Here is a 54,428-nt window from a genome sequence, read left to right on the forward strand (position 1 = left end):
GGAGGCTTGGTTAAAATAGCCGGAACTCGAATCCTTTTCATAAGAGAACTTATTGCCTGTATATTCAGTTTCCCCAATGATTTTGGACACATCCATTAAATTGTTCTTGTATGCCAATTTCAAAAGCAAGTCATAGGTCAGATCAAAACCGCGAACCGCATAACGGTCCGGCGCATCGCCGAAGCGCTTATTATAAGCCTCTACAAATGCGCTATTCGCTACTTCACGATAAACCGATGGATAAGTAAAATTTAGGTTTGATAAGTGGGTACTTGATATGATGTCATTATCGAATGCCTTGTTCTTATTGGTGGTGAACATACGAACTTTCACCTTTTCCTTACTCACCTCTGGATTTAACAATGTGGCCTCAAATGAATTTAATATGGAAACCACACTTGCAATCAACTTGAAATTATCAGTCTCGACAAAAACCCAATTTTCTACTTCCTCGGACATCATCGAAGCTAATTTGTCCCTGTTGATGCCAATATTCTTTTTCTCCTCTTTAACCTCCAAAATTTTGGCGCCGGGAAATCTTTTCTGGATCATGGCTTTGGCCAATTGACTCTTTTCATCGGCAATGACGATAATATTCTCATTCGTCAATTTATCCTCGACATACGCTAATATTTTGTCGCGCAATACACTGTCCGAGGTATACGAAAAGAACACATTACCCAGACTCAAATCACTTTCGGCAGGTATAGGGGCTATGACAGGTACTTTGTTCTGGGCAGCCCTTACCGCAACCTCCTTTAAAGAAGCAAGGTCCAATGGCCCAATGATTGCACTGGCATCAGCTAAATTATCCTTTGATAGAATTTCCTTTGTTTTGGAAAGGTCCAATTGGTTGTCATACGTTTCTACATCAACCGAAATACCAAGTTTGGCGACCGAATCAATAGCCATCAAAGCCCCAGAATAAAGTCCTAAACTATATTTCAGGCTATTTCTATTCTCAATGATTTCCCGTACCTCTTCCTTGTTCTTTAGGTTTAAACGATCAAGACGGAAAGGCAACATGAATACCAATTTTGGGCGATTCATTGGATTGATACTATCCAAAAGGTCGATTTTGTCTAAAACCAAGGAATTCCGTACTTCAAAATCACCCGCTTGGTCCTTAGGCAATTTCAACACCATTCCCGCTTTTAACCCATCCTTTAAATCAGGATTCAATTTCAAAAGCTCTATATAGGTAATACCCAATTTCCGGGTCAATGAAAATTCGGTTTGCTTCGGCTTAACCTCATAAAAAATAAAATTATCCGTATTGACTTCCCCTGGATCTGACTTTTGCTCAGGAATTCGAATAACCATTCCCTCTTTTAACCCACCGCGTTCCGCTATCTCTGGATTCAACCGAACAATTTCATCCGATTTCACATTGAACTGTTTCTCCAAACGGTAAAAATTCATTTTCGGGGGTACCGTATAGGAAAGGTACAATTGGGTCTCTTGCCCCTTGATGGTACTTCCCAAAAGTTTGGGCATTTTAAGCTCCTGCCCTTCAGATAAATGATCGGTCATCTTCGATAGTCCAGGGTTCAATACCAACAGACTATCGATGGTAATACCATATTTATGGGCTATACTCCAACGGGTTTCCTTTGGTGCTACGGTATACACTTCATAATCATCCTCATTGATTGCATTATCCTCCGGCTTTACCCTCCTGTATTTGGGGATTTTTATTTTCATTCCCTTTTTAAGTTGGGAAGAGTATAATTCAGAATTGTATCTTTTTATATCATCTTCGGTAATATGATACCGTTGCGATATACCGTATAACGTTTCCCGCTTTCTAACCTTATGGGTCGTAAAACCAATAGGTTCTGCTTGTACCGGTTCTTCCTTTTTGAATAGGCTTACCGATTCTTTTTCACCGGTCGCAATAGCATCCTGGGCAGCCTTGGCCCCTACGGGAATCACCAAAATGGTATTCGGTTTTATAGTCCCACCCTGTTGGATTTCCTTATTGTAGGATAAAATAGTGGACGGGGCAACCTTATACTGTTTGGAGATACTTTCCAATGTCTCCCCCTTTTTTACCGCATGGGTAGTGAACTTTTGGGCCATTGCATTGCTACCTATAAAAATAAAGAGAAGCAATACAATACTGTTCTTGAAAAATTGACTCATAACTATTCCCATTCTATAGTAGCGGGCGGTTTAGAACTAATATCATAAACCACTCTATTTACACCCGGTACTTTATTAATTATTTCATTAGATGTTTTCTGTAAAAACTCGTAAGGCAAATCTACCCAATCGGCAGTCATACCATCGGTACTTTCAACAGCACGCAAAGCTACACATTTTTCATAGGTTCTTTCATCCCCCATTACCCCTACACTATTTACGGGTAAAAGCATGGCTCCGGCCTGCCAAACCTTATCATAAAGTCCCCATTCCCTTAATCCATCGATAAAAATCGCATCAACTTCTTGTAAAATGGCGACTTTTTCACGGGTAATATCCCCTAATATACGAATGGCCAAACCAGGACCAGGAAACGGGTGACGGCCCAATCGATCACCGGAGATCTTCATACTCGCCCCCACTCTTCGAACTTCATCCTTAAATAACATTTTTAAGGGCTCAACAACTTTCAATTTCATAAAATCGGGTAATCCCCCAACATTATGGTGACTCTTTATCGTTGCCGAAGGCCCCCCTGTCACCGATACGGATTCAATCACATCAGGATATATTGTGCCTTGTGCCAACCACTTTGCATCTTTGACCAAATGGGCTTCATCATCAAAAACATCGATAAAAACCTTACCTATGATCTTCCGTTTTCCCTCGGGGTCACTTTCCCCTGCCAATGCATCCAAAAAGCGTGCCGAAGCATCAACACCCTTTACATTAAGCCCCATATCCTCGTACTGATCAAGAACCTCTTGGAATTCATTTTTACGCAACAAACCATTGTTCACGAAAATACAATGCAGGTTTTTCCCAATGGCCTTATGCAACAACACGGCAGCCACGGTTGAATCCACTCCCCCCGATAATCCTAGGATCACTTTGTCAGTACCCACTTTCTCCCTCAATTGTGAAACGGTTGTTTCAACGAAAGCATCCGGGGTCCAAGTCTGCTCCAAGCCGGCAATATGCACGAGAAAGTTTTGCAATATTATCTTCCCTTGGCTTGTGTGATATACTTCTGGATGGAATTGGATTGCATATGTATCCTCTCCGTCTATTCTATATGCTGCATTTTTAACATCCGCGGTATTGGCCAACACTACGGCATTCTCCGGCAAATCCTGAATAGTATCACTATGGCTCATCCAAACCTGGGAACCGCCAATGATACCATAAAAGAAAGGTTCATCGCTTTTAATATTTGTCAAACGGGCACGACCATACTCCCTTGTATTGGAAGGTTCTACCTTACCCCCGTTGAAATGGGCCAAATATTGGGCTCCATAACAAACCCCAAGCAACGGTATCTTTCCTTTGATCTTTGAGAGATCGGGATGCGGAGCATCCTCGGAACGCACAGAAAAGGGCGAACCTGAAAGAATTACGGCCTTATAGGAAGACATATCCTCAGGCACTTTATTGTATGGTTTTATTTCACAGAAAATATTCAGTTCCCTAACCCTTCTAGCGATGAGTTGCGTATACTGGGAACCAAAATCGAGTATTAGGACGTTATTTTGCATGGGCAAAAATAGTAAAATGCAAATTTTGTGAAAGGGTCTTAACAGGATATTTATGCAAGAATTACAAAACTTATAAACAGATACCGCTAATTAGTCCCCTTAATAAGCCCTCTTTATCGTCTTCAGCACGAAAAAGCAACAACAATCCATTCAGAAGGTCCATGGAAAACGTATGGTTTTTAATGATTAACCCAAAGGGATTCTAAGCAAAATTCCTTATATTTATAGTACATATGAGCCCTTTGGCAATACGGCCTTACATGAGTATAATGGTTTTGAATTGATGCTGCTGAACACCTCAAAAGGCCTTTAAGGTGAACCTGCTATGCAAAAACGAGGATAAACTAAATATAAATGTAAAACCAAATAGTATGCAGACAGAAGCCGTATATTCAAGCGACCTTACCTTTAATTTGGAAATCTGGAAAAGGGAATTGAAGTTCCATTTGTCCGAATTGGATATGTTTCAAAAAAAATTGGAGGAAATTGCCGGTAGGGAAGACCATGGACAGTCCTCATTAGATTTGGAGAACTTTCAGAATAGAATCTTGATCGAACGTGATGCCATCGGCAAGCTCTTACACCGTTGTCGTGCCAAATTGGGCAATCTACATAGCGCCGATCATTACAAAAATATTGACGGACAGGTGCAATACGAAAAACGTCCGTTATATGATGACCTAAAGCATTACATCAAATTACATTATGATTTTAAGGAAGATATCATGGAATTCTTTCTGAAGTGGTTGTAATATTGAGTTCCACTGCAACCATCGCTATAAAAATAAAAAAGCCTCAACCCTACATCGAGGCTTTCCAAATCAAAAAACCAACTTAGCACATGAACGAATTGATTATTTAACTAAATTTTCCAATTCATAGCAATTTATTTATATAACAACCTACTTCACAAATACCCTACCCTTTTAAATAAAAAATCTTCCTTACCTAAAAAGAACAGGGACAACAAACGCGTATAAAAGGCAATATAAAACCCAAGTATTCTATTTTAATTGGCGAATTTACAGGGTCTTTTTTTATCTTTATGATTGTAAGCACAATCCCATGGAGAGCAGTTTTGACGAAATAAAATCGGAATTAAAAAATGGTGCCAAGGAAAGGAAACATCCTTTCCATTATTTCACCATTGCCACCTTGGGCGTAGACAAGTTCGCCCGCTTAAGGTTGGTGGCCCTTAGAAATGTTTCCAACGATCTGAAATTGACCTTTTTCACGGATAAACGCTCCAAAAAGGTATTACACATCAAAGAAAATCCGAGGGTCAGTCTATTATTCTATCATCCCCAGAAACTCCTTCAATTGCGTATAGAAGCCATGGCCAGTATTAATTCGGATCAATTCCAAATTCGAGAAACCTGGGAAACCATAGGCAGCGAAGCCCGTAAAGACTATATCACCACCGAAGCGCCAGGGACTACGATTAGCCACCCTAGCTCTTTGGAATATTTGAAGGAAGGTGATTATTTTTCCATTGTGGATATTGAACCTTTTCGGATAGAATGCCTTAAACTCAATACTAAGGGGCACACAAAAATCAAGTTTTCCAAAAGTGACCAAGGTTGGTATAACGAATATCTCGTACCCTAGGGTATTTTTCACTCCATGGATTGCAAAATGGCAACGATATCCTCGATGCTCGTATCCGGGTTGATAAAGCAAAACCGAGCTACGGTTTCAGGCACACCTTTGGTCGTCCATTTTGTAGGGGTCACCAAGGCAAAACCATCCTCATGATTCTTGTACGTCCATTTTCTATAATCATCGGGTGACCACCCTTTTCGTCTAAAAAGTACACAGGACAGACTAGGTTCACGGACCAGTTCCAAATCATTATGATCTTCGATGAGTTCACCGGCCAAGTTTGCCAGTTTTATCCCCTCTTCTACAGCCCATTTGTATTTATCAGTGCCATGCATGGCCAAGGAAAACCATAAAGGCAATCCCCGCACCCTTCGAGTCAATTGAATCTGATAATCGGCCGGGTTGAAGCCTCGGGCACCTTCATCCTTGAAAATCTCCAAATAAGAACCTTCTTGGGCATGTGCCTCTTTGGCCAATTCTGGATTTTTATAAATGACCGCACCGCAATCATATGGCGAAAAGAGCCATTTATGGGGGTCAATGGTTATACTATCCGCTTTTTCGATACCACGGAACAAATGACTTACAGAATCGACCACCAAAGCTCCCCCGCCATAGGCGGCATCTACATGAAACCAAAGGTTTTCCTGGGAACACACCTGGGCAACACCCTCCAAATCATCGATAATACCTGCATTCGTAGTCCCACCGGTCGCCACTACGGCAAACAGTCGTTTACGTTGACCCGCATCCAATCCAGCGATTTTCTCCTTCAACATATCCGCAGTCATAAAATCCTCGGTCTCTACCAAAAGCACATCGGCATCAATAACTTTGGCCATGGCCTTTATTGATGAGTGGGCCCCTTCCGAGGTAATTACCAAGGCTTTTCTATTACGGTTATCAGGGTTTTTACGCCAATTCTCCCTTGCCGTTACCATGGCCGATAGATTGGCCGCCGTTCCCCCACTGGTAAAGACCCCGAAAGCCCCTTTTGGCAATCCCGTAAGGGACACCAACCATTTCATAGCTTCGTTCTCACAAAAAATACCCCCAGCGCCTTCCATCCAATAGGCCCCATGGATACTCGAAGCCGAGGTCACCAAATCGAACATGATCGCCGCCCTTGTGGGAGCCGCCGGAACAAAGGCCAAATGTCTGGGGTGATCGATAGGCACGGTCGCCTTGACCAATACATCCCTAAATAGACTAAAGGCATATTCACCCCCGATACCCTTGGGTGTTATGGTCTCACCAACCAATTCACGAAGCTCTTCCTCTTTTTTGGGCTTGCCTAATTCGGGTGTGGTTTTTGTAATTCGATTAATGGCGTATTTCATGACATCCAATGTCATTTCAACCACTTCAATATCAATGTTATGCATTAAGTACGATTTTAAATCTATTTTATTGAACGAGAATCCTTATCCCCTTCAAACGTTACTATAAATATGGTATTCCGTTCTTTTCCAAAATCAGGAATACTATCCAGCACTCTTTTGTATTTTAACAATCCCCTTTCCAAAACGACCTCAACACCATCAAAATTCACCATTTTTGATTTGGGCAAGGAAAAATCATCCTTGGCGAATACTTCCCTTTTGGGGTCGAGCAATCTTATATTGCCTGCGTAGGTAACATCCGGGAGCATCCACTTCTTCTCCCCATAATCTTTCTGCAACACATCGTATAAAGGTTCAAAACCAAAATGCACCGAAGACCGAATACCCAATACCTTTTCCGCTGGAGTCCGCAGTACTTGCAAACCGACGACGGTAAGAAAAATGACAAATCCGTAAGTTGACCATTTTCTGACTGAGTTGAACCCAAGAGAACGAACAAGCAACACCATAAATGGCAACACTAATGGCAATAACCAACGCTCCTCTATTTTTTGAACGTCCATAACAACAAAAAACAGCATCAACACCGTGATCTGGGTCATGGCTAGTTTTGCAAACCAATCAAGTTTCAGCCTTTCGAATCGGACTTTCCTTAGGACGTACGCCAATGTGACCACCACTACCAAAGGAGCGATCATTCCAATCAAATTCAAAAGTAAGGAAAACAACGGACCTATAACGAATATGCCATTTTCAGATTGATTTTCTGTTTTCAGACGGATACTTTCACGAAGCTCCGTTAGAAACCCTTCAGGACCAAAAAGCCAATACCCATGGGGAAAAAACAATACGGCTGCCACCAACAAGGTCACAACCATCTTCTTATTGAAAATAATCCGTCGTATGGAGGCATCAAAAAACAATGTTAAGCCCAAAGCGGCCAAAAAGAACACATAATTATATTTGGACATGGCACCAATGCCCACGACAAGACCAAAGAGCACATAATTCCCCCATGTTTTTTGATAGATCAATCGTTGTACAATTAAATAGGAAGCGATTATAGCCGCACATAGCAATGAAGTATGGGATAATCTTCGAAATGTAAAATCGATGAAAACAGGAACCAAGACCAACCCCATTATGGCCAATTCCGCCTTTTTCCCATCCTTGATCATTTTACGTGCAAATTGCCACAACAAGAATAATATACATGCAAAAATGAGCCCCCGAAACATGGAAAATGAAACCTTCTGACTACCAAACACCTGGTTTACCCCATATTGCAACCAAGTATAAAGCGGCGGTTGATCGTCATAGCCCCAACGTAACCATTGTGAATAATAGGCCTGTTCCGCATCTTCCAGTTCCAACGCAGCCTTAAAAAAGGTAATACCTGTTATCGCAAAAAAGGAAAGTAAGGAAAGAAGGTTGATCCTATGTAATGAAATCTTCCCCAACACCATATCTAATCAGCGGTTCGTATGGTAAACTCGAGTTTTAAGGGGTCCAATGTTTCGAACAGCATGGGTATCAACACTTCCCCATATTCAAGATACAATTCTGAGAAATTGAGATTTCTTTCCTGTAGCGATTGTCCCGGGAACAGTTCGTTCTGTATTTGGGTCATCCGTTCAACATGGTCTTTCAATTTACGCTTTTGGGCTTTAAGCAAACGGGCCTCCAAGGCATCCAATCCCTTTAATTGCTTTACTTCCTGGGCCTTAACCGCTCCCAAGAAAGAAGCATCGGTCTGGGAGGCAATATCATATAGGGCCTTGAATTGTTCTTTCAATAACTTCCTCTGAGGGGAAAAATCAATATTGATATTTGAGATTTCCCTGATTTTCTTATTGATGAGTTGGTTTCGTCTTAAAAAGAGATCTTTCACGGACAGATTCATATTATCCAATTTCCGTTGTTGTTTCCCCGTTAGGACAAGTGCTGAATTCCTTGGCAATAGAATGGGGAAAGTAATCCCCACAGCCTCAAAATTGGCTTTCAATTCGAGCCAATAGGCCAGTTCGCCCCCACCTCCGATATAGCACAGATTGGGAAGAATGATCTCTTGATATAACGGTCGGGCGATCACATTGGGTGAAAATCGTTCAGGATGGGTATTGAGTTCTTCCAATAATGCTTCCTTGCTAAACCGGATATCGGTATTATTCACTTGAAATCCATCCTTTGCCTCAACAATACGTTCCCGAATCGCATCCTTTATATAAAAATAATTGATTTCCCTGGGATTGACCTGAATATTATAAGAATCGGTAAGCTGTCTTAATTGGGAAATGGTATCGGTAACCTTGTCAAACGAAACCCTATCGAATATATCCTTTTTGGCATAGGGAACCAATAATTTTTTCAAGCTTTTATCATCCCCATCGACAATTACAAGTCCGTATGACCCAAAAAGCCCATTGGCGAGATACCGGGTTGCCGCTGCCAAGGTAGCATGTTCCAGATACGCCTTTTTAAAAAGATCTTTTAAGGCATCCGCATTTACGCCTCCCCCCAATTCATTGGCAAAGGTTTCGTACATCCCTTCCAAACCGTCTGTATTGAGTCGGCCTACCGCTCCGGAAGCATCCCTGTTCCACTGTATTTTTTTATTCTTGAAATTAAAGTAATTGATTTCCTCAAAATCATGGTCCTCGGTAGCCATCCAATAAATCGGCACAAAATTAAACCTAGGATATTTCTTCTTTAAGGCTTTGGTCAGATTAATGGTCGATATTATCTTATATAGGAAATAGAGGGGGCCCGTAAATAAATTCAATTGATGGCCTGTAACAATGGTATACGTTATGGGTTCCTTGAGTTGTATTAAATTATCCTTGGTTTCCCTGGAAATAGCAACCCCCTTATATTGTTCTTGGAGGGCATCAAAAAGTATCGCCCGATTATCCTCCGGGTAATTGGCCAACTTTTCTTCAAGTTGCCCTTTGAAATTTTCGATATTCGGATATCGATTATAGAAAGACCTCAGGTCTTCCTTATCATCAATATAATCGCATATTAAATCTGAAAAATATCCGGTATCCTTAAAGGGTAAACAGTCAATATCCATATAAACATCAAAAATTGGGGTAAAGATAAAACACTTGGATTTTCTTGTTCCTAAAAATACGTTAATTACCGCAACCCTTAATCTATAAAAGCGGGTCGATTACAGAAAGTTAACGCTATCTATTGTTTTAATTGTTAAATTGAACCATCGCAAACCCAAATCCAAATATGAGGCAACTTTCACTTCTTCTCTTAATTATCTTTACCTGCAGCCTATCGGCCCAGCATTTAAAATCACCTTCCGAATTTTTGGGATATGAACTAGGTACGCAATTTACCAGGCACCATGAGGTTGTCGATTATTATCAATATCTGGCAGATAATGCCCCAGACCGTGTACAACTGCTGGAATATGGCAAAACCAATGAGCGAAGACCGTTGCTTTTGGCCATTGTTACTTCAGTAGAAAACATGGATAATCTGGAAAATATTCGTGAAGTGCATTTAAAAAGCACCACGGGCGAAGGCACTACTATTGACAAGGCCATTGTTTGGTTGAGTTATAATGTCCATGGCAATGAAAGTGCAAGTACTGAAGCTTCGATGCAAACCATCTTTGAATTATTAACCCATAAAAGTGCCTATTTAGAGCATACCGTTGTACTTATAGACCCTTGTATCAATCCTGATGGACGTGATCGTTATGTAAACTGGTACAACCAATATAAGAACACCCCTAACAACATAGACCCCAATAGTAAGGAACATCATGAGGGCTGGTGGAATGGACGAAGCAACCACTATATGTTCGATTTAAATAGGGATTGGGCCTGGCTTACCCAGATTGAAAGTCAAAATCGATTAAAGGTCTACAACAAATGGCTGCCCCATGTTCATGTTGATTTTCACGAACAGGGAATAAATAGTCCCTATTATTTTGCCCCAGCCGCAGAACCTTACCACGAAGTCATCACTCCGTTTCAAAAGGAATTCCAGACCACGATCGGAAAAAACCATGCCAAGTATTTTGATGCCAATGGCTGGTTTTATTTTACAAAGGAAGTGTTTGATTTGCTTTACCCCAGCTACGGGGACACCTACCCTATGTACAATGGCGGCATTGGCATGACCTATGAACAAGGAGGAAGCGGTAGGGCCGGTTTAGGTATCATAACCCAGATCGGGGATACGCTTACTTTGAAGGACAGGGTCGCCCACCATATAACCACAGGTTTATCCACAGTGGAAGTTGCCGGTAAAAACGCCAAAAAATTGAATGAGGAATTCAAAAAGTTCTATACCTACAAGGATTACACCTACAAAAGTTATGTATTGAACGGAAATGCCGATAACATTGAAGCGCTGACAGAACTATTGGATAAGCACGAAATTGAATATGGGCAAGGCAAGGCGGCGACCCTAAAAGGCTTTAGGTATGGAACCGGAAAAACGGGTAGCATGAAAATAGACCACAATAGTTTGGTTATTTCCACTGACCAGCCGAAAAGCACCTTGGTAAAGGTACTCCTTGAGCCGACTACAAAACTAAGTGATTCGGTCACCTATGATATCACGGCTTGGTCCCTGCCATATGCCTACGGACTAAAGGCATTGGCTTCCCAAAGTTTAGTCCCCAAAGCCCCTTACACAAGAAAAAAGATACCCAAGCAAACCTTGGACAAAAAGGCCTATGCCTACCTAACGGAGTGGCATAGTTTTAAAGATGCCCGGTTCTTGGCTGAATTATTGGAAAACAAGATAAAGGTCCGACATTCCTATAAACCCTTTTCCCTGGAAGGAAAGTCATATGACAGAGGGAGTTTGATCATTGCCAAGGGGGACAATAAAAACCATCCTTTGTTTTTGGAGTCATTGGGTAAAATCGCCGATAAACACAAAATATCATTGACCGCAGTATCCACCGGTTTTGTGGAATCTGGCAAAGATTTTGGATCGCATTACGTTCAAATGACGAAAAAACCAAAAATCGCAATACTCTCAGGGAAACCCACCTCAACCCTTCAGTTTGGTGAGATCTGGCACTATTTTGAACAGCAACTCCACTATCCGATTACCGTTATTGATTCGGATTATTTGGGTCGCGTTGACCTACCCGAATACGATATTCTTATACTGCCCAATGGCCGTGGGTATAAAAATTACCTGGACGAGTACAAAATGGCCGACATAGAAAATTGGATATCCAACGGTGGTAAACTGATTGCCATGGGAGGGGCAATAAAAGGGCTCCTTGGGGAAAATGGTTTTAACATCAAAGCCAAGGAAATCCCACAGGACTCATCCATAAACCTGCAGGTCTTTGACGAAACCGAACGGGAATCCATCAAAAAAAATATAACCGGGGCCATCTTCAAAACAAAGGTTGACAACACCCATCCTTTGGCCTTTGGGTATACCGACACCTACTTCACCTTAAAAAACGGGTCAGACGCCTATGCCTACTTAACAAACGGTTCGGTGGTCTATCTTGAAGAAAATAAAAATACGCCCGTTGCAGGTTTTGCAGGAAGCCTAGCACAACAAAAAATAGCAAACACCTTGGTGTTCGGCGTTGAACCCCATGGATCTGGACAGGTTATTTATATGGTAGACAACCCGTTGTTCAGAGGATTTTGGGAAAACGGAAAGCTCTTTTTCGCAAACGCCCTTTTTATGGTCGACTGAATCAATTGACAAAAACCGAAATGAGATAAATAACGCAAATTGCCGAAACGCCGAGAACCAATGTACCCAAGGTCAAGGTTTTATTCCCTTGTTTCACATCCATGCCTGTCAATTGGGTAAATACCCAAAAGAAACTATCATTGGCATGTGAAACTACTAAAGAACCTGCCCCTATGGCCAAAACGGTCATTGTGGTCATCATGGTACTATCCAAGCCCAAAGCAGGCATTATCGGAGCTATGATCGATGCTGTTGTTATCAACGCCACCGTTGAGGAGCCTTGGGTGGTCTTTAAGCAAGCAGCCAATAAGAAAGGTAAAAACAGCCCGATACTCAAATCGGAGAAATTCTCGGTTATCAATTCGGCAATACCCGAGCTTTGCAACATTTTACCAAAAACACCCCCTGCTCCCGTTATCAATATTATTGGGGCCGCGGACTTCAAAGCCTCTCCAAACCATCCTGTCGCCGAGTAGACCCTCTCATCGAGTTTCTTTGGCAGCATCAAGGAAAGTGCCACCCCCAACAACAAAGCGATAACAGGGGTGCCTAAAAAGGATATGGGCGGATACAGGACGTTGGACGTCAAATGGGCATCAGGATAATCGAAAACCGATTTTAAAACGATTAAAAATATAGGAACCAGGATTGACAACAATGAAATCCACAGTTTGGGTCGGTATCCTTTTTCCTTGACATTTTCCAAAAAAATAGGAATCTTCGTTTTGGAGGCTATCTTGGTCGCAAAAAAATAACTCGGCACCAAGGCAATTGAACTGACGATGATACCCCATAGGATAACATTGCCCAAATCGGCCTTTAATATTCCAGCAGCTGCAATAGGTCCGGGAGTCGGCGGCACCATTACATGGGTAGCAAAAAGACCCAAACCCAGAGCAACGGATGTACCTGCATATGATTTTTTAGCTCTTTGGGATAGGGCTTTGTTCAATGAATTCATCATAATAAAGGCACTATCCGCAAAAACGGGAATCGACATTAAATACCCGGTAAGCAACATCGCCAAATGAATGGATTTCTCGCCAATGACATGGATCATTTTCTCTGCAATCACCATTGCACCACCGGATTTTTCCAATACCGTTCCTATGACAACCCCGAAAAATATAATGAGTCCAATTTTACCCATTAGTCCCCCAAAACCTTCATTGATGGCATTCAAAATGTCGGGGACCCCCATTCCTGTGATGAATCCATAACCAATAGCTGCAATAAACAGCACAAAAAAGGGATGGATTTTCCAGCGTACAATTCCCAAAACAATGAACGCCAAAGAAAGGATCAAAGCGAAAACATACAACATACTACGGTTGGGTGTTGATTATTAGCCCCTAAAATAAGGATTAAATCACGCACACCCTAAGCCGTTGATAATTTAAAAGTAAAGGAAGATAAACTTATTTTTGGGCCCCTACCAACTCTTCAGGTTCCCCGTAAAGGTCAAAATCGGCAGCATCGGTAATTTTTATCAATGCAAATTCCCCCTGCTTCAAATAGAATTTAGCGGCATCAATCAGCACCTCATTATCCACATCCGGCGAATCGAACTCGGTTCTACCCACAAAATAATTACCCTCTTTACGATCGATGATACATCGAAACGTTTTTCCTATTTTCCCCTGATTCAACTCCCAAGAGATTTGGGATTGGATTTCCATGATTTCATTGGCTCGTTCCTGCTTTACCTCTTCAGGAACATCATCAACTAAATTATAGGCATGGGTATTTTCCTCATGGCTATAGGTAAAACAACCCAAACGTTCAAAACGCATTGCTGTGACCCACGATTTCAATGTTTGGAAATCTTCCTCAGTTTCTCCAGGATAGCCTACGATCAAGGTTGTTCTAATCGCCATATTTGGGACATACTTCCTGAAATCCGCTATAAGTTTTGTGGTTTTCTTTTGGGTCGTACCACGTCGCATACTTTTTAAAAGTCGATCGGAAATATGCTGTAAGGGTATATCCAAATAATTGCAAATCTTAGGCTCGTTGTTCATGACATCCAACACATCCATCGGAAAACCAGTTGGAAAAGCATAATGCAGACGAATCCATTCAATACCCTCCACTTTTACCAATTCTTGCAGTAGCTCTGCCAGATTTCGTTTTTTATAGAGGTCCAACCCATAATAGGTAAGGTCCTGGGCAATCAATATCAATTCCTTCACCCCTTTGGCCGCCAATTTTTGGGATTCGGTAACCAATGCTTCAATAGGCGTACTCTTGTGCTTTCCACGCATTAAAGGAATGGCACAAAAGGAACAAGGTCTATCGCACCCTTCGGCAATTTTCAAATACGCATAATTCTTTGGGGTGGTGGTCATTCTTTCCCCTATCAATTCATGCTTATAATCCGCCTCTAAGGCCTTTAACAGACTAGGCAACTCACTAGTTCCGAAATAGGCATCCACATCAGGGATTTCCTTTTGAAGGTCGGGCTTATAGCGCTCACTCAAACAACCGGTTACAAATACCTTATCAACCTCACCCGCCTCTTTCTTTTCAACATATTCCAAAATGGTATTTACACTTTCCTCCTTGGCATTGTCAATAAATCCACAGGTATTGATGACCACGATATTCCCCTCTTCCTCATGAACCACATCCTTATCGTTGGCCCGTAATTGTCCCATGAGTACTTCTGAATCGTAGACATTCTTAGAGCAACCTAAGGTTACTACGTTGATTTTGTTTTTCTTAAGTGATTTTGTTCGCATAACTTTCTAATGGGGTGCAAAAGTACAACTTGACATAGGAACTATTGTGATTAAACACGAATTCTTAACTTTTTTCGTTAAACCTTATATCCATTTAATTATCAAAACAAAAATTGGACGTAACATGAAACCCTTAGTATTCACATTTCTTTCCTTCTTTTTTCTCCTTGTTATTGGTTGCAGCAGCGATTCGGACAATGATGTGAATGAACCCCCCGCACCCACTGGAATGTATTTTCCATCCTTACAGGGCGACGTTTGGGAAACGGTGACTACAGCCCAATTAAATTGGAAAACCGAAAATGAACAGGATTTGACCAATTACCTCGAAGCAACCAACACCAAAGGTTTTATCATTCTTAAAAACGGAAGGATTGTTATGGAAAAATACTTCAATGGCCATAACCAAGATACGGAATGGACCTGGTATTCAGTAGCTAAAAGCCTGACAGCAACCTTTGTGGGTATCGCGCAAGATGAGGGACTATTGGATATCAACAACAAAACGTCGGATTATCTAGGTGAGGACTGGAGCAAATTAAGTATTGAAAAACAGGAATTGATAACTGTGAGGCATCACTTAACCATGACAACAGGACTCATTCCGCATTTAGGCGATTATGTACCATGGGTTTGTAATTTGCCAATCTGTCTTGATTATACTGCTGATGCCGGCACTAGCTGGGCGTACCACCAAGGGGCTTTTATGCTGCTACAGGACATGATTACAGAAAGCACTGGTGTTACATTCCAAGAATATTGCAAGACCAGGGTTACGGATAAAATTGGAATGGAAGGCCAATGGACAAGTAATTTAGGACTGAATATCTACAATAGTAATACGCGAAGTATGGCCAGATTTGGACTTTTAATGCTGAATGAGGGCATTTGGGACGGCACCACTATTGTCAGTAAATCCTATTTTGATGAGATGACCAACACCTCACAGGACATTAATAAATCTTACGGTTATCTATGGTGGTTAAATGGCAAGGAATCTTATGTCGGCACCACCTCCACGACCGTCAACTCAGGCCCTTTGGTCCCTAACGCCCCAGATGATATGTTTGCCGCCCTAGGTGCCAATGACCAGAAAATTTATGTTGTTCCCAGTAAAGATTTAGTAATCGTTCGTTGTGGGGATAGTGCCGGGGAAATGCAGTTGGGACCCTCTAGTTTTGACAATGCCTTATGGGAAAAGATCAATGCAGTGATAAACTAGGACTAAATCGTATTCAAAGGTTTTCTATAAGGCACAAGGAAAATGGTCTACTTAGCTTCCAAATGCATTCCCTAAAGGCCGGATTGGATTACAGGAATCACATCCCGAAGATTCGCAATCCCGAACGATTTGCTTGGACCCTCCATTCTATCGGAGCCTATCAGCGGCGGACAATCGAGGGCACCCCTTTAATCCTTAGATATTAAAAAAAGAATCTACAAACTCGTATTTATTGAACACCTGAAGATCTTCAATACCTTCACCCACCCCAATGTATTTGACAGGAATCTGGAATTGATCGGAAATACCGATTACCACTCCCCCTTTGGCTGTTCCGTCCAATTTGGTAACCGCCAAGGAGGTAACCTCAGTCGCCTTTGTGAATTGTTTCGCCTGTTCAAAGGCATTCTGACCGGTTGAACCGTCCAACACCAACAAAACATCATGTGGAGTATCCTTGACCACCTTTTGCATGACACGTTTTACCTTGGTAAGTTCATTCATTAGGTTCACTTTATTGTGCAATCGACCGGCAGTATCGATAATCACAACATCGGCATCCTGTGTCACAGCTGAACTCAAGGTATCGAAAGCCACGGAAGCGGGGTCACTACCCATCTTTTGTTTCACAATAGGCACATCTACCCGATCCGCCCAAACCTGCAATTGATCGATGGCTGCAGCCCTAAAGGTATCGGCCGCACCCAACACTACTTTGAGTCCTTGTTTTTTAAATTGATAGGCCAATTTACCAATGGTAGTGGTCTTACCCACACCATTAACACCTACCACCATAATCACATACGGTCTTTTATCCTTGGGTATACTATATTCGGTTTCCTCACCCACATGGGTCTCTGAAAGCAAACCGGCGATTTCTTCCCGCAGGATTTTATTCAACTCATCAGTACCCATATACTTATCCTTCGCTACGCGTGCCTCGATACGATCAATGATTTTCAATGTGGTATCAACACCAACATCCGAAGAAACCAAGACCTCTTCGAGATTGTCCAATACATCATCATCGACCTTGGACTTTCCGGCAACGGCCTTGCTCAATTTTGAAAAAAAAGTTGTTTTGGTTTTCTCCAATCCTTTATCCAAGGACTCTTTTTTCTGCGAGGAAAATATCTTTTTAAATAAACTCATAATACCTGAACAATTTTCGCCAAAGATATAAAATAAAAAAGCTCCTTTCTTTCAAAAGGAGCTTTTACAAATTGATTGAATCAATTCCCTATTTTTTTGCAAACCATTCGTTGACAACTTCTGGCGCCATAACGGACTCTTGAAATGTGTAAGCCCCACTTTTTGGAGACCTAACCATCTTTATTGCCTTGGTTAATCTTTTTGAACTTGTTTGTAAACTTGCTACCGTCTTCTTTGCCATGACCTTATGGTTTATTTGACACTTCCACTAACGTGGTAATGTCTTATTACTTAATTTCTTTATGAACAGTCATTTTCTTAAGGATTGGATTAAATTTCTTTATTTCCATCCTTTCAGGAGTGTTCTTTTTGTTTTTCGTGGTAATATACCTAGAAGTCCCTGGTTGTCCAGAATTTTTATGCTCTGTACATTCCAATATAACTTGAACCCTATTTCCTTTTTTTGCCATTGTAATCTATCTTTTTAGGATTATTTTACGAACCCTTGTGCTTTAGCTTCTTTTAAAACAGCAGAAATTCCTTTCTTGTTAATGCTTTTCAACGCTTTGGCAGAAACCTTTAGCGTAACCCAACGATCTTCCTCAGGAATATAAAAGCGCTTTTTAGAAAGATTCACATTAAATCTTCTTCTTGTCTTATTGATAGAAAACGACACGTTGTTTCCAAACATCGCCCTCTTTCCCGTAATTTCACAAACTTTTGACATTGAGCCTAATTTTTCATTTTAAACAGGCTGCAAATTTATATCATTTTTATGTGATGGACAAAATTCTTGTTCAGATTTTTGCAATTTCTTTTTGAAGCAACTCAAAAGCCTTGTTTACAGCCTTTTGGACAATCCTTTCGCGTTGATTTCCAAACACGAATTTATCAACAATCACCTCTTTTGGCGTGGCAATCGCAATATACACCGTTCCAATCTCTGCATCCGAATCCCCTTTTGTTGGTCCTGCATTTCCTGTGGTAGCCACCGAAAAATCGGTTTTCAATAAGGATTTTACATTCAAGGCCATTGCTTTTGCCACCTCTGCACTGACCACCGAATACGCTTCGATCAATGCTTTTGGCACCTGAAGTACATTGATTTTAGTTTCAGTTGCATAACTTACAACCGTCCCTTTATAATAAGCCGAAGCACCGGATAAAGCCGTAATACGTTCCGCTATTTTTCCGCCGGTACAACTTTCGGCCGTAGCCAAGGTCATTTTTTTAGCCGTGAACAATTTTGCTACCAATTCCTCCAAGGTTTCCTCATCTTCGGTACCGAAGATTATATCACCGATCAACAGTTGCAACTTTTTGATTTGATCCTCTACGGCGTTTACCAAAGTTTGCCTGTCTTCCCCTTTCGCACTTAAACGCAACCTGACTTTCCCTAAATTGGGCAAATAGGCCAACTTGATAAAAGAAGGAAGGTTATCTTCCCAATCTTCGATTTTCTCAGCTAAGGCACTTTCGCCCATACCATAAGTAACCAGTGTCCTATGAAGGATATAAGGTCTATTGAAATCCTTGATTATCTTCGGTATCACCTTTTCGATCATGAGTCGCTTCATCTCAAAGGGTACACCCGGAAGTGACACAAATGCAACTCCGTCAGATTGCATCCACATACCGGGGGCGGTGCCATTGGCATTATGCAACACGGTCGCTTTCGAAGGCACCAAGGCCTGTTGTCGATTGATTTCTGTGATGGGCTTTGACGTGAAGCTGGCGAACAATTCCTTTACCTGCCGAAGAACAGCATCGTTTTGAACCAGTGTATCATTGAAAAACTCACAAAAAGTATTTTTGGTAATATCATCCTTGGTGGGTCCCAACCCTCCTGTGACAATTACGATTTGCGCCCTTGCCTTGGCTTCGGCCAGCGCATTTAGAATATGCTCCCTATTATCCTGTACAGAGGTAATCTGATAAACCGATACCCCTATTTTATTGAGCTCCTTGGCAATAAACGCAGAATTTGTATCAACAATCTGACCGATAAGGATCTCATCTCCGATGGTGATGATTTCAGCAAACATTACAGACCAAAATCGTTTTTCAACTCGGAAACCACTTGATGGATATCCTTTTTCAACAAAGGAAACACCTCCCGTATTTCAATAATATTCGCAGCGTTTTTTCCCAAGGTTTCTATTTGAAGTGCAACAGCCCGTGTTTGTTCCATTCCCAAAAGATCTACATTGGGCTTTATTTTATGGGCCAATTGATACACCTGTTGATGGTCTTGCTCCTCTAAGGCTGTCTCTAACCCTTCAAGATCTTGGGGTACTTCTTCCAGAAAGACTGATATCACAGAATTGATGAAATCCTCATCACCTTCAGCCATTTCATTTAATTTATCAAGATTGTATATCATTATTTTATTTTTAAAGAAAAAAGTTCTTGTCCTTCCAACTTGCCCGAAAGGTAATCATTTGCAGCTATTTGACCAACACCGGCAGGTGTACCCGTAAATAAAACATCACCCTTTTTCAAAGTAAAGAAGGTAGACACATAGGCAATGAGCTCATCGATCTTCCAAAGCATCAAGTTGGTATTACCGTTTTGCACAACTTGTCCGTTCTGCTCCAACGTAAAACCCAAGTCGTTCAAATCCTTGAAATCACCTTTCGGCAACCACGTACCAATAACCGCTGAACCATCGAAACCTTTGGCCTTTTCCCATGGCAACCCTTTTTGTTTTAATTGGGATTGAAGGTCCCTTGCGGTAAAATCGATACCCAACCCGACCTCATCATAATATTTATGGGCAAATTTCGCATCGATATGCTTACCAACCTTACATATCTTGACCAAGACCTCCACCTCATAATGCACATTATCTGTGAAATCGGGAATATAGAAATCCTGCTCTTTGGGCAAAACAGCCGAATCCGGTTTTATAAAAATCACTGGATCCTTTGGACGCTCATTCGCCAATTCCTCGATATGGGCAGCATAATTCCTTCCTATGCAAACAATCTTCATTTCAATCTTATTCTTTAATTAATTTTACACTTATAGCCGGAATCAGGTTTTGCGTATTATCCTTTGACTTCACCTTAAAATCGGTCCATTCCCCCATACCATATACCATGGCCTTGAAATTCTGGTTCTTATTATAGACGGCACCAAAGGTAGGGGCAAATCGATCTTCCTCTATTTTCTTTTTTGTAATGGGATGCTCAACGGTGTTCCTATACCAATTGTACGGTACGAACAACCATTCCACCCCGACATATATTCCTGATTTCGGAATTTTCAGATTGAGGGACCTCAGGTCTATGGAAACAAAATCCTCTTCAACATTCGACTCCAGCACCATACTTTTTCTCAGAATATCCCTTCCGGGTTTTTTGGTCTCCAGATCAACATCATAGACCCGCAACCGAAATTTAGCAGTAGGTCTCTTGAATCGATTATTCTTTTGAAAGAAGACGGTCACCTTTTCCAAATATTTTTGTTGCGCCCCAATATTCGGAAAATAAAGCGCCAAAACCCAAGGGGTGGAAGAAGATGAGAAACCACTGGTAAGACTATAACTACTGATTGGATTGAGAACATCGGAATTACCCATTGAATGGGATACCACTACCTCGTCCAACTCATAGGATTCCGCTACCATCCCAAAGCGCTTGACCTTGAAAATGTTCTTGGCCAATACAATGGTATCTTTGTAACCTAATGAAGAAATATGCACTTGTTTCTCTAAAAAGGACGTGGGCAAATCTATAAAAAAATGCCCTTTTTCATCTGTAGAGGTCCCCTTCAATGTGTTTAAGAAACTTAGGTTCACAAAAGGAATGGGCTCTTTGGTTTTGTTATCAAAAACATGACCTTCAAAAAGAACTTCCTGACCCCTTGAACTTAAGGCAAACAGAAGAAAAATCAGAAAAACAGTGAATTTCATTTAATTCAACTTATTGTTCAATCTACTCAATTTGATTTGCATCAGAACTTTTTTAGTGTACAACGGAAAATCGGCATTCAATATCCATCCAAAATAACCAGGTTCCTTATCCAAGACCTCTAAAACCTTTTTTCCCTTATGCTTACCAAAGGCGAACACTTCCTCATCTTCCTCATCCAATGCGATGAACCCTGCAAAATCCACCGTTTTTTTATGGGTCGAGAATTCGGCCAATTTTTTGACATTATTCTCTAGCTCGGGGTATCTATCCAACTGGGACAACAGCACTTCATAAGTAGCCAAAGTATCGGCCTCCGCACTATGTGCATCGGTCAAATCCTTTTCACAATAAAACTTATAGGCAGCCTCCAAGGTCCTTTTTTCCATTTTATGGAAGATGGTCTGTACATCCACTGAGACCATGTTCTTCATATCAAAATCAACCTCAGCCCTAAGCATTTCCTCTGCCAGCAAGGGTATATCGAAACGATTGGAATTAAAACCACCCAAGTCACAATCCTTGATTATATTGTAAACCTCCTTGGACAATTCCTTAAAAGTAGGTTCGTTGGCCACTTTTTCATTTGAAATTCCGTGGATTGCAACAACCTCTTCAGGGATTTCCATTTCAGGATTCACCAACCAGGTCTTGCTTTCCTTATTACCATTGGGATATACTTTTAAAATGGATATCTCTACGATCCGATCATGGGCTACATTGGTTCCTGTGGTCTCCAGATCAAAAAAGCAAATCGGTCTTGTCAATTTTAACTCCATACTTCATAAAATTTAAACAAAGATAAGTCTTAGAAAACTTTAACCGAATGAATATACCACTTAATTACACCCTGTTTTGGAAGTGGAATTGGTACTCCGGAAAAAGAATACAACCGACGACCATGTATTGACTATGGGGAGTGCCAACACAAATCCATAAGAATGGGCACACTGATTTTATCCATAGGAAACACCTATGATACCATTCCTATTTATCGGCTAAATTTCAACAATATGCAATCCTAAATCTCACGATTTACATCCCAAGCCTCAAGATAGTCGGCTACCGCCTTAGCGAACATACTGCCCAAAGCCCCATTTACTACCCTGTGATCATAACTGTGTGACAAATACATTTTACTACGGACCCCGATAAAATCACCTTCACTGGTTTCGATGACCGCAGGAATTTTTCGAATAGCGCCCAAAGCGAGTATACCTACTTGGGGTTGATTAATAATAGGCGTGCCAAAGACACTGCCAAAAGTACCTACATTGGTAACGGTATATGTGCCCCCCTGCACTTCATCGGGTTTTAATTGATTCTTCCTTGAGCGATCCGCAAGGTCATTGACCACTTTGGTCATACCCACAAGGTTCAACTGATCGGCATTCTTAATAACCGGAACAATAAGATTGCCATCGGGCAAGGCTGCGGCCATACCGATATTGATGTTTTTCTTCTTGATTACCGATTCCCCTTCCACAGAGATATTCATCATTGGATATTTCTTAAGGGCCTTGGCTACCGCCTCCATAAAAATCGGGGTAAACGTCAATTTTTCCCCTTCCGATGCATAAAAGGCATCCTTGATTTTATTTCTCCAATTAACGATATTGGTAACATCGACCTCAATAAAACTCTGTACATGGGCAGAAGTAGAAACACTCTCTATCATATGCTTGGCAATAAGTTTACCCATACGGGACATTTCCATGACCTCTTCCCCACTTGCTGCAGCAACCTGCACCGGCGCCTGTTTTTCAACCTTAGGCTCGGGAATACTTTGGACGACCTGTGGCTGTGGTTTTTCCACCTTAGGCGTCAAGGGTTCAGTAACAGGGGAATTTCTGGAATCCACAAATGCCAAAATATCACTTTTGGTAACCCTTCCTTCCATACCAGTACCTTCTATGGTATCCAATTCGGATAAAGAAATACCTTCCTGTTTTGCTATATTCTTAACCAAAGGGGAATAAAACCGGTCTGAAGAACCCTGCCCCAGCTTAGTACTGGCCGCTGTAACCTTAGCACTCTCAACAGTTTGGGCGATATCCTCAACAACTTTTGAAGGGACCTCAACTGCCTCTTCCTCTACATTACCGGAGTCACTGGAGTCATCCATATCCCCTTCAATCTCTATTATCGCAACAGTTTCCCCTACTTTAACGATATCGTCCACATTGAACAATCTTTCAACCAATACGCCATCAACCTCACTTGGTACCTCAGAATCTACCTTGTCCGTGGCTATTTCAAAAACGGCTTCATCCATTTCTATTGTATCACCTACTTCCTTTAACCAAGATGTCAATGTTGCCTCCGCAACACTCTCTCCCATACGTGGTAATTTCAATTCAAATTTTGACATATTGTTAGTTTACGCTCTGTTTTAGATAGATTATTTGCAAAATAAACAAAAAATAAAGCAAATTGCTCCATTAATTACATTGCTAATTTGTTTTCAACGAATTCTCAAAAGGAATTCTATTTAAAATACTACGTCCTAAGGTAACTTCATCGGCATACTCCAGTTCATCACCTACAGAAATACCGCGGGCAATGGTCGATGTTTTAACCTGCAACCCTTCTAGCTGTTTATAAATATAGAAATTGGTCGTATCCCCTTCCATTGTTGAACTCAAGGCAAATATCAACTCCTTTATCCTTCCCTCCTTTGCCTTATTGACCAATGATGTAATGGTCAACTCTTGGGGACCAACACCTTCCATAGGGGAAATTTTCCCTCCCAATACATGATAACGTCCATTGAATTGCCCCGTATTTTCAATAGCCATGACATCCCTGATATCCTCTACAACGCAGACCAGACTTTCATCACGTTTTGGATTGGCGCATATTTCACAGATTTCAACATCGGAAATATTATGACATTGCGAACAAAACTTGACCGAATTCCTAAGATCCTCCAATGCTGAGGCCAAACGCATGGTTTGACCATTGGGTTGTTTCAAAAGATGGAGAACCAATCTCAATGCGGTCCGCTTTCCAATACCTGGTAATTGTGACATTTCATGTACAGCGTTCTCCAAAAGTTTTGACGAAAAATCCATAACAACAAAATTACACACTATTTTTGCTTTTTGTATTTTTCGCTAGAAATTAATTTAAATGACTGCTACCCATATTTTACTTCTGATCGGAGCCTATTTCATTGTGCTCTTACTGATTTCCCATTTTACGGGAAAAAATGATTCCAATGTAGATTTTTTTAAGGCAGGCAAACAATCGCCTTGGTATTTGGTGGCCTTCGGCATGATCGGGGCATCACTTTCGGGCGTCACCTTTATTTCGGTACCGGGTTGGGTAGAAGCCTCCGAATTCAGTTATATGCAAGTCGTCTTTGGGTATTCATTGGGGTATTTGGTCGTGGCCTATGTTCTATTACCCATCTATTACAAACAAAATGTCACCTCAATTTATGAATACCTTGATAATCGTTTTGGTTTTGTAAGTTATAAAGTAGGCGCCATATCATTTTTTATTTCACGTGTTTTAGGGGCGGCCTTTAGGTTGTTTTTAGTGGCCATTGTTTTACAGCAATTTGTTTTCGATACATGGAATGTTCCTTTTGAACTTACCGTAACCCTTTCTGTGCTACTCATCTGGATATACACCTTCCGGGGAGGCATAAAAACGATTGTTTGGACCGACACCTTACAAACCTTGTTTATGTTGGTCTCCGTTGGATTGTCCATCTATTTTATCCTACAACAACTGAATTGGGATTTTATGGATTTTCTAGCCTCCGCGGAGCTCGAAAAATATAGTAAAACTTTATTCCTTAATGATTTCATGGACAAGAACCATTTTGTGAAATCATTTTTAGGCGGCATGTTCATAACCATTTGCATGACAGGGTTAGATCAGGATATGATGCAGAAAAACCTGACTTGTAAAACTTTGAAGGATTCACAAAAGAACATGGTAAGCTTTAGTTTGGTGTTGGTGGTGGTTACTTTTATTTTTATGTTATTAGGAGCTTTATTGTTCATTTATGCGGACAAATTCCAAATTGCCATTCCCATGATGGATGGCAAAGCCAAACCCGACCTTTTATTCCCTGAAATTGCCCTAAACAGTGGTCTTGGAATGATTGTGGGCATTACTTTCATACTTGGTCTTATTGCCGCCGCCTATAGTAGTGCCGATAGTGCATTGACCTCTTTGACCACCTCTTTTTGTGTTGACTTTCTGGGTATCGGCAAAAAACCGGAAAACCATCAGAAAAGAATACGGAAAACCACGCATATCGGGATGAGCCTATTATTGATTCTTGTGGTCATCGCCTTTAAGCATATCCTGGACACCAATGTCATAGACGGATTGTTACAGGTCGCCTCATATACCTATGGCCCCTTATTGGGATTATTCACATTTGGTATTATCACCAAATATCAAATCAAGGATAAGTACGTATGGATCGTGGCTCTGGTGTCCGTATCGATTTGCTACGTTTTAGGAAAACTACCCCCTGAAAATTTAAGTGGTTATGTTTTTGGATACGAATTACTGCCCTTAAACGGACTCATTACTTTTGTCGGATTGTTATTGATTCGGAAGAAATAAATGAAACACTCGATTGCCCCGAAAAAAGGCACGAGCTATCGATCAACTGTTGTATAATTTCATATCACCCGAATTATTTTCTCCTTTTTTTTGAAAACAAAAGATTTATTTTCAACGATTCCAACAATTAAAGGGAAGGTAACAACCAGACCTTATTGACCCCTCAATACTGATCGGTTGCCAAAAGAACCAAGGTACAAGCCTCGACAACCTCAATCTTGTTTTTCCTAAGCAATACATAGAACTCAGGGTTTTCAGTGCCTGGATTAAAAATCACCCTTGATGGTTGTAGGGCAATGATTTCATTATAATAGGCTTTTTGCCTTTTTGGATTTAAATATAAAGTAATCGTGTGTATATTTTGGATATCATTTAAATTGGTATTAATTTGCACCTCGTGAATTACTCCTACTTGTAATCCGAATGCCTTGGTGGCGATATCCTTGTCTACCAGACGCTTTACCGCAATGTTGCTGTAACGATCTGGTTTTAAAGAAGCCCCAATAACAAGTGTGTCTTTCATATGTTAAAAGTGTTTAGTACTGTAACTTTTTGGACAAAAGTACGTCTAATCAACAATACAATTCCATACTGTAAGAAATATAAGGTCGTTGATGAAGCTATATGTTTATAGTTAATGGTTAGTGTTTAGTATAGCATATCAGCGAAAGGAACCCTGGCGGAAACGTCAGGGTTTTGTATTTATACCCACCAAATACGAATCAACAAAAAAACGAATCAAGAACAATTGTTGTGTTTATGCAAAGATTGTAGTCAATCTGTAAAGGAAAATTGCTGTATTTTTCAAGCCCTTGAACGGGGTTCTAAAGAAGGAACGGCCTATTTTTGATTTCGTTTTAAATCAAGTGGTTTCCGCATTGGTCGAGGGAAGCCGTCCATAGAGCATTTCACCTTAGTGAAAGCGGCCTGGACGGTGTGGCTGCGGAAAGTACGTGGATTTAAAGAAATTCAAAATCAGCCTAGCGTTTTTTGTTTCTTTTTTGGGCAATGCAAAAAAGAACAGAACACGAACTTCGGGATAGTTTATGCTATCTTTTTCTAATTCACACCCAACTTTTGGGATTGATCCAAAAAAACTTAAGTTACCAGGTGAATTTCAATATCATTTTATTCGACCTGTTTATAAAAGAAAGTTAAAGTTGGGATTAACCGTAACAATCACAATTCTTTTACGTCTAATGTATATAGAACACCTTATGCAGGGGCATCTAGAAGATTTTGTTTTTCAAAAGCACTTGTTTCAGAAAAAATTGGTCAATACTTATTGGGATGATGGTTGGTTGGTTCCAAGAATGATTGGCCAAGAAAAAACCCTGACGAATTTCGTCAGGGTTTTATATTTCAACAGAAGATTGAAATTTCTACCATCTTATGATAACACTACCCCAAGTAAAACCACTACCAAAGGCTGCAAGCACCACTAAATCACCTTCTTTTACCTTCCCTTGCTCCCATGCTTCAGTTAGGGCAATGGGTATCGATGCCGCAGTGGTATTACCATACTTCATGATGTTATTAAAAATTTGATCATCACTCAATTTGAACTTCCTTTGAACAAATTGGGAAATCCTTAAATTAGCCTGGTGTGGTATGAATAAATCAATATCCTCCTGTGTAAGGCCATTAGCCTTCAACCCTTCCATAATAACCTCACTGAAACGCACCACGGCATTTTTAAATACGAATTGCCCATTCATATAGGGATAATACGAGATATCCTCTGGATCGTTTTCCTTAATTATATCGGTAATCCATCTTTTGCCCATTCCCGGCGCAACCAATGAAAGTTCATCGGCATGTTCCCCTTCAGAGTGTAAATGGGTTGAAAGTATTCCTTTTGTATTGTCCTCTTCCCTCGAAAGAACCACAGCTCCGGCACCATCACCAAAAATAACGGTTACTCCCCTACCACGTGTGCTAAAATCAAGACCGGTCGAATGGACTTCCGAACCAATGACCAAGACATTTTTATACATTCCTGTTTTTATAAACTGATCTGCTACGGAAAGTGCATATACAAAACCCGAACATTGGTTTCTCACATCCAAAGCCCCCACAGTCTTTATTCCTAGTTCCCGTTGAACCATAACTCCCGGTCCAGGAAAATAATAATCAGGACTAAGGGTTGCAAAAACGATAAAATCAATTTCATCTTTATCAATACCCGCTCTTTCTATGGCAATTTTAGCCGCTTTGACCCCCAACGTTAACGTAGTATCCTCTCCTTTAATAACATGTCTACGTTCCTTTATCCCGGTTCGCTCCTGGATCCATTCATCATTGGTATCCATCACTTTAGCCAAATCATCATTGGTTACAACATTTTCAGGCACGAAATACCCAAGGCCCGTAATCTTAGAATTATACATTTTGAAATCTGTTTTAGTTTGTACAATAGACCTAGACCATCTATTGGCCTGCAAGGTAGTGATTGCTCGTCTTTAAATCAAAACATTAAAGTACTCCTAAGTAACAAAAAAAAAGTATTACCTACCCTAAATACGTCCTAAAATTATTTACCTGCACTGTGGCCTTTAAATCATGAAGTAGGTTATAAAGACCAAAAAATGTACGGTTCATGTATAGAAAATGTTTGGAACCCCGATTCCCGTTCATTTTACGAATTTGCGGATCAGTGGAGTACCGCTGACTTAAGTCCGCTATCCTTGACCAAAATGCATCTGCCCCAAAATCAAATTCCTTTTCATGGAAAGGCGACGTGAACAATGACAGCATTTCCTTAAAAAGCTCTTTGAAAAAATCGAATTCCTCGGGAGTATCGGTCGATGTCAATATTTCCAACTCATAAAGCTTCTGGGTAAAAACGGCGTCGTTGGAAATATTCTCTTTTTTGGACAACTCAAAATAAGGCACATAAAACTCATCCGGGATAGCCTTGATACAGCCAAAATCGATGGCAATAAGGGTCTCCCTATCACTAATCAGGAAGTTACCAGGATGGGGATCGGCATGTACTTTCCGTAGTCCATGAATTTGATACATATAAAAATCCCATAAGGTCTGTCCTAGTTTATCACCTTGTTCCTTTGTGAAACCAGTCTTGGTAAACTCGCTTAAATGTTGCCCATGCATCCAATCCATGGTGATAATACGATCACTGGAAAGGTCTTTATAATACTTTGGAAATTCCAGATTGGGTATAATGGCACAAGATTCGGTTATCGCTATACTTTGTCGCAATTCGAGTATATAATCGGTTTCCTCAACCAATTTATTCTCGACCTCCTTAAAATATTTATCAGAATCCTTTCCCTGCATATTGAACATACGGATGGCTATGGGTTTCACCAAGGCCAAATCACTGCTAATACTCTCTGCCACCCCGGGATATTGGATTTTCACCGCTAATTCCTTCCCATCCTTTGTCGCTTTGTGAACTTGGCCTATACTCGCCGCATTTACAGAGTTTCGCTCAAAAGTATCAAAAAGTTCCTCGGGATATTTACCCAAATACTTCTTAAAGGTTTTGCGAACCAATGGGGCTGAAAGTGGGGGTACTGAAAACTGGGAAAGTGAAAATTTTTCCACATAGGCCTTTGGCAAAAGGTTCTTCTCCATACTCAACATCTGGGCCACCTTCAAGGCACTGCCTTTGAGACTCTTTAATCCGTCGTAAATATCCTCGGCATTGTCTTCATTCAGCTCATCCTTTGTATGTTCAGGGTTGACTAATTTCTTGCCATAATACTTCGCATAGTTACCACCGATCTTAACCCCGGTCTTCACCAATTTACCTGCCCGCTCTATCTTTCCTGTGGGAATCTTATCAAGTGTTTTCAATATGCTATCGGCTTATTATTACTAATTAAACAAAGGTTTCCTTGTATAGGAATTTCCCGAAATCAATGATGTTTTCCAATGGTGTATTATCAAAAACATCGAAAATGGTATTCACAGACTTTTCTATGGCCATGTCCGTTTTCTCAAACCCTTTGGATTCATCGTCCTTCCAGAATTTAAGTAAAAACAAAAATTGGAACCACACCCCTTCCGAGAACAACTTGGGGTTGAACTTTGTCACTTTCAATGTTTTATTGGAATTGTCATCCTCTATCAAAACGGTTGCAAAATTCTTAATATGTTTTCGCAGCCCTTTTAACTGTTCTAAATTCTTTAAAGGATTTTTCTCCTGCTGCAATGCAAGCAATACATAACTACGGTTTAAGGTCAATAACTCAAAAAAGGAATAAAAGAAGGTGAGCATTTTATCCTTATTCGTAAAATCGTCGAATTCCTTGTTCTTCCGCAATAAATCTTCGGTATTCTCGAAGAAAACGTTCCAAATTCGTTTCGGAATGGATTCAAGTGAACCGAATATCCCATAAAAATCCGCTTCTGAAATCGAATTTAACTTACAGAATTTATATACGGATTTAGGTCTGGACTCGTGCTCCAACACATGATCCATATACATTGTTATTAAATCATTCTCCGTTAATTTCTTGGTTTTGGCTTTAGCTCCCATGGATCGATTTTTTTTATTTGTGGAAATGGATTAGGTTTTCAGGTTAAAACCTTTTGGAAAAACGTGCTTTCCCAAGAAAGCACGTCTCCAACCACCTAACCATTTAAATATAATGCAATTGGATTAAATTGACTTTTTCATAGCAAGTCCTTTCCCAATCACTACAAAGATAACACTTGTTTAATCATTAATCGTTTTTGTTAAACAAAAATTATTGTTAAAGTTTCTCTTGCCCCATTTAGTTGTCAAACTATGTCAGTTTGTCACTGTTGGGCATTATGGTATTTTATTTGACAGTGCACTACTGTAATTTTAAATGAAAAAAAATGGCAACAGGCAAAATCAATGTTTCAGTAGACAACATATTTCCTTTAATAAAGAAGTTTTTATACAGTGATCATGAGATATTCCTTCGTGAACTAATTTCAAATGCCACTGATGCGACCCTTAAATTAAAACACCTTTCCTCCATTGGGGAGGCTAAGGTCGAATACGGGAATCCCCTCATTGAGATCAAGGTTGACAAAGAAGGTAAAAAGCTTCATATTATTGACCAAGGACTCGGGATGACCGAAGAGGAAATCAAGAAATACATCAATGAGGTTGCCTTTTCCGGTGCAGAGGAGTTTTTGGATAAATATAAGGATGCCGGTAAGGATGCAGGTATCATAGGACATTTTGGACTTGGTTTTTACTCCGCTTTTATGGTGGCCGACAAGGTAGAGATCATCACCAAGAGTTTTAAGGATGAACCTGCTGTTCATTGGTCATGTGACGGATCCCCTGAATTTTCAATTGAAAAGAGTGAAAAAGAAGATCGGGGAACCGAGATTGTACTTCACATTGCCGATGATTCAACTGAATTTTTGGAAGAGGGAAGAATTACCGAGCTATTGACCAAGTACAATAAATTCATGCCTATTCCGATTAAATTCGGAACAAAGACAGAAACCCTTCCAAAACCGGAAGGCGCCAAGGAAGAAGATCCCGCCCCAACCCAGGAGGTCGATAACATCATCAACAACCCTACTCCGGCATGGACCAAACAACCCGCCGATTTAAAGGATGAGGATTATAATAGTTTCTATAGGGAGCTTTATCCCATGCAATTCGAGGAACCTTTGTTCCACATCCACTTAAATGTGGATTATCCGTTCAATCTTACGGGAATCCTATACTTTCCAAAATTGACGAATGACCTGAGTGTACAAAGGGACAAGATACAGCTGTATCAAAACCAAGTCTTCGTTACCGATAACGTCGAGGGCATTGTGCCTGAGTTCCTAACCATGTTACGTGGTGTCATTGATTCTCCGGATATTCCTTTGAATGTATCACGTTCCTATTTACAGGCCGATGGTGCGGTTAAGAAAATATCATCGTATATCACCCGTAAAGTAGCCGATAAACTAAGTTCGCTCTTTAAAAACAATCGGGAAGAATTCGAGTCGAAATGGAATGACATTAAAATCGTTATTGAATACGGGATGCTTTCCGAAGAGAAATTTTTTGAAAAAGCTGACAAATTTGCCCTTTTCCCTACGGTTGATGGTAAGTTCTACACTTTTGACGAAATGAAGGAGGCCCTTAAGGACAAACAAACCGATAAGGATGATAAATTGGTTGTGCTATACGCCTCTGATAAGGAAGCGCAACACAGTTATATTGAAGCTGCAAAAAACAAAGGTTATGAAGTGCTGTTGATGGACTCCCCAATAATTTCGCACTTGATGCAAAAATTGGAAACCTCAAAAGAGAACATTTCCTTTGCCCGTGTTGATGCCGACCATTTGGACAATTTGATCAAAAAGGACGAGGCCCAGATTTCCAAACTTTCCGACGAAGAGAAAGAGAGTCTTAAAACCAAATTGGAAGAGGTTATTACCGACAAAGGTTACACCATTCAATTGGAAGCCATGGACAGTGATTCCGCACCCTTTATAATTACGGAACCAGAGTTTATGCGAAGAATGAAGGAAATGCAACAAAGCGGTGGAGGCGGTATGTTCGGAATGGGTAATATGCCGGAGATGTACAATCTGATCGTCAATACCAATAACGAACTTGTCGGTGAGATTCTAAATACCAAAACCGCGAAAAAACGTGAACGTTTGATCAACCAATCACTGGACTTGGCAAGACTATCCAAAGGATTGCTTAAAGGTGAGGAATTGACCAATTTTATAAAGAGGAGTTACGATATGGTCAAATAGTTTGGCTACATTTGGCCAAACCCAGTCGAAAGATGAAGAATTATATAATAGCAATAGCACTCCTTTTGGGGTGCTATTCATTTGGCCAAGAGGCACATCTCAATATTAAGATAGATGGCATTCAGTCCGAAAAAGGGAAAATACTTTATACCGTATTTTCCAGTAAGGCGGGTTTTCCCAGTGATGTGGACAAAGCATTCAAAAAAGGCTTAACATCTATTAAAAATGGTGAAGCCCAAATCGATTTGGATCTACCCCATGGGGAGTATGCGGTTATGGTTTTTCATGATGAGGATGATAATGATGAACTTAAGACAAATTGGTTCGGAATGCCTAAGGAAGGTGTAGGTAATTCGAACAACCACAAAGGAATACCGAATTATAAAAAATCTGTTTTTATGTTATCGGGAGATAAGACCCTAGAGATCCATTTATTCTACATGTAGTGTAGGACCAAAAGAACAAAAAGCGCCTTGACCACCATTGTCAGGGCGCTTTTGTTATGCTACCAATAGTCAAAATTACTGTCTTATAAATAATGCTTGGCAAAGTGTGCTTTTAAGACAACAATCTGTAAGCATACAAAAAAAGCCAAACCAACAAAGGCATAGACATAAATATCGGAAACTGGGAACTCGGGGATACTATTACTTAGATCCACTTTCGACCATTGTTCCAGTATCTTTTCTGGCCACCAGTTGGATTTCACCACATTGCCCCCATAAAAAACCACCCCTATTCCTCCTATCAGGATTGCGCCCATTGCATACCAAACCCCACTTTTTATCAAAGGCGTATAAACCAAAATTTGTTTTGCCTTTTTTTCTTCCTCAATTTTGGAACGTATGGCGTTGGTAAAATTCAAGGATGGCTGTTCCAAACCATCTTCCTTTATGTTCTTCCGAACAAACCCATCAAACTTTATTTTGTCCATGCTTTTTTTACTTTGCATAATCCTGTAATGTTTCTGGTTCCAATTTCGCAATCAGGAGTTGCATTAGGCGTTTTCTTGCCCGGTGCAACTTTACTTTGACGTTATCCCCACTAATGTCCATTACCCCAGAAATTTCCCGTAAGGTAAGTTCTTCGTAATAATACAATGTAATCAAGACACCATCATCCCCTGGCAACAATCGTATCGCATCCTTTATAGCTTCCTTTTTTTCAATCTGTTCCAAATGGTCGACCACATTGCTTTCATCGGCTAATTTTGTACCGAAAATAGTATCAATATGTACAGTTTCAATGCTTCTCCCGGACTTTTTAATATAGTCCAAGCTTCGATAATACGCTATTTTATACAACCATGTTGAAAATTTGGAGCCACCTTTAAACCCTTTTAATCCATTATACGCTTTCAAGAAGGTATCCTGGGCAATTTCCTCTGCCTCTTCCCTATTTTTAACCATCCGCATGGCCAAGGTAAAAACCATAGCTTTGTAACGATCCACCAAAATCGTGAAAGCCTCCATATCTCCCTTTCGGGTCCTATTTATTAAAGGTTGGTCTAGTTCAAGGTTCATCTACCGCATATGACGCTCATCTTCCTGTATTGGTTACATAAAGTATAAAAAAAACACCAATTCGTGTAACCGCTATCAAAAATACCACGTCTTACACCATGAACGAGTTTATTAATCAATCCATACTGAAGCGGTTTCAGTATAAAAAACAATCAAATCATGGTAGGACCCGTATTTATTTTCATCAGTTTATTCATTGTCATTTTCGGTATTGCTTATCTTTATTTTTCCACACGGAACAAAGAACGATTGGCCCTTATAGAGAAAGGGGCCGAGGCAAGTATTTTTGTAAAGGGACAAAAAGAAAAGGCCGCTCCTGTATGGAAAATCCTAATCTTGAATCTGGCCCTTTTATTAATGGGCATCGGCGGGGGTATCGTACTTGGCGGTATTTTACAGAACAATCTTGCTGGAAATTCAAATTATGCCATGCCCGGAACCATTTTTCTTTTAGCAGGCACCGGACTCTTGATCGGATTCTTTATCACCAAAAGATTGGATCAAGAAGATTGATAGATCATCAACCGAAAATATCTTATATAAACCACGGCCCAACCATCGTGGTTTTTTTATATTTATACAATGAAGGTAATCGCCACCAATATTGGAAAACCCACGACCATTTTGTGGAATGGAAAAGAAGAGCTGACCGGAATTTACAAATATCCGACGGAAGAAGCCATAGTATTGGGCGGGACAGATGTTGAAAACGATACGGTAATTGACCGAAAACATCATGGAGGTTCCAACAAAGCCTGCTATCTGTTTTCGGCCGACCAATATGCGTATTGGAAAGGCAAATATCCCCAATTGGAATGGAATTGGGGTATGTTCGGTGAAAACCTAACCATTGAAGGGCTAGATGAGGCCAAAATCCGTATTGGGGATATCTATCGTATTGGTTTCGCATTGGTTCAGGTTTCGCAGCCTAGGGAACCTTGCTACAAGCTTGGGATTCGCTTTGGTACCCAAGAAATACTGAGACAGTATATTGACCACGGCCATCCTGGGACTTATGTACGGATACTTGAATCGGGAAAAGTAATTGAAAATGATACTTTAACACTAGTTGAAAAATCAGAAAACCCGCTTACCGTACAGCAGTATTATCAACTTATTTATGCAAAGCAAAAAGACCCAGATCTTGTTAGACTAGCAGTAGAAAATAATGCGCTACCCGATTATAAACGCGAACGTTTAAAAAGGTACCTTTAGTTCATGGGTCAGTAATCAAAACAATATGGAGGTTTCGTGGCATCTTTTTATCATGGCTTCAATGTATATCATTGCAGGTATCATGCATTTTATCCGTCCAAAAATCTACTTTCGTATTATGCCAAGATATCTTCCTTGGCCCAAACTATTGGTCGGACTAAGCGGTTTGGCCGAGATACTTCTTGGTTTAGGACTTTGTTTCACTTTCTCTAAAGAATATTGCCTTTACGGGATTATTACCATGTTGGTCGTTTTTCTATGGGTACATTTCTACATGCTTAGCAGTGAAAAAGCCTCGGCAGGTATACCCCAATGGATACTAATCCTAAGAATACCCCTTCAATTTGTTCTTATGTATTGGGCCTATAGTTATCTGGTCTAGTAGAAGTATATAAATGAAAAAAGAGGGCTAATGCCCTCTTCTTTCTCCTAGATAAAACTAAACTAACTTAATCAACATTAATTCCTTCGTAATATATTTCATTATTCTTTTTTACCTTGATCGTGTAATGACCTTTATAGGCTTTTTTGAAGTTGAAGGCCTTCTCAACAACGTCAGCATCCTCTGATACTTCAGTAAAGACAACCCTATCACTATCATCATAAACCTTAATCTCAACCTTGTCCCTTTTCAAGTTCAACATGTTAATATATACCATATCGTCAACTTTCTTGAAAACCGGTTTGTTCTTCACTGATTTGTTCTCGATGGATATATTGATATCCTCAATGGTAATGGTATATGCTGTTTCCTTAAGGGCATCTTCCACGGTAAGAAAATATGTGCCGGTGGATAGGCTGTTAAGATTAAACCTTTTTACATATGCTGATTTATCTTCTAAATTTTCAGTAAAAATGACATTACCTTCTCCGTCAATGAATCTTAATGATGCATCGGTGGCTAGGTTTTCATAGCGGAAAACCAAGGATTTGTCCGCATTGTCAGCGATGATTCTCAAATCCATCTCATTGGCCATACCAAAGGCTGAAATAAACAAAAAGGCCGCGCTTAGGGTAATTTTCTTAATTGCTTTCATAACATTGTAATTTTTAGGGTTAATGGTCAATTTTCTTTTTCGCTTTGTAACTAAATACAGGGCAAACTTACGACCGCTTAACACCCCCTACTACATCAAGATTTTCCAATTTATATGGTATTTTACCATCCACTAAGGTTAATAAATTGTTAAGTGGTAATTTAGCACATATTTAAGGCAATTTTACAAAGATTGATTCTTAAATCGTTGATTGCCTTGTTCTTAAAATAGTACTATGCCACCCAATCCGCTGGCCAAGTTCCATGTTGTTCCATCCAACTAAATCGACAGCGAACGGAAAATAGGATTTCAATCTAGACAAAAAATATTCAGAGGATTGACATTTCAAACCCAATGACCTGATAAAACCGGGACCTCCCTGGTCTAAGGAAAGAATCGCTATATGGAATACTACTTTTTTCTTCCATCGTAATTTACAGGTACTTATGCAACTTATAAAAATGAAAAAAGAGGGCAAATGCCCCCTTCTTTCTCCTAGATAGATAAAACTAACTTAATCAACATTAATTTCTTCGTAATAGGTTTCATCATTCTTTTTTACTTTGATGATATAGATACCTTTATATGCTTGCTTAAAATTGAAGGCCCTCTCGATGATATCATCACGGTTGATTACTTCATTGAAGACCACTCTGTCGCTCTCATCATAAACCTTGATTTCAACCTCGGCTTTTTCCAAGTTCAAATAGTTAACATATACCATATCCTCAATGGTCCTGAAAACCGGTTTGTTCTTCTCTGACTTGTTCTCAATGGAAATATTGGCATCCTCAATGGCAATGGTATACTCTGTCTCCTTTATGGCATCTTCCACGGTAAGGAAATATGTACCTGTGGATAGGCTGTTAAGGTTAAACCTTTTCAAGTATGCCGATTTATCTTTTAAATTTTCGGAAAAAATAACATTTCCTTGTCCGTCAATAAATCGTAATGATGCATCAGTGGTTAGGTTTTCATAGCGGAAAACCAAGGATTTGTCCTCATTATTAGAGATGATTCTCAAATCCATCTCGTTCGCCATGCCAAAGGCTGTAATCAATAAAAAGGCCGCGCTTAGGGTAATTTTCTTAATAGCTTTCATAACATTTCAATTTTTAGGGTTAATGGTCAATCTTCTTTTTCTTTTTCGCTTAGTAACTAATTACAAGGCAAACTTACGACCGCTTTACCCCACCCACTACATCAAGATTTTCCAATTTATATGTTATTTTAACACATAGCTAGGTTAATTAATTGTTAAGTGGTAATTTTGCACAGAATTGAGGCAATTTTACAAAGTTCGGTCATTTAAAGCCTTAGTAACTTTGCACGAGGAAATAAATAGATATGCTAAATCAGAAACCTACTTTTGAAGTCATTGAACCCAATTTTGGACATTCTTTTATGTACCAGAAATTCGATGCCGAAACCAACAATAAAAACAATAAGTGGCACTACCACCCCGAAATAGAATTGGTATACGTGAATGGAGGGGCAGGTAAAAGACAGATTGGTAGCAACCTTTCGTATTATACCAACGGTACACTTTTAATGGTACCTAGTAATTTACCTCATTGTGGGTTTACCGATAAGTTAACCGGGAACAGAAGGGAAACCGTAATTCAGATGAAGGAGGATTTTCTAGGGGAGGATTTTTTTAAGATCCCCGAAATGAAGAAAGTCCAAAACCTTTTTGAAATCGCGAGAGGTGGCGTTGTTTTCTTTGGGGAGACAAAACAATATTTGGGCAAAAAAATGGAAGCCCTGGAATACAAATCCAATTTTGAACGATTGATTTCAATTCTGGATATTCTTCATGGACTCGGCAGCACCGAGGAATTCAGGATATTGAATGCACACGGTTTTTCACTTGAAGCCGATATCAAGGACAATGACCGTATCAATATTGTATTCAATTATGTCAAGAATAATTTCAAGGAAGAAATTACCCTTAAGGAAATATCGGATATGGTCAACATGACCATACCTTCTTTCTGTAGGTACTTTAAAAAGATAACCAATAAGACCTTTGTTCAATTTGTCAATGAATATCGTCTGGTACATGCCTCCAAACTCTTGGCGGAACAACCAATGAGTATCACCGAGGTATGCTTCGAATGTGGATTCAACAATTTTTCACATTTCAACAAATCATTCAAGACATTCACAGGACAAAACCCTTCTGCCTATCGCAACCAATTAAAGGCGGTCTTTCAATAATGTCGGCAGGGCCCCTACTTTTGAACCTGATCGATGCGGATATCACTTATTATCCCGGATTTATCGATTCACAAAAAGCAGCGGTCCTTTTTGATTATCTTAAAGATACCACCCCATGGCAACAGGACGACATTAAGGTTTATGGGAAAGTATACCCCCAACCAAGATTGACGGCATTATATGGTAGTGGGGATAAGAAATACTCCTATTCGAACATTGTAATGCGGCCTAAACCATTTACGGAAAATTTAGGGGAAATCAACAGTTTATTGGAAGATCTTACCCGCACTAGGTTCAATACCTGTCTATTGAACTTTTATAGAAATGGGCGCGATAGCAATGGTTGGCATTCCGATGATGAAAAGGAACTCGGACAAAACCCGGTTATCGCCTCAATAAGTTTAGGACAGGAACGTATTTTTCATTTACGGCACAAAAAAGACAAATCCTTAAAACATACATTACTATTGGAACATGGGAGTTTATTATTGATGAAAGGAAAGACACAGCACTATTGGCAACATCAAGTGCCGAAGACCACTAAACCCATTGACGAACGGATCAACCTGACTTTTAGGGTATTGAAATAAAAAAAACCGGTTAAATACCGGTTTTTTTTATACCCTTCTTCGAAGTCAAGCACTGCCTTTAGCATTCGGGTAACTGTACTAATCTCCTCATGCGCAACTACATAAAGATAACTTCAAACCCTATGCCAAAGTATTATTTTTCGACTAACTGCCTGTTTTATAAGCTAATAAGAAAACATAACTCTTAAATCCGTATAAAAGAATACATCAAACACCCTTTCTACTTAAAAATATCGTTCAATACTTTTGCTAATCGCAAGCCTCCCTTATGGAGTTGGGACTCTACAGTACCCCACCAATCATAGCTATAACGATAAGAAAGTTTCTCGCCAATTTCAACAGAATCATATAACTTATCAGCAATTTCCTGTGATTCCTTTACCCAATCAAGTACTTCCCCCGCTTGGATCTTCCTTCTAGCTTTCTTGTCGAGACTAGGAAGCGTATTGGCCAATTCAGTAAAACTTAATCCATAGTCATCGATCATATTCGAATCCCATACCCTATGTAAATTACTGCCCCTGCCAAACCATTGCACCTGTATATCATTGCCTCCCTTATCCTCTAGACGACCTACATGCATAGGTTGATGAAGGTCCCCTACCAGATGCACCAACATCTTTAAATAAAAGACACGATCTTCCTTGGGGTTTTTCTTGTTTCCGACAACCTCAACACACTTGCGAATACCCGTTACCAGATCACCATATGTATTGGGTTCGATATCTTTATAATCCTTACCTGGGGGAACATTCACATAATGCCAGGCACTGAATTCCCGATAACGGCTATCGGCTTTTATTTCATCGGCAAAATTTGAGATAGCGGACAGGCTTTTCCCATCCAATAGTTTATGGATAGCGCGTTTTGCCTTTCCCGATAACTCCTCTTGGGCGACTTCCCCAATGACCCTGTGACCGGTTTTGGACCAATAGGGTGCATTCCCGAAGGACATCTGACTTACCAAAAGTATCAGTAGAACTATTTTTTTCATGAGGTTTATTTATTCCAAAATTAGAAAAAGCTTTTTAATCTATTGTTAACTCTTAGTCCGTTTTCATTTTTTAGTTTGATATTGCATCCTTAAAATTCACGGATTTGGTTAAAAGGAAAAGAAAAAAAAGAAAAAAAGGTTTTGCCCGGTTTGCCTTAAAAGTGCTTCTGGGAATTAGCTTACTATTGTTTGTTTTTATTTTGAGTGTCCGCATTGGACTCTGGGGTAAGATACCGAGTAAAAACGAGCTTTCCACTTTTCATTACAATAGGGCTTCAGAGGTCTATACCGCCGATAGCGTGCTGATCGGCAAATATTATTTGAACGACCAGCAGCCCATTCCATTTAAAAATATCCCCGAGCATGTACGCAATGCCCTGACCGCTATAGAAGATGAACGATTTTACGAACATTCCGGTATTGACTACCAAAGTCTGCTGCGCGTGGCCATTAAGACGATTCTGATGCAAGACCGATCCTCAGGAGGGGGGAGCACCCTAACACAACAATTGGCCAAGAACCTATATCCCCGTAAAGACCGTAACCAAACGCACCTTGTGGTAGATAAGGTAAAAGAAATGATTATTGCCCAACGTTTGGAAAGTCTCTTTACCAAGGACGAAATACTGACACACTATTTAAACACCGTGTCTTTTGGTGGCAATACCTTTGGTATTGAAAGTGCGGCACTCAAGTTTTTCAACACAACTACCAGCGAACTGACCATAGAGGAAGGGGCAACCTTGATCGGTACGCTGAAAGCCACCCATAGCTATAATCCAAGATTATTCCCCCAAAAAAGTATGGAAAGGAGAAATCTCGTATTGCAATCTATGGTGAACAACGGTTTTCTCGATGCCAAAGAAAAGGATAGTCTTTCCGCCATTCCCCTAAAACTGAATTATCGCGAATTTGAACACGATGAAGGCTTAGCCCCTTATTTTAGGGAAGAGGTGCGAAAAAAACTTCGTGAATGGTGCACTATACAAAACAAAAATGGCAAGAACTACAATCTATATACCTCGGGGTTAAAGGTGTATACGACGTTAGACTCCAAAATGCAACAACTGGCAGAAGAAACAATGGCCCACCATATGACTTCTCTTCAAGAAAAGTTCGAAAAGAGCTATGGAAAAAATGCCCCTTGGTTAAGGAATAAAGGACTGATAAGCAAATTGGTAAAGCGAACAGAACCCTACCAAAAATTAAAGAAACTCGGATGGGATGACACAAGAATCATGGATTCCCTTCGCAAGAAGCGAACAATGACATTAGGCGACTGGTCTGGCGAAAAAACAGTAAAAGCCAGTACCATGGATAGCGTACAACACTATATGAAATTCCTTAATACCGGTTCCCTATCCATGGATCCGAGAACAGGGGCCGTAAAAACATGGATTGGGGGTATCAATTACAAACATTTTAAATATGACCATATAGCACAAAGCAAAAGACAGGTAGGGTCTACTTTTAAACCTATTGTTTATACGACCGCACTTGAATCGGGTATACCTCCATGCACTTATTTTCCGGCCCAAGAGGTGGCGTATGAGAATTTAAAAGGGTGGTCTCCCAGCAACTCCAATAATAAAGATGAGGCCTACCTCAACTATTCGATGGAAATGGCCTTGAGCCATTCCGTGAACACGGTAGCCGTAAAGGTTTTAGAAAAAACCGGTATCGATAAAGTCATAGAACAGGCCCAAAAAATGGGCGTATACTCGGAACTTCCCAAACAACCCTCGCTAGCCTTGGGTACAGGGGAACTTTATGTTAGTGAACTTGCTACGATTTACACGAGTTTTGTGAATAACGGAAAAGGGGCAGAACCATTCTACATAGAAAGCATAAGGGATCAAAACGATTCAATTTTGGTCCGTTTTACACCCAAAAAGGCGAAAACAAGTGCCTTTTCAAAAAAAACAGGTGAAATGATGCTGGAAATGATGAAATCAACCATTGATCAAGGAACAGCATCCCGCATTCGTACAACCTATAAGTTAAAAAATGATATTGCCGGCAAAACCGGTACTACCCAAAACAATAAGGATGCCTGGTTCGTGGCCATTACACCAAAATTGGTACACGTGAGTTGGGTAGGTCTGGACAATCACGAAATCGGCTTTAAGAACACGAGCCTTGGTCAAGGGGCCAACGCCGCACTCCCCTTATTCGCCTTATGGTACCAGAAATTGAATCGCGATGCTGCATTCAATGGAATCACTAAAGCCCGATTTCCGAAAACCGATCCTTCTGTTTTACGGATATTGGATTGTGAACCCATTAAGCGGGATGGTTTTTTTAAACGTCTTTTTAAGAATCCTAATAAAAAGAAAGTTAAAAAATTCCGTACCAAATCATAACCACCGTTCTTTGGTGTTCCTTCAAAATAAGTATGAAAATACAAGAATCATAGCATAAGGAAGCTGCCAATAACGAAACGGCATATGGGGCCTCTATGAGCTATAACAATGTGCAACAGGACAATTCTGGACTCAATACCAGGTTGCAATGGAGGTTTGCCCCCTATCTGATTTGGACTTGGTGTTTAATGATAACTATTTTGTCAATACTTTTGCACCAAGAATGCGATCAATAAACCAAAAGTTTTCCTACTGGCTAAATATATAAAATGAACCATAAGATTTTATGTTCCGATTTGGATGGCACCCTGCTATCCACGAAAAGTGACGTTTCCGATTTTACCATTTCAGAAATCCAACGAATAAAACCAACGACCAAAATCATCTTGGTCTCGGCCAGAATGCCCAAGTCAATGCGATACATACAAAAAGACCTAGGCATTGAACACGAGCCCATTATATGCTACAATGGTGCATTGGTACTCGATGGGCAAAAAGAAATACACTCCTCCATTATCGATATTGAACCTCTGGAATCGTTATATGAACTCTGTATCGAACATGATATAAAACTAGGACTGTATTTTAAGGATGAATGGTATGTTGAAGAAAACTCGGAACGGGTGACCAAAGAAATCAATAATACCAAGACCGTACCCGTATACCAAAAAAATTCAAAGACACTCAAGGATTGGAAAAAACGAAAAATCGGGGCACATAAAATAATGCTTATGGGTACTTTTGAAACCATTGAGCGCATAGCACCGAAACTCAAGGCAGATTATTCCCATATCATGAATATATATCGTTCCAACGATACTTTGATCGAGGTGAGTCCTAAAACCGTTTCAAAACTATCGGCCATAGCGTTATTGATCAAAAACTCCCATACACTTAAGGATATTATTGCTTTTGGGGATAATTACAATGATGCGGAAATGCTAGAGCTAGTCGATTGTGGTATAGCCATGGGCAATGCCCGTAAGGAGGTGAAAACCATTGCCGACCACACAACATTGGCAAACACCCAAAACGGGGTAGCCCATTTTTTGAAGCAAAATTTCAAGATTTAACTATATTTGAACCCAATACTATATTCAACCAACAATGCACCAACTCCCACTTTCTGAAGACACCATAATTTTTGGACTATTAAGCCTTTGCTTAGGTTTCGTTTTCTATACGTCATCCCTGAAAAAAGGATTCTGGAAAAAATTCTATACGGTCATCCCGACACTTTTGATGTGTTATATGCTGCCAGCGATACTCACCAGCACAGGTATTATCTCTGAAGAACACTCGAACCTATATTATATTGCCAGTCGCTATTTACTCCCTGCGGCACTGGTCTTAATGACGTTGAGCATTGACCTGAAGGCCATTCTGAACCTCGGTTCAAAAGCACTGATCATGTTCTTAACGGGTACAGTAGGTATTATCATAGGAGGTCCGATCGCTATTTTAATCGTATCAATTTTTTCCCCTGAAACGGTAGGCGGTGTAGGCTTTGATGCTGTTTGGCGTGGCTTGACCACCATTGCCGGTAGTTGGATCGGTGGGGGTGCCAACCAAGCCGCCATGTTGGAAGTATTTCAATTTAACCCGAAAAAATTCGGGGACATGGTTCTTATCGATATTGTTGTTGCCAATATCTGGATGGCCATTATATTATTTGGCATAGGCAGATCCGATAAGATCGATAAATGGTTGAAAGCCGATAACTCCTCAATCGAAACCTTAAAGGCAAAAGTATCGGCACATACCGAAAAGATTACCAGGGTTACGACCTTACACGATTATATAATGATGCTGTGCCTAGCCTTTTTCGCTGTCGGATTATCCCATTTTTTAGCCGAGCATTTCGCCGTGTTTTTGGAAAACACATTCGAAGTCATAAGAAACAAGGACAAGGCCCTTTCTTCCTTGGGTTCTAAATTTTTATGGATGGTAGTTTTTGCCACTGCCGCGGGTATTTTATTGTCCTTCACCAAAGCCAAGAATTACGAAGGGGCCGGAGCCAGTAAAATCGGTAGCGTATTCATTTATATCCTTGTGGCTACCATAGGTATGAAAATGGATTTGGGAAGGTTCTTGGAGAATCCAGGGCTGATTGCCGTTGGTATCATATGGATATCCATTCATGCAGGCTTACTTATTTTGGTGGCCAAGATGATCAAGGCCCCATTTTTCTTCCTCGCGGTAGGGAGTCAGGCCAATGTGGGGGGAGCTGCCTCTGCCCCTATCGTGGCTGCGGAATTTCATCCTTCTTTAACATCCGTAGGTATATTATTGGCGGTATTAGGGTATGTAGTAGGTACCGCTGGAGCCTATATTTGTGGACTTCTCATGGAAATCGCCGCCAACGTATAATCCAAAACCGGCGTTTAATGGATAAAATGTCATGCCTTTGAACAAATGTGGGTAGAAGGGAATGTACAAACTCAAAAATTTTATTGATATTTGCCCCATAATTGAAGTATCCAAATTAGGCGGAAACAATCGTCTTTGAAATTCCTTATAAATGAAACATTTATTCTTTTTGGGTTGTATGACCCTATTATTGATTTCCTGTAGTGAAGATACCTCCGACACGATGTTCGTAACCGGTAATGTGAAGGGTCTTAAGAAAGGCACATTATACTTACAGCATGTTCCTGATTCTACCTTGGTAACCATCGATTCTCTAGAAGTGGACGGGGAAGGTAGTTTTGCATTCAAAGCAAAACTTGAAAGTCCGGAGATTTTCTATCTGTACCTTAACAAAGAGGACCATAATGACATTAATGACAGAATCAGTTTTTTTGGCGAACCCGGGAATATTACCATAAATACCAAATGGGACACCTTTGATACCAATGCCAAGATCGAAGGTTCGGCAACACAAAAAAAAATGGAGGAATACCGTAAAACGATGACGAGGTTCAACAAACGAAGTCTGGAAATACTTCAAGAAACCGCAAACCGGGAAGTTGCCTTGACTCCCGAACAACTCGATTCAATAGAAAAGCTTTCGCATAAGAATATCCAAAGAGGGTATGCATTCGCTTTAAACTTCGCCTTGAACAATAAGGATTCCTATATAGCACCCTATATCGCCTTGACAGAAGTATCCGATGCCAACATTAAGTATCTGGATTCCATCAACAACTCATTGACTCCTGAAGTGGCCGCTTCAAAATATGGAAAAGCACTCCAGAATTTTTTGGAACTTAGAAAAAAGAAGAAATAAAAAAAAGCATCCCGCCAAGGCGGGATGCTTTTTTTATCCAATATTGCTATAACCTATTGTAATTTGTTCAATTGGTCAACCAAGTCAGTAGCCTTTTTCTCCAATTCTTGACGAACCGCATTTAAATGTGCTTTTCTATTGTCAACCTTCTTATTATTCACTTTAACAATCAGTTCATCAAAAGTCTCGATGGCATTGTCAATAATCTTAGCGCCTTCCTTGGAGTCTGATTTATTATTGGCAGCATCAACAATGTACACTGCTTCAATAATATCCCCCAAAACAAAATTTATATCTTTTTTTAAATCTCTAATACTTGCCATTATCTAATTATTTTTTTGCAAAAATACAGTTTTTACCCGCTACTCGTTTACCGAAACAAATTTATTTAGCTTAAACGGTAACTTCCAACAATTTAACGCTCTCTGTTTGTATTGAAATGTTCGTCGAATTTGCAGGAACCAAAACGGTTTCCCCTTTCTGGATCTTTACAGATCCTGCCTCGGTAATTACCGCTGCCGAACCTCCAACACACATCAAGATGGTAAATGAAGACCTGTTCGTAACATCAAGACTTAAATCCTTATCAAGGTTCATAAAGTTGGTTTTGAAATAAGGACAATCCACCATGGTATTAACGGCGTCCTTCTGTGTGTCATAACTGACCTTAAAATCATCCTTTTTGGCATAATCCATGGCGTCCAAGGCCAAATCGGTATGCAACTCCCTCAAATTCCCATTTTTATCCCTTCTATTAAAATCAAAAACACGATAGGTAATATCCGAAGTTTGTTGGATTTCAGCCAAAAGTACTCCCGCACCTATCGCATGTATTTTACCAGTATTAATAAAAAAGGTATCCCCCTCCTTGACCTGTTCGTAGTTCAGTAAATCCAATAGGGTATCGTTTTCCAAACTTTTTGAGTACTCCTCCTTGGTCACATCATTGTTGAAACCAACGATAAGGTTAGCTCCTGGGTCCGCATCCATAACATACCACATCTCTGTCTTACCAAAGGAATTATGTCGTTTTTTTGCCAATTCATCGTTTGGATGCAATTGTATGGAAAGATCTTGTTTGGCATCGATAAACTTAATCAATATGGGAAAATCCTTTCCAAAGCGCTCAAAAACATCCTTACCCAACAACCCTTCTGGATCTTGATCGATAATTTGCTGTAGTGACGTCCCGGCCAATGGCCCATTGCCCACTGTGGAAATATCGCCTTCCACCGCCGAAAGCTCCCAACTTTCACCTGTTATTTCACTTTCAATGGGTTTTCCCAATACTTCTTTTAACTTCGTACCACCCCAAAGACGTTCCTTTAATATGGGTTGAAACTTAAATGGATATAAATTCATAATAATTATATATATTTCAATTTGATTAGATCCTCGATCATTCCCCTGAATAGGTTACAAAATTCCTCGGTGTTTCATATAGTACAACCTCCAAGTCCTTGGAAGCATCGATATGTGGCCTTAGTTTATTCCAAATAAATACCGCAATATTCTCAGCGGTCGGATTCAAATTCTTGAATTCCGGTACTTCAACATTTAGGTTCTTATGGTCTAAGACATCCTCGATTTTATCCTTGATCAATGCCTTTAAGCGTTTCATGTCCATTACAAAACCGGTTTCCTTATCAATCTCTCCATAAACACTTACAACCAAATCATAATTATGGCCGTGATAATTGGGATTATTGCATTTCCCAAAAACCGCACTATTTTTGGCATCGTCCCAACCTGGTCGAAACAAGCGGTGCGCCGCATTGAAATGAGCTTTTCTGCTTACCTTAACTTTCATGGGTCATGTTGTGTATTAAATGATCAAAGAATTTTTCGAAAATAATCTTAAACCAAACCGTATATTGTTCTGGATTTTCAGCGATATCCTTTTGGATATCCTCTGGTTTCATCCATTTGAAATCCGCAACCTCTTCCGGATTGATTTCAGGGCTTCCATTATAGGAACCTATCATCACATGATCCAATTCGTGCTCGGTAAGGCCGTTATCAAAGGGTGCTTTATAGATAAAGGAAAAAAGTTCTTTCAAGTCGGCGGTGAATCCCATTTCTTCCTGTAACCTTCTTCGACCAGCCTCGATATTGGTTTCACCCACCCTTTGATGGCTACAACAGGTATTTGTCCAAAGCAAGGGCGAATGATATTTGTGCGCTGCCCTTTGTTGCAGCATGGTTTCCCCATAATCATTCATGATAAATACAGAAAACGCCCTATGCAATTGCGCTTTTTCATGCGCTTCCATTTTGGGCATGGTGCCAATTTGCTCGTCTTGGGTATTTACAAGAATGACTTCTTCTTCCTTCATACTGTAAAAATAAGACCTTTACCCAACTTTTAAGTTAAGCCTGATATAAAAAATAAGGATACGAAGGAATACTTGGCAAATGGTTAGAAGAACCTAGGTGATTTTACATAGCCTTTGGTCTTTATGAAGTCGTATCTTAGAATGATTTCAAAGGATCCGTCATTAAAGGCTGCATTACCTAATTCGGTTACCTCACGGTCATAGGCCATTCCTATTAGGAAAGATTCATTCAAGTAAAAACCGAACATACCACTGAAAGCGGCATCCCATCGATAAGCCCCACCAAGAATAAACTTATCATTGAGCATAAAGTTGGCCGAAAGGTCAACCTGCAAGGGTGCCCCTTGAACCATTTTTGAAAGGATGGTAGGTTTAAATTTCAAATTCGGGTTCATATCAAAGACATAACCTGTAATCAAATAAAAATTCATCTGTTCTTTGGCCGTGGATAAAGAGGATTCCTCAAAATGCGATGTCTGCAAAAATCTTGGCACCGATAAACCTGCATAGAACTTATCTGTATGATAGTATACACCAGCACCAAAATTTGGCGAAAACTTATTATCTATATCCTGTTCCAAGGTTTGATCGGGCGCAAATTGATTAAGCTCTGAAAATCGGATGTCCAACAAATGGCCACTGGCCTTTATTCCAAAACTCAACTTCCCTTCGTCCGAGGTTTTTACGGTATACGAAAAGTCCACATCCAAATAGGTTTCGGATGTTGGTCCTATTTCATCATTTACAATAGAAACCCCTAATCCTACCCCATTATAACCTATAGGGGAGTGTATATTCAAGGTTTGGGTCTTCGGTGCACCGTCGAGTCCCACCCATTGCGATCTGTGCAATGCCGCCAAACTCAAATGCCCCCTGGAACCCGCATATGCCGGATTCACACTTACTGTATTGTACATGTATTGTGTATATTGGGCATCTTGCTGCGCCTGTACCCCTGTTGACAAGAACAAAAGGACAAACCCTAGAACACCTAGAAGCCCTATCTTTTTTACAACACCTATTATGTGATTCATCATAATCATTATCTGTTAATATAAATGTACCCTGAAAGTGTAATGGTCTTGCCGGTTACATCTACATAATCAAGGATATAGAAATAGGTTCCTACTGGCAATTTGTTGTCTTTTTCAACAGTAACCCTTCCTTCGGACGTGCCGTCAAAAACATTACCATTCGTATTATAAGCCCTTGTGGTATAGACCAAAACGCCCCATCTATTGTAGATCTTAAGGGAATTATCAGGGTAATTCTGCAATCCACCTATAACCAAGACATCATGAACACCATCTCCATTTGGAGTTAGAACATTGAATACTTCCACTTCCTCTTCAGGAACATTCGGCTCAAGGTAATCTGGGATTCCATTACCATCGTTATCATCATTGGAATAATCACCATCACCATTCAAATCCTCATCGATGGTCATGAATGTATCATCGTCATCATTAGTATCCCGATAATCCGATTCATTATCGCCATCGGTATTTGGCAGATCCATGTAAGGATCATTGTATTTATCATTAACATCATAATCAATGGCAGCATCTCCCTCATAATTGTCATCCAATCCATCATTATCCTTGTCGGAACCAATCAAGACGACATCGGCAATACCATCATGGTCGTAGTCATGGCCTTCAATAGCGTCAGGAATATTATCATTATCACTATCATCATCCAAATAATCGGGTAAACTATCGCCATCGGTATCTACAGGGAACAATCCTAAACCACCTACTTCATAAGCATCGTCCAATCCGTTGGCATTGGCATCAATCAAACTTGGAGGAATATAACCCTCCGTGGTCTGTGCCTCGACATTGTCGGGAATACCATCATTATCACTATCTATATCCAAATAGTCGGGAAAGCCATCCCCATCACTATCGGTCGGATTTGTTGATGGATCCCCATCGCCGTCCAAATCCAAATCCTCAAAACTATCAACGATGCCATCATTATCCGAATCCAAATCCAATGCGTTTGAAACTACGATGGTCACCGTGGCCGTACTGCAATTTAAGGCAGCATCACATAAGGTATAGGTAAAGGTGTCGTTACCCACAAATCCGTTGTCGGGGGTGTAGGTTACACTATCATCCGATGGATTGTCGGGGGTAGCATTATTATTATGGACCACGATTCCATTAGACGGATTTGACGTGGTGAAAGCCCCTATTATTGGAATGTCATTGTCATTGGCCAGAATATAAATATCGATTGGTGTATCCTCTTCCGTAGCGACCGCATCATCAATAGCATCCACAATAGGCAAGACATCGATGGCAACTGTTGCCGTACTACAATCCCCTGAAGAATTACAAACGGTGTAATCAAAAGAATCCGGACCATTATAGTCGGGATTTGGGGTATAGGTCACACTATCATCTGACGGATTGTTTGGCGTTCCGTTATCATCAATGACCACAACCCCATTCGTAGGATTGGTCGTCGTTAATGTACCGGTAGTAGGTAAGTCGGAATCATTTGAATAGATATCCACTACTAAAGGAACATCCTCATCGGTGGTTACCATATCATCAACCAAATTTGCGGCTTGATCAAGGCATACTACGGTAAAGTTGGGAAGATCAAAGCTATTCCCCGCCTTGGTAACCGTTGCTGTATAGCGGGTAACGCTTTGTGTTGCCATGACCGTCGGATGCGTTTGATCCCCTGTCACGGAGGGACTCCATCCCAAGGTTGCTCCAGAAGATAAATCCACATTGGCAGAAATATCCAAGGTAACCTCATTATCTGGGGAACTACAATGGGTTACAATAAAATAACCGGATGCATTGGAACCACAAAGAGTACCGTCATAAGTTGCAAAATAAATACCAGGTGCCGTTACCTCATAAAAGAAATCCGTTCCCAATACAGTGGAAGTGTCAGACGCCTCGTACCATCGGTAATTATGTTCATCCGTACTATTGGGAGCCTGTAATAAAAACTGTGCATTGGACACAACGACCCCCAGTAGTGTAAAAACAATACTGAGGATTAGTTTTTTATATGTAGGTGTGAGCTTCAAACTGATAAGGGCCATTGTTTATTAATTATTTAACTACAAATACCACATTGATCAATGAATTATAATCAGCTGGAGGTGCATCCACATTATAGGTCATTACCCCTGTATCACTAATATTTACATTACTAAACACCGTTGGATCATAATACGTAACATAATAATAGAGCTCAGCCCTAGTATACGTAGGTATTGCTGCAGGTGCACTTGTACTTTTCGCAGAGGAAGGTAAGGTCATGCCGTATTGATCTAAATATTGTTGATACAAATCAATGGTTGCCCCTGAAACTACTGATGAAGCATCTACTGCAATTGATGGTGGGTAGAAAATTCTGGCCGCTTTGGAGGTAATCGGGGTAATAGCCTCGATAACATCCTGTACGGTCGAATCAACAACACCATCACCATCAACATCAATGATATCCGCCGCATCTACTGTTGAATCCCCATTTAAATCAATGGATGATGCTACATTATTAACTTCGTCGGAATTCTGGTCATCAGTTGCAAGCAGACCACTGCCACTTACACTAAGCGCATTGTTCGCTGCCGGGTCTACCACTGCCGTGAACTCGTTACTTCCATCCAGGTTCAATCCGTTGCCTGCCGTGTATTCCGTATTCGTGTCCGTGGCGTATATACCATTGGCACGTACATCCAATGCGTTATTAGCATCTGGACTGGCTACAGCCGTGAACTCGTTACTTCCATCTAGGTTCAATCCGTTGCCCGCTGTATACTGGGTGTCATTATCGGTTGCACTTGCCAGGGCCTCGATTGCCCCCTGTACATCGGTTTCGCCAAGTGATGCGGTACTATCATCGAAAGTAACCTCACCTGCATTCTGGTCATCAGTTGCAAGCAGACCACTACCACTTACACTAAGTGCATTGTTCGCGGCTGGGTCTACTACTGCCGTGAACTCGTTACTGCCATCTAGGTTCAATCCGTTGCCTGCCGTGTATTCCGTGTTCGTGTCCGTGGCGTATATACCATTGGCACGTACATCCAATGCATTGTTAGCATCTGGACTGGCTACTGCCGTGAACTCGTTACTTCCATCTAGGTTCAATCCGTTACCTGCCGTGTATTCCGTATTCGTGTCCGTGGCGTATATACCATTGGCTCGTACATCCAATGCATTGTTAGCATCTGGACTGGCTACTGCCGTGAACTCGTTACTTCCATCTAGGTTCAATCCATTTCCAGCCGTGTATTCCGTATTCGTGTCCGTGGCGTATATACCATTGGCACGTACATCCAATGCATTGTCAGCATCCGGACTAGCTACAGCCGTGAACTCGTTACTTCCATCTAGGCTCAATCCATTTCCTGCCGTATACTGGGTGTCATTATCGGTTGCACTTGCCAGTGCCTCGATTGCCCCCTGTACATCCGTTTCGCCAAGTGATGCGGTACTATCATCGAAAGCAACCTCACCTGCATTCTGGTCATCTGTATCTGTAGCGTAAAGACCACTGCCGCTTACACTAAGTGCATTGTTCGCTGCCGGGTCGACTACAGCCGTGAACTCGTTACTTCCATCTAGGCTCAATCCATTGCCTGCCGTATACTGGGTGTCATTATCGGTTGCACTTGCCAGTGCCTCGATTGCCCCCTGTACATCCGTTTCGCCAAGTGATGCGGTACTATCATCGAAAGCAACCTCACCTGCATTCTGGTCATCTGTATCTGTAGCGTAAAGACCACTGCCGCTTACACTAAGTGCATTGTTCGCTGCCGGGTCGACTACCGCTGTAAATTCATTACTTCCATCTAAATTCAATCCGTTGCCTGCCGTGTATTCCGTATTCGTGTCCGTGGCGTATATACCATTGGCTCGTACATCCAATGCATTGTTAGCATCTGGACTGGCTACTGCCGTGAACTCGTTACTTCCATCTAGGTTCAATCCATTTCCTGCCGTATACTGGGTGTCATTATCGGTTGCACTTGCCAGCGCTTCGATTGCCCCCTGTACATTGGTTTCGCCAAGTGATGCGGTACTATCATCGAAAGCAACCTCGCCTGCATTCTGGTCATCAGTTGCAAGAAGACCACTACCACTTACACTAAGCGCGTTGTTCGCTGCCGGGTCGACTACCGCCGTGAACTCGTTACTTCCATCTAGGTTCAATCCGTTGCCTGCCGTATACTGGGTATCATTATCGGTTGCACCTGCCAGTGCTTCGATTGCTCCCTGTACATCCGTTTCACCAAGTGATGCGGTACTATCATCGAAAGCAACCTCGCCTGCATTCTGGTCATCTGTATCTGTAGCGTAAAGACCACTAGCACTAACGCTAAGTGCATTGTTCGCTGCTGGGTCGACTACCGCTGTAAATTCATTACTTCCATCTAAATTCAAGCCGTTGCCTGCGGTGTATTCCGTATTCGTGTCCGTGGCGTATATACCATTGGTACGTACATCCAATGCGTTATTAGCATCTGGACTGGCTACAGCCGTGAACTCGTTACTTCCATCTAGGTTCAATCCATTGCCTGCCGTATACTGGGTATCATTATCGGTTGCACTTGCCAGTGCCTCGATTGCTCCCTGTACATCGGTTTCGCCAAGTGATGCGGTACTATCATCGAAAGCAACCTCGCCTGCATTCTGGTCATCTGTATCTGTAGCGTAAAGACCACTAGCACTAACGCTAAGTGCATTGTTCGCTGCCGGGTCTACTACTGCCGTGAACTCGTTGCTTCCATCTAGGTTCAATCCGTTGCCTGCCGTATACTGGGTGTCATTATCGGTTGCACTTGCCAGTGCCTCGATTGCCCCCTGTACATCCGTTTCGCCAAGTGATGCGGTACTATCATCGAAAGTAACCTCACCTGCATTCTGGTCATCAGTTGCAAGAAGACCACTACCACTTACACTAAGTGCATTGTTCGCTGCCGGGTCTACCACTGCCGTGAACTCGTTACTGCCATCTAGGTTCAATCCGTTGCCTGCCGTGTATTCCGTGTTCGTGTCCGTGGCGTATATACCATTGGCACGTACATCCAATGCATTGTCAGCATCCGGACTGGCTACAGCCGTGAACTCATTACTTCCATCTAGGTTCAATCCATTTCCTGCCGTATACTGGGTGTCATTATCGGTTGCACTTGCCAGGGCTTCGATTGCACCCTGTACATCGGTTTCGCCAAGTGATGCGGTACTATCATCGAAAGTAACCTCACCTGCATTCTGGTCATC

Annotated in this window: 50 protein-coding genes (1 of these 50 cut by a window edge); 16 read left to right on the forward strand and 34 right to left on the reverse strand. The window is 40.8% G+C overall.

All coding sequences use genetic code 11. The features are described 5' to 3' along the window. Together HPE56_RS14405 and guaA are read right to left on the reverse strand one after the other, a co-directional pair. A protein-coding gene (locus tag HPE56_RS14405) for a LysM peptidoglycan-binding domain-containing protein (protein ID WP_223170321.1) crosses the window boundary here: on the reverse strand, positions 1-2,145 show its 5' portion. Its footprint begins 48 nt before the window's first position; 2,145 of the gene's 2,193 nt are visible here — the first part of the coding sequence; its start codon is at positions 2,143-2,145; its stop codon lies off the left edge, out of view. A gap of 2 nt (positions 2,146-2,147) precedes the next feature. Beyond that, complete coding sequence (gene guaA / locus HPE56_RS14410) at positions 2,148-3,680, reverse strand: glutamine-hydrolyzing GMP synthase (protein WP_188244457.1); 1,533 nt, start codon at positions 3,678-3,680, stop codon at positions 2,148-2,150. Positions 3,681-4,051: 371 nt separating this feature from the next. Between guaA and HPE56_RS14415 the strand changes: the two genes are divergently transcribed. Then, a complete protein-coding gene (locus HPE56_RS14415) occupies positions 4,052-4,432 on the forward strand; it encodes a hypothetical protein (RefSeq protein ID WP_188244458.1) in 381 nt (126 codons plus the stop codon). 313 nt (positions 4,433-4,745) lie between these two features. Further along, on the forward strand, positions 4,746-5,288 hold the full coding sequence (locus HPE56_RS14420) for a pyridoxamine 5'-phosphate oxidase family protein (RefSeq protein ID WP_188244459.1): 543 nt from the start codon (positions 4,746-4,748) through the stop codon (positions 5,286-5,288). A gap of 8 nt (positions 5,289-5,296) precedes the next feature. Here HPE56_RS14420 and HPE56_RS14425 read toward each other — a convergent pair whose 3' ends face one another. Genes HPE56_RS14425 through bshC form a run of 3 tightly spaced genes read right to left on the reverse strand, consistent with a single transcriptional unit; the run spans position 5,297 to position 9,698 of the window. After that, positions 5,297-6,667 (reverse strand): pyridoxal phosphate-dependent decarboxylase family protein, encoded by a 1,371-nt coding sequence (locus tag HPE56_RS14425; RefSeq protein WP_188244460.1) that lies wholly within the window; start codon positions 6,665-6,667, stop codon positions 5,297-5,299. A 17-nt stretch (positions 6,668-6,684) separates the two neighbouring features. Beyond that, positions 6,685-8,091, reverse strand: coding sequence for an ArnT family glycosyltransferase (locus HPE56_RS14430; protein WP_188244461.1), 1,407 nt, complete (start codon positions 8,089-8,091; stop codon positions 6,685-6,687). Positions 8,092-8,093: 2 nt separating this feature from the next. Then, complete coding sequence (gene bshC, locus HPE56_RS14435) at positions 8,094-9,698, reverse strand: bacillithiol biosynthesis cysteine-adding enzyme BshC (protein WP_188244462.1); 1,605 nt, start codon at positions 9,696-9,698, stop codon at positions 8,094-8,096. Positions 9,699-9,865: 167 nt separating this feature from the next. On the opposite strand from bshC, the gene HPE56_RS14440 reads away from it, so the two are divergent. Then, positions 9,866-12,322 (forward strand): M14 family metallopeptidase, encoded by a 2,457-nt coding sequence (locus HPE56_RS14440; protein WP_188244463.1) that lies wholly within the window; start codon positions 9,866-9,868, stop codon positions 12,320-12,322. Position 12,323: 1 nt separating this feature from the next. On the opposite strand, the gene HPE56_RS14445 is transcribed toward HPE56_RS14440, so the two are convergent. Continuing rightward, positions 12,324-13,646: a GntP family permease gene (locus HPE56_RS14445; RefSeq protein WP_188244464.1), complete on the reverse strand. Its 1,323-nt coding sequence runs from the start codon at positions 13,644-13,646 to the stop codon at positions 12,324-12,326. Between the two features lie 94 nt (positions 13,647-13,740). Continuing rightward, the gene (rimO, locus tag HPE56_RS14450) at positions 13,741-15,063 is read right to left on the reverse strand and encodes a 30S ribosomal protein S12 methylthiotransferase RimO (protein ID WP_188244465.1); all 1,323 of its coding nucleotides are present in this window, start codon (positions 15,061-15,063) and stop codon (positions 13,741-13,743) included. Positions 15,064-15,187: 124 nt separating this feature from the next. Between rimO and HPE56_RS14455 the strand changes: the two genes are divergently transcribed. After that, on the forward strand, positions 15,188-16,285 hold the full coding sequence (locus tag HPE56_RS14455) for a serine hydrolase domain-containing protein (protein ID WP_188244466.1): 1,098 nt from the start codon (positions 15,188-15,190) through the stop codon (positions 16,283-16,285). A 195-nt stretch (positions 16,286-16,480) separates the two neighbouring features. Here the strand turns inward: HPE56_RS14455 and ftsY are convergent, their stop codons facing one another. From ftsY to recR, 11 genes are all read right to left on the reverse strand, one after another. Beyond that, a complete protein-coding gene (gene ftsY / locus HPE56_RS14460) occupies positions 16,481-17,437 on the reverse strand; it encodes a signal recognition particle-docking protein FtsY (RefSeq protein WP_188244467.1) in 957 nt (318 codons plus the stop codon). An 88-nt stretch (positions 17,438-17,525) separates the two neighbouring features. Next, positions 17,526-17,678, reverse strand: a complete 153-nt coding sequence (locus tag HPE56_RS14465; RefSeq protein WP_109649724.1) for a DUF4295 domain-containing protein — start codon at positions 17,676-17,678, stop codon at positions 17,526-17,528. A gap of 46 nt (positions 17,679-17,724) precedes the next feature. After that, positions 17,725-17,907 (reverse strand): 50S ribosomal protein L33, encoded by a 183-nt coding sequence (gene rpmG, locus HPE56_RS14470; RefSeq protein ID WP_188244468.1) that lies wholly within the window; start codon positions 17,905-17,907, stop codon positions 17,725-17,727. A gap of 20 nt (positions 17,908-17,927) precedes the next feature. Next, positions 17,928-18,164: a 50S ribosomal protein L28 gene (gene rpmB, locus HPE56_RS14475; RefSeq protein WP_109649722.1), complete on the reverse strand. Its 237-nt coding sequence runs from the start codon at positions 18,162-18,164 to the stop codon at positions 17,928-17,930. A 70-nt stretch (positions 18,165-18,234) separates the two neighbouring features. Beyond that, complete coding sequence (locus HPE56_RS14480) at positions 18,235-19,482, reverse strand: competence/damage-inducible protein A (RefSeq protein ID WP_188244469.1); 1,248 nt, start codon at positions 19,480-19,482, stop codon at positions 18,235-18,237. After that, positions 19,482-19,820 carry an Hpt domain-containing protein gene (locus tag HPE56_RS14485; RefSeq protein ID WP_188244470.1) on the reverse strand — a complete coding sequence of 113 codons (339 nt, stop codon included), beginning with the start codon at positions 19,818-19,820 and terminating at the stop codon, positions 19,482-19,484. Before HPE56_RS14485 ends, HPE56_RS14480 begins: the two co-directional genes overlap by 1 nt. Then, positions 19,820-20,431: a fumarylacetoacetate hydrolase family protein gene (locus tag HPE56_RS14490; protein ID WP_188244471.1), complete on the reverse strand. Its 612-nt coding sequence runs from the start codon at positions 20,429-20,431 to the stop codon at positions 19,820-19,822. The genes HPE56_RS14485 and HPE56_RS14490 overlap by 1 nt, the downstream gene beginning before the upstream one ends. 7 nt (positions 20,432-20,438) lie before the next feature. Next, positions 20,439-21,353, reverse strand: coding sequence for a carboxypeptidase-like regulatory domain-containing protein (locus tag HPE56_RS14495; protein WP_188244472.1), 915 nt, complete (start codon positions 21,351-21,353; stop codon positions 20,439-20,441). Further along, positions 21,354-22,130 carry a 3'-5' exonuclease gene (locus tag HPE56_RS14500; protein WP_188244473.1) on the reverse strand — a complete coding sequence of 259 codons (777 nt, stop codon included), beginning with the start codon at positions 22,128-22,130 and terminating at the stop codon, positions 21,354-21,356. It abuts the gene before it with no gap. 242 nt (positions 22,131-22,372) lie between these two features. Further along, complete coding sequence (locus HPE56_RS14505) at positions 22,373-23,722, reverse strand: dihydrolipoamide acetyltransferase family protein (protein ID WP_188244474.1); 1,350 nt, start codon at positions 23,720-23,722, stop codon at positions 22,373-22,375. Positions 23,723-23,804: 82 nt separating this feature from the next. Then, positions 23,805-24,425, reverse strand: coding sequence for a recombination mediator RecR (gene recR, locus HPE56_RS14510; protein WP_188244475.1), 621 nt, complete (start codon positions 24,423-24,425; stop codon positions 23,805-23,807). Positions 24,426-24,483: 58 nt separating this feature from the next. On the opposite strand from recR, the gene HPE56_RS14515 reads away from it, so the two are divergent. After that, the gene (locus HPE56_RS14515) at positions 24,484-25,941 is read left to right on the forward strand and encodes a sodium:solute symporter (protein WP_188244476.1); all 1,458 of its coding nucleotides are present in this window, start codon (positions 24,484-24,486) and stop codon (positions 25,939-25,941) included. A gap of 163 nt (positions 25,942-26,104) precedes the next feature. On the opposite strand, the gene HPE56_RS14520 is transcribed toward HPE56_RS14515, so the two are convergent. The 4 genes from HPE56_RS14520 to HPE56_RS14535 all read right to left on the reverse strand — a co-directional run bounded on the left by HPE56_RS14520 (position 26,105) and on the right by HPE56_RS14535 (position 30,448). After that, complete coding sequence (locus tag HPE56_RS14520) at positions 26,105-26,464, reverse strand: CoA-binding protein (protein WP_188244477.1); 360 nt, start codon at positions 26,462-26,464, stop codon at positions 26,105-26,107. An 859-nt stretch (positions 26,465-27,323) separates the two neighbouring features. Further along, a complete protein-coding gene (locus tag HPE56_RS14525; protein ID WP_188244478.1) occupies positions 27,324-28,331 on the reverse strand; it encodes a 3-oxoacyl-ACP synthase III family protein in 1,008 nt (335 codons plus the stop codon). A gap of 121 nt (positions 28,332-28,452) precedes the next feature. Continuing rightward, positions 28,453-29,763, reverse strand: coding sequence for an ABC1 kinase family protein (locus HPE56_RS14530; protein ID WP_188244479.1), 1,311 nt, complete (start codon positions 29,761-29,763; stop codon positions 28,453-28,455). A gap of 25 nt (positions 29,764-29,788) precedes the next feature. Then, positions 29,789-30,448, reverse strand: coding sequence for a TetR family transcriptional regulator C-terminal domain-containing protein (locus HPE56_RS14535; RefSeq protein ID WP_188244480.1), 660 nt, complete (start codon positions 30,446-30,448; stop codon positions 29,789-29,791). 326 nt (positions 30,449-30,774) lie between these two features. Here HPE56_RS14535 and htpG point away from each other — a divergent pair, with 326 nt between their 5' ends. After that, positions 30,775-32,661 (forward strand): molecular chaperone HtpG, encoded by a 1,887-nt coding sequence (gene htpG / locus HPE56_RS14540; RefSeq protein ID WP_188244481.1) that lies wholly within the window; start codon positions 30,775-30,777, stop codon positions 32,659-32,661. A 32-nt stretch (positions 32,662-32,693) separates the two neighbouring features. After that, the gene (locus HPE56_RS14545; protein ID WP_188244482.1) at positions 32,694-33,107 is read left to right on the forward strand and encodes a DUF2141 domain-containing protein; all 414 of its coding nucleotides are present in this window, start codon (positions 32,694-32,696) and stop codon (positions 33,105-33,107) included. 83 nt (positions 33,108-33,190) lie between these two features. On the opposite strand, the gene HPE56_RS14550 is transcribed toward HPE56_RS14545, so the two are convergent. Beyond that, a complete protein-coding gene (locus HPE56_RS14550; RefSeq protein WP_188244483.1) occupies positions 33,191-33,595 on the reverse strand; it encodes a hypothetical protein in 405 nt (134 codons plus the stop codon). Between the two features lie 7 nt (positions 33,596-33,602). Continuing rightward, complete coding sequence (locus tag HPE56_RS14555) at positions 33,603-34,184, reverse strand: RNA polymerase sigma factor (RefSeq protein WP_188244484.1); 582 nt, start codon at positions 34,182-34,184, stop codon at positions 33,603-33,605. 159 nt (positions 34,185-34,343) lie between these two features. On the opposite strand from HPE56_RS14555, the gene HPE56_RS14560 reads away from it, so the two are divergent. From HPE56_RS14560 to HPE56_RS14570, 3 genes are all read left to right on the forward strand, one after another. Next, positions 34,344-34,697: a DUF6249 domain-containing protein gene (locus tag HPE56_RS14560; RefSeq protein WP_188244485.1), complete on the forward strand. Its 354-nt coding sequence runs from the start codon at positions 34,344-34,346 to the stop codon at positions 34,695-34,697. Between the two features lie 69 nt (positions 34,698-34,766). Further along, on the forward strand, positions 34,767-35,399 hold the full coding sequence (locus HPE56_RS14565) for an MOSC domain-containing protein (protein WP_188244486.1): 633 nt from the start codon (positions 34,767-34,769) through the stop codon (positions 35,397-35,399). A 25-nt stretch (positions 35,400-35,424) separates the two neighbouring features. Then, a complete protein-coding gene (locus HPE56_RS14570; protein WP_188244487.1) occupies positions 35,425-35,781 on the forward strand; it encodes a DoxX family protein in 357 nt (118 codons plus the stop codon). Positions 35,782-35,848: 67 nt separating this feature from the next. Here the strand turns inward: HPE56_RS14570 and HPE56_RS14575 are convergent, their stop codons facing one another. Together HPE56_RS14575 and HPE56_RS14580 are read right to left on the reverse strand one after the other, a co-directional pair. Continuing rightward, positions 35,849-36,436, reverse strand: coding sequence for a hypothetical protein (locus HPE56_RS14575; protein ID WP_188244488.1), 588 nt, complete (start codon positions 36,434-36,436; stop codon positions 35,849-35,851). Between the two features lie 514 nt (positions 36,437-36,950). Beyond that, positions 36,951-37,538: a hypothetical protein gene (locus HPE56_RS14580; RefSeq protein WP_188244489.1), complete on the reverse strand. Its 588-nt coding sequence runs from the start codon at positions 37,536-37,538 to the stop codon at positions 36,951-36,953. Positions 37,539-37,783: 245 nt separating this feature from the next. On the opposite strand from HPE56_RS14580, the gene HPE56_RS14585 reads away from it, so the two are divergent. Beyond that, positions 37,784-38,656, forward strand: coding sequence for an AraC family transcriptional regulator (locus tag HPE56_RS14585; RefSeq protein WP_109649695.1), 873 nt, complete (start codon positions 37,784-37,786; stop codon positions 38,654-38,656). Then, positions 38,656-39,246: an alpha-ketoglutarate-dependent dioxygenase AlkB family protein gene (locus HPE56_RS14590; protein WP_188244490.1), complete on the forward strand. Its 591-nt coding sequence runs from the start codon at positions 38,656-38,658 to the stop codon at positions 39,244-39,246. The genes HPE56_RS14585 and HPE56_RS14590 overlap by 1 nt, the downstream gene beginning before the upstream one ends. Positions 39,247-39,466: 220 nt before the next feature. Here the strand turns inward: HPE56_RS14590 and HPE56_RS14595 are convergent, their stop codons facing one another. Then, positions 39,467-40,240, reverse strand: coding sequence for a S1/P1 nuclease (locus HPE56_RS14595; protein ID WP_188244491.1), 774 nt, complete (start codon positions 40,238-40,240; stop codon positions 39,467-39,469). Between the two features lie 104 nt (positions 40,241-40,344). Between HPE56_RS14595 and HPE56_RS14600 the strand changes: the two genes are divergently transcribed. The 4 genes from HPE56_RS14600 to HPE56_RS14615 all read left to right on the forward strand — a co-directional run bounded on the left by HPE56_RS14600 (position 40,345) and on the right by HPE56_RS14615 (position 45,832). Beyond that, a complete protein-coding gene (locus HPE56_RS14600) occupies positions 40,345-42,603 on the forward strand; it encodes a transglycosylase domain-containing protein (RefSeq protein ID WP_188244492.1) in 2,259 nt (752 codons plus the stop codon). 269 nt (positions 42,604-42,872) lie between these two features. After that, positions 42,873-43,676, forward strand: coding sequence for an HAD family hydrolase (locus tag HPE56_RS14605; protein ID WP_188244493.1), 804 nt, complete (start codon positions 42,873-42,875; stop codon positions 43,674-43,676). A 34-nt stretch (positions 43,677-43,710) separates the two neighbouring features. After that, positions 43,711-44,973, forward strand: a complete 1,263-nt coding sequence (locus HPE56_RS14610; protein WP_188244494.1) for a DUF819 family protein — start codon at positions 43,711-43,713, stop codon at positions 44,971-44,973. A 151-nt stretch (positions 44,974-45,124) separates the two neighbouring features. Then, the gene (locus HPE56_RS14615; protein ID WP_188244495.1) at positions 45,125-45,832 is read left to right on the forward strand and encodes a DUF4369 domain-containing protein; all 708 of its coding nucleotides are present in this window, start codon (positions 45,125-45,127) and stop codon (positions 45,830-45,832) included. A 53-nt stretch (positions 45,833-45,885) separates the two neighbouring features. On the opposite strand, the gene HPE56_RS14620 is transcribed toward HPE56_RS14615, so the two are convergent. The 7 genes from HPE56_RS14620 to HPE56_RS14650 all read right to left on the reverse strand — a co-directional run. After that, positions 45,886-46,155 (reverse strand): hypothetical protein, encoded by a 270-nt coding sequence (locus tag HPE56_RS14620; protein ID WP_188244496.1) that lies wholly within the window; start codon positions 46,153-46,155, stop codon positions 45,886-45,888. Between the two features lie 70 nt (positions 46,156-46,225). Further along, positions 46,226-47,194 (reverse strand): type I phosphomannose isomerase catalytic subunit, encoded by a 969-nt coding sequence (locus HPE56_RS14625; protein WP_188244497.1) that lies wholly within the window; start codon positions 47,192-47,194, stop codon positions 46,226-46,228. A 37-nt stretch (positions 47,195-47,231) separates the two neighbouring features. After that, positions 47,232-47,642, reverse strand: a complete 411-nt coding sequence (locus tag HPE56_RS14630; protein WP_188244498.1) for a 6-pyruvoyl trahydropterin synthase family protein — start codon at positions 47,640-47,642, stop codon at positions 47,232-47,234. After that, on the reverse strand, positions 47,632-48,168 hold the full coding sequence (idi, locus tag HPE56_RS14635; protein ID WP_188244499.1) for an isopentenyl-diphosphate Delta-isomerase: 537 nt from the start codon (positions 48,166-48,168) through the stop codon (positions 47,632-47,634). The genes HPE56_RS14630 and idi overlap by 11 nt, the downstream gene beginning before the upstream one ends. 83 nt (positions 48,169-48,251) lie before the next feature. Next, on the reverse strand, positions 48,252-49,205 hold the full coding sequence (locus tag HPE56_RS14640) for a PorP/SprF family type IX secretion system membrane protein (protein WP_188244500.1): 954 nt from the start codon (positions 49,203-49,205) through the stop codon (positions 48,252-48,254). Positions 49,206-49,210: 5 nt separating this feature from the next. Next, positions 49,211-51,238: a T9SS type B sorting domain-containing protein gene (locus HPE56_RS14645; protein WP_188244501.1), complete on the reverse strand. Its 2,028-nt coding sequence runs from the start codon at positions 51,236-51,238 to the stop codon at positions 49,211-49,213. A 10-nt stretch (positions 51,239-51,248) separates the two neighbouring features. Further along, positions 51,249-54,428 (reverse strand): beta strand repeat-containing protein (locus HPE56_RS14650; RefSeq protein ID WP_188244502.1); only part of this gene is annotated, 3,180 nt, incomplete at its 5' end.

This window comes from Maribacter aquimaris (assembly GCF_014596745.1).
In the GTDB taxonomy this organism is placed as follows: domain Bacteria; phylum Bacteroidota; class Bacteroidia; order Flavobacteriales; family Flavobacteriaceae; genus Maribacter_A; species Maribacter_A aquimaris.

Bases quoted from the DNA above. Each gene is read 5' to 3' on its own strand.
- guaA (WP_188244457.1), bottom strand. From the start codon at position 3,680: ATGCAAAATAACGTCCTAATACTCGATTTTGGTTCCCAGTATACGCAA.
- HPE56_RS14415 (WP_188244458.1), top strand. From the start codon at position 4,052: ATGCAGACAGAAGCCGTATATTCAAGCGACCTTACCTTTAATTTGGAA.
- HPE56_RS14420 (WP_188244459.1), top strand. From the start codon at position 4,746: ATGGAGAGCAGTTTTGACGAAATAAAATCGGAATTAAAAAATGGTGCC.
- HPE56_RS14425 (WP_188244460.1), bottom strand. From the start codon at position 6,667: ATGCATAACATTGATATTGAAGTGGTTGAAATGACATTGGATGTCATG.
- HPE56_RS14430 (WP_188244461.1), bottom strand. From the start codon at position 8,091: ATGGTGTTGGGGAAGATTTCATTACATAGGATCAACCTTCTTTCCTTA.
- bshC (WP_188244462.1), bottom strand. From the start codon at position 9,698: ATGGATATTGACTGTTTACCCTTTAAGGATACCGGATATTTTTCAGAT.
- HPE56_RS14440 (WP_188244463.1), top strand. From the start codon at position 9,866: ATGAGGCAACTTTCACTTCTTCTCTTAATTATCTTTACCTGCAGCCTA.
- HPE56_RS14445 (WP_188244464.1), bottom strand. From the start codon at position 13,646: ATGTTGTATGTTTTCGCTTTGATCCTTTCTTTGGCGTTCATTGTTTTG.
- rimO (WP_188244465.1), bottom strand. From the start codon at position 15,063: ATGCGAACAAAATCACTTAAGAAAAACAAAATCAACGTAGTAACCTTA.
- HPE56_RS14455 (WP_188244466.1), top strand. From the start codon at position 15,188: ATGAAACCCTTAGTATTCACATTTCTTTCCTTCTTTTTTCTCCTTGTT.
- ftsY (WP_188244467.1), bottom strand. From the start codon at position 17,437: ATGAGTTTATTTAAAAAGATATTTTCCTCGCAGAAAAAAGAGTCCTTG.
- HPE56_RS14465 (WP_109649724.1), bottom strand. From the start codon at position 17,678: ATGGCAAAGAAGACGGTAGCAAGTTTACAAACAAGTTCAAAAAGATTA.
- rpmG (WP_188244468.1), bottom strand. From the start codon at position 17,907: ATGGCAAAAAAAGGAAATAGGGTTCAAGTTATATTGGAATGTACAGAG.
- rpmB (WP_109649722.1), bottom strand. From the start codon at position 18,164: ATGTCAAAAGTTTGTGAAATTACGGGAAAGAGGGCGATGTTTGGAAAC.
- HPE56_RS14480 (WP_188244469.1), bottom strand. From the start codon at position 19,482: ATGTTTGCTGAAATCATCACCATCGGAGATGAGATCCTTATCGGTCAG.
- HPE56_RS14485 (WP_188244470.1), bottom strand. From the start codon at position 19,820: ATGATATACAATCTTGATAAATTAAATGAAATGGCTGAAGGTGATGAG.
- HPE56_RS14490 (WP_188244471.1), bottom strand. From the start codon at position 20,431: ATGAAGATTGTTTGCATAGGAAGGAATTATGCTGCCCATATCGAGGAA.
- HPE56_RS14495 (WP_188244472.1), bottom strand. From the start codon at position 21,353: ATGAAATTCACTGTTTTTCTGATTTTTCTTCTGTTTGCCTTAAGTTCA.
- HPE56_RS14500 (WP_188244473.1), bottom strand. From the start codon at position 22,130: ATGGAGTTAAAATTGACAAGACCGATTTGCTTTTTTGATCTGGAGACC.
- HPE56_RS14505 (WP_188244474.1), bottom strand. From the start codon at position 23,722: ATGTCAAAATTTGAATTGAAATTACCACGTATGGGAGAGAGTGTTGCG.
- recR (WP_188244475.1), bottom strand. From the start codon at position 24,425: ATGGATTTTTCGTCAAAACTTTTGGAGAACGCTGTACATGAAATGTCA.
- HPE56_RS14515 (WP_188244476.1), top strand. From the start codon at position 24,484: ATGACTGCTACCCATATTTTACTTCTGATCGGAGCCTATTTCATTGTG.
- HPE56_RS14520 (WP_188244477.1), bottom strand. From the start codon at position 26,464: ATGAAAGACACACTTGTTATTGGGGCTTCTTTAAAACCAGATCGTTAC.
- HPE56_RS14525 (WP_188244478.1), bottom strand. From the start codon at position 28,331: ATGTATAATTCTAAGATTACGGGCCTTGGGTATTTCGTGCCTGAAAAT.
- HPE56_RS14535 (WP_188244480.1), bottom strand. From the start codon at position 30,448: ATGGGAGCTAAAGCCAAAACCAAGAAATTAACGGAGAATGATTTAATA.
- htpG (WP_188244481.1), top strand. From the start codon at position 30,775: ATGGCAACAGGCAAAATCAATGTTTCAGTAGACAACATATTTCCTTTA.
- HPE56_RS14545 (WP_188244482.1), top strand. From the start codon at position 32,694: ATGAAGAATTATATAATAGCAATAGCACTCCTTTTGGGGTGCTATTCA.
- HPE56_RS14550 (WP_188244483.1), bottom strand. From the start codon at position 33,595: ATGGACAAAATAAAGTTTGATGGGTTTGTTCGGAAGAACATAAAGGAA.
- HPE56_RS14555 (WP_188244484.1), bottom strand. From the start codon at position 34,184: ATGAACCTTGAACTAGACCAACCTTTAATAAATAGGACCCGAAAGGGA.
- HPE56_RS14560 (WP_188244485.1), top strand. From the start codon at position 34,344: ATGGTAGGACCCGTATTTATTTTCATCAGTTTATTCATTGTCATTTTC.
- HPE56_RS14565 (WP_188244486.1), top strand. From the start codon at position 34,767: ATGAAGGTAATCGCCACCAATATTGGAAAACCCACGACCATTTTGTGG.
- HPE56_RS14570 (WP_188244487.1), top strand. From the start codon at position 35,425: ATGGAGGTTTCGTGGCATCTTTTTATCATGGCTTCAATGTATATCATT.
- HPE56_RS14575 (WP_188244488.1), bottom strand. From the start codon at position 36,436: ATGAAAGCAATTAAGAAAATTACCCTAAGCGCGGCCTTTTTGTTTATT.
- HPE56_RS14580 (WP_188244489.1), bottom strand. From the start codon at position 37,538: ATGAAAGCTATTAAGAAAATTACCCTAAGCGCGGCCTTTTTATTGATT.
- HPE56_RS14585 (WP_109649695.1), top strand. From the start codon at position 37,784: ATGCTAAATCAGAAACCTACTTTTGAAGTCATTGAACCCAATTTTGGA.
- HPE56_RS14590 (WP_188244490.1), top strand. From the start codon at position 38,656: ATGTCGGCAGGGCCCCTACTTTTGAACCTGATCGATGCGGATATCACT.
- HPE56_RS14595 (WP_188244491.1), bottom strand. From the start codon at position 40,240: ATGAAAAAAATAGTTCTACTGATACTTTTGGTAAGTCAGATGTCCTTC.
- HPE56_RS14605 (WP_188244493.1), top strand. From the start codon at position 42,873: ATGAACCATAAGATTTTATGTTCCGATTTGGATGGCACCCTGCTATCC.
- HPE56_RS14610 (WP_188244494.1), top strand. From the start codon at position 43,711: ATGCACCAACTCCCACTTTCTGAAGACACCATAATTTTTGGACTATTA.
- HPE56_RS14615 (WP_188244495.1), top strand. From the start codon at position 45,125: ATGAAACATTTATTCTTTTTGGGTTGTATGACCCTATTATTGATTTCC.
- HPE56_RS14620 (WP_188244496.1), bottom strand. From the start codon at position 46,155: ATGGCAAGTATTAGAGATTTAAAAAAAGATATAAATTTTGTTTTGGGG.
- HPE56_RS14625 (WP_188244497.1), bottom strand. From the start codon at position 47,194: ATGAATTTATATCCATTTAAGTTTCAACCCATATTAAAGGAACGTCTT.
- HPE56_RS14630 (WP_188244498.1), bottom strand. From the start codon at position 47,642: ATGAAAGTTAAGGTAAGCAGAAAAGCTCATTTCAATGCGGCGCACCGC.
- idi (WP_188244499.1), bottom strand. From the start codon at position 48,168: ATGAAGGAAGAAGAAGTCATTCTTGTAAATACCCAAGACGAGCAAATT.
- HPE56_RS14640 (WP_188244500.1), bottom strand. From the start codon at position 49,205: ATGATGAATCACATAATAGGTGTTGTAAAAAAGATAGGGCTTCTAGGT.
- HPE56_RS14645 (WP_188244501.1), bottom strand. From the start codon at position 51,238: ATGGCCCTTATCAGTTTGAAGCTCACACCTACATATAAAAAACTAATC.